Consider the following 53775-nt stretch of genomic DNA (forward strand, 5'->3'; position numbering starts at 1 on the left):
ACCTGTCCGCGCTGCTCCCGACCGTCCAGTGGCGGGGCGGTCTGAAAACCTGAGCGAACGGCGGTCATCCGGCCGGATGACCGCCCACGGCTCAGTCCATCGACACCTTGTCGAAGTTCGTGGTGGTGTAGCGGACGTCGACGCCGACCTCGTCGCCGACGGCGGGCGGGGCCACCGAGGACGGCAGGAACAGCATGCTCGCCTGCATGTGCGGCGGCTCGGCGAACCAGCGCTGCTTGCCCTCGATCGTGAACGGCGACAACGCCATCCCGGCGGCGTCCAGGCTGCCCTTGGCCATCGCGATCGCGCGCTGCCGGACGGTGGCCGCCGCGGTCGGGGCCTCCAGGCCGACGCCGTGCGCGGTACCGCCGGAGACGACCAGGATGTGACCGTCGCCGGCCACCCGGCGCTGCCGGTAGCCGACCCGCTCACCGCGGCGGACCGAGTGCACGTCGAGCACCGTCGCCCGGACGGTGAAGGCGCCACGGTCGCCGAGCCAGAGGCCGGTGCCCATCCGGAGCTTCACGTTCTCGCCGATGTCGGCGAGCTTCTGGACCGGGACGTGGGAGACCCACAGCGGCCCGTTGCGGACCGCCCGGGCGGCGCGACCGAGCTCCTGAGCCTCCCGGATGTTCGCGGACGTGCCGCCCGCGCCCATCGGGAAGTGCAGCGACCAGCCTTCGAACTTGATCCGGTCCAGTGCGTTCAGGAGCATCGTGTGCCGCAGCTCGCGAGCGCCTATCCCGTGCCGGTGCATCGAGGTCTGCACCTCGATCAGCACCCGGCTGCCGGCCGGGATCGAGACCAGGTCGGCCAGCCGGCCGACCGTGTGGATGATGTTCTTGCCCTGCGGGATCTCCAGGAACGGCCGCCACGGCGAGAGCACCATGACGTCGTCCTTGAAGTCCGGCGGGACCTCGGTGTAGGTGCCGACCGCGACGGTCCGGGCACCGAGTGCACGGGACTCGGCCAGCAGCCGGGTGTTGCCGACGCCGTACCCGTTGCCTTTGGCGACCGGCACGATGTCGGGGTTCCACGTGGAACGTAGATGGTCGCGCCACCGATCGGAATCGATGTGCAGGATCAGGGGCATGTTGTCATCGCCGTCTCATGTAGAGGTCGAATGCGGTGTAAAGCGCCTTGTTCAACGGCAGATCCCACTCACCGACGTACTCGACGGCCTCGCCGCCGGTGCCGACCTTGAACTGGATCAACCCGACGTGCGGGTCGTTCGCGTCCAAGGTGTCGGTGATGCCCCGTAGGTCGTACACGGACGCACCCTCGGCGAGGGCGTCCGACATCATCCGCCACTGGATCGCGTTCGATCCGCGGACGTCTCGCTTGGCGGTCGAGCTGGCTCCGTAGGAGTACCAGGAGTGACCACCGACCCGGACCCAGATCGTCGAGGCGACCAGGTCGCCCTCGTGATGGGCGTTGTAGACCCGGAAGTCGCAGCAGTCGGCCGGCTGGTCGGCCATCGCCTCGTACATCTTGACGAAGTACGGCAGCGGCCGCGGCGTGAAGTGGTCCCGCTCGGCCGTCTCCAGGTAGAGGCCGTGGAAGGCCTTCAGGTCCTCGATCGTGCCCTGGGTGACCTCGACGCCGAGCTTGGCCGACTTCTTGATGTTGCGGCGCCACTGCTGGTTCATCCCGGTCAGCAGGTCTTCCGGGGTCTTGCCCGCCAGCGGCACCTGGAACACGTACTGCGGTTGTCCCGCGGCGAAGCCCTCGCCGGTCTTCGGCGCCTTCCAGCCGAGCGCGCGGAGCTGGGCCGTCACGGTCGCGCCGGACGGCTCGATCACGTCCGGGCGGACATCGCCGAGTTTCGGCTGCTGCCCACCGGCGATCGCGTCCTTGATCGTCTTCGCGGTCCAGCGCCGGGTCGGCACCGGCGGGCCCATCCGCAGCCCGAACGCGCCCTGCTCGGCGGTGTGCGCAGCCAGCGGGCGCAGGTAGCGGCCGAGGTCGATCGCGTCCCAGTCGATCACCGGGCCCTCGGGCAGGTAGGCCAGGTAGCGCTTGACCTTCGGCATCTGCCGGTAGAGCACCAGCGCCACGCCGACCAGGTCGTTCGGAGCGGCCGGATCGAACCAGCCCAGTGACTCGGCCTTCCACTCGCTCTTCACCGCCGCCCACCCGGGGGTCTGCAGGAAGCTCGCCGAGGGCTGCGCCGCGAGATAGGCGGCGTGCTGCTCGGCGGAGATGGTCCGGATGCTCAAGTCACTCACGGTCGGTCAGGTTACCGGCCCGCGGCCTCAGACCGTAGCTGAGCCGGAAACCTGACCGTGGATTACTCAGCTAGCAACACTTCGGACAGCTCCCAGAGCCGGGTTGCGGCCTCCGGGTCGAGCGCGTGCGCGGCCACCCCGGACACACCCGGTACTACGCTCCGCTCGGCCTCGTTGTTGTCTTCGAAGTACCGGCCGGTGATGCCGTCGACCAGCGGCGACCCGGCCAGCAGGGCCGAGGTTGCGGCGCCCTGCTCCGGCGTCTTCCACTCGAAGCCTTCGACGGCGGCCTTGAGGGCCGGGTCGTTCTCGAAGTCGACGTGCCGCTGCAGGGCGGTCATGATTCCGCCCGGCATCAGGGAGTTGGTGACGATCCCGTCCGGGGCCCAGCGCTTGGCCGCCTCGACGGCGAAGAGCGCGTTGGCCGTCTTGGACTGGCCGTAGGCGATCCAGGCGTCGTACGGGCGACGCTCGAAGTGGATGTCCTCGAAGTCGATCCCCGACCGGTGGTGGGCCGACGAGCTGACCGCGACGATCCGGGCGTTGCCGGCCGCCGCGAGCGCGGGGTGCAGTGCGAGTGCGAGACCGAAGTGGCCGAGGTGGTTGGTCGCGAACTGGTGCTCCCAGCCTTCCGGCGTACGGGTCAGTGGCTCGGCCATCACGCCGGCGTTGTTGACCAGGATGTGCAGCGGGCCTCGCCAGTTCGTACCGAAGGCGCGCACCGATTCGCGGTCGGCGAGCTCGAGCGGGGCGACGTACAGGCTCTGGTTGCCGGTCGATGCGGTGATCTCGGCGGCGACCCGCTCGCCCGCCGCGGTGTTGCGGACGGCCAGTGTCACCTCGGCTCCGGCGGCCGCGAGTGCCCGCACGGTCTCGACGCCGATACCGGAGGCGCCGCCGGTGACGACCGCTCGCCGACCAGTCAGGTCGACGCCGGCCAGCACCTCGGCCGCGGTCGAGGCGCGGGTGAAGGGGGTGGTGATTCTGCTCATCGAAGTATCCGTTCCTGCTGCGCGCTAGAGTTAACCGGAGGAGCCTCCGGTGGAACTCCAGTTAAGCGGAGGAACCTCCGTTTCACAAGCCGCCGGTCGGTTCGGCTAGGTTCGTGGTCCAGTCAGGTGTCGAGAGGGGGTCCGATGAGCGCGACAAGTGAGCGGCCGCTGCGCGCGGACGCCCAGCGCAACCGCGACCTGCTGCTCGACGCGGCCGGTCAGGCCTTCACCGACTGTGGCGCCGACGCGACGCTGGAGGGCATCGCCAAGAACGCCGGCGTCGGGATCGGCACGCTCTACCGGCATTTCCCGACCCGGGAGGCGCTGGTCGAGGCGGTCTACCGCAACGAGTTGGCCACCGTCTGCGCCGCCGCTCCCGAGCTGCTCGCCGCGATGCCGCCGGTCGAGGCGACCAGGGCCTGGATGGGGCGCTTCGTCGACTTCATGACCCGCAAGATCGGGATGGCCGACGCGCTTCGGGCGCTGATCGCCTCCGGCGCCGATCCGTATGCGCACAGCTTCGAGTTACTGGTCGGCGCGATCCAGCCGCTGCTGGAGGCTGCCGCCGCGGCCGGTGAGATCCGCTCGGACTTCGCGGCCGAAGACGTGCTGATGAGCTTGAGCGGAGTCGGGCTCGCCGCCGGCTCCAACAGCGAGCAGACCGGCCGGTTGCTCGATCTGCTGCTGGACGGTCTGCGCTACCGCGGCTGAAGGGTTGGTCCATGCAGAAGGTCGCATTGGTGACCGGGTCGACCTCTGGGATCGGAGCGGCGACGGTACGGCGCTTTGCCGCTGACGGTTTCCAGGTGGTGGTGCACTCGCGGAGCAGTCGGGAGGCCGGGCTCGCGCTGGCTTCGGAGCTGGGTGGGACCTACCTGCAGGCCGACTTGTCGCAGGAAGACCAGGCTGCGGGGTTGGTGCCAGCGGTGCTGGACGCGCATGGGCGGCTCGACGTACTGGTGAACAACGCTGGGATCAGTTGGCCGGTGCCACATGCCGACCTCGACGGGTTGTCTGCCGCGGACTGGCGTCGGCTACTCGAGGTCAACCTGATCGCGCCGTGGCTGCTGTGTACCGCGGCGCTGCCCGCGCTCCGCGACGCGCAGGGCGCGATCGTCAACGTGACCAGCCATGCCGGTGTCCGGCCGAAGGGCAGCTCGATCGCGTACGCCGCGAGCAAGGCGGCGCTGAACCATGTCACCAAGTTGCTCGCCGCGGCGCTGGGGCCCGGAGTACGGGTTAATGCGGTGGCGCCTGGGCTTGTGGATACTCCGCTGACAGCTGATTGGACCGAGGCGCAGGAGCTGTGGAAAACCGTCAGTCCGATGGGCCGGGCCGCGCAGCCGGCGGACGTGGCCGACCTGATCGCGATGATCGCCGCGCACCAGTATCTGACCGGTGAAGTGATCCTGCTCGACGGCGGGCTCAACCTGCGCTGATTCTGTCGGCGGCGGCTTCTACGATCGGCGGATGCCGTCTGCTGTTGCTCTGGGTCAGGACTTCCGGCGGCTGTGGGCCGCGTATGCGATCAGCGCGATCGGGAGCGGCATCGGGTACGGCGCACTGCCGCTGGTCGCCTTGCTCGTGCTCGACGTGAGCGCTTTCCAGGTGTCGCTGCTGGCCGCGTTGTCGGCGGTGGTGGGCGCTGTGCTCGCGTTGCCGATGGGTGACTTCATCGAGCAGCGCCGCAAGCGGCCGGTGATGGTCGCGGCGGACGTCGTACGGTTCGTCGCGCTGCTGAGCGTGCCGGTCGCGGCGATGCTCGATCTGCTGACTTATCCACAGCTCTGTGTCGTCGGGGTGATCCAGGCGGCCGCGCTGATCGCGTTCACGGCGGCGAGCGGCGCGCATCTCAAGGCGCTGGTGCCGGCCGCGGGGCGGGCCGAGGCGAACAGCCGGTTCGAGTCGACCACCTGGACGACGATGAGCGTCGGGCCGCCGATCGGTGGCGCGTTGGTCAGCCTGATCGGCGCTCCGCTGACGCTGGTGGTCGATGCCGTGTCGTATCTGCTGTCCGCTGTTGGCGTCCGCCGCATTCGCGAGCCCGAACCGGTGCCGCTCCCGCGTGAGACGAAGCGTGACCTGACTGCGGGTTGGCGCTACATCTGGCGTCATCGCGGGCTGCGTTCACTGTTCTGGAACTCGCAACTGTTCGGCGGCCCGGTGATGATGGTGTCGCCGCTGCTGCCCGTGCTGATGCTGCGGGATCTGCACATGCAGGCCTGGCAATACGGTCTGGTGGCTGGGTTGCCATGCCTCGGTGGTGTGCTCGGCGCGTGGTTCGCGCCTCGGCTGACTCGGCGGCTCGGGCTGCACCGGATGCTGCTGATCTTCGGCGTACTGCGGACGCCATGGTTGCTGTTGCTGCCCCTGGCGACGCCTGGTCTGGACGGCTTCGTGCTGTTGATCGTGGCCGAGACGTTGCTGCTGGTCGCCGCTGGCGCGTTCAACCCGTCCTTCGCGACGTACCGGATGGATGTGACCGAGGACGGGTTCATGGCGCGGGTGATCACCTCGTGGTCGATCACGTCGCGGTCGGTGCAGCCCGCGTTCATGGCAGCGGGCGGCGTACTGGCGGCGCTGACCAGCATCCGTACGGCGATGGCGATCGCAGGAGTGCTCTGCCTGGTCAGCGCCTTCGTGCTGCCCTGGAAGTCGGCTAGACCAGCCCCATTGCCCGAGCCAGTCTGACCAGGTTGCCCATCACGCCGTCGTTGTCGTCCATCGCGTCGAGGTAGGCGATCGCCTCGTCCGGTGGCAGCACCAGCACCTCGGTGACCTGCTCGCCGTCGTCCGGGTTGGTCGGCTCGCTGTCGACCACGACGTCGACGACGTAGTTCGCCCAGTACGAGACGGGGTGCGGCAGATGCGGCCGGTACGGCGCGGGCTTCCGGTGATCGGCGCGATGCCCGCCGAGCCAGACCAGCGGGCCGGTGACCCGGGCGCCGGCCTCCTCGCGGATCTCGCGCGCGACCAGCTGCTCGATCGTCTCGTCCGGCTCCCGGGTGCCGCCGGGCAGGAAGCGCCAGCCCACGTCGTTCTCGCAGACGACGATGCCGCCCTCGGTCCGGCCGACGATGTGGGCGTTGCTGATCAGCTCCTGCGGCGGCTGCTCGGTCTCGAACTGGACGTCGAGCTCACCCCAGCCCCAGTGGCCGGGTGCGTACAAGTCGGGGAACTGCTCGGCCCAGGTCTGCATCGGGCCATTCTGGTCTGCCGCTGGTTCAGTTCCCGGCCGGGTTGCCGGTCTGCGATACCGTCCGGCGCATGGCTGCTGCCGAACCGAATCCCGAGCGCGTCCAGCGCACCACTGTCCGCCTCTACTGGGCCTGTGCCGTGCTCACCGTGCTGATCGGCGGCTTCCTGGTCTCCGACATCACCAAGTCGGCCGCGGACTACCGGCCACTCGCCTGGTTCGGCGTCGCCCTGGCGGCACTCACCCTCGTCGCGCTGACCGCACTGTACGTCGCCTGCGCGCTGGGAAGAGTCACGCTGGGCAAGCAGGTCGGGCCGATGAATCTCTTCCAGCTGTCAGCCATCTGCCTGGTCGTCGTGGTCGGGGCCGACATCCTGATCCCCGACCGCGACACCGGCGGACTGGCGGTACTTCTGCCGTGGGGCATCACCTACTGGCTCCACAACCTCAACCGTCCGCCGGCTGACCCTGCCTGACTACTTGAGGTGTGACCGCAGGTAGTCGATATCGGCCTTCTGACCGTGGTCGCCGTTCGGGGTCTCGACCACGACGGGAGCGTTGGCGGCCTTGACCACCGCGACGATCTCGGCCGGGTCGATCTCGCCCTCCTCGAAGTTGCTGTGCCGGTCGGCGCCGGAGCCGAACGCGTCCCGGGAGCCGTTCGCGTGCACCAGGTCGATCCGGCCGGTGATCGCGACGACCTTCTCGACCACGGTCGGCAGGTCCTCGCCGGCGGCGTGGAAGTGGCAGGTGTCCAGGCAGAAGCCGACCCGGTCGACGTACTCGTTGCCGGAACCCTGCACCGCGTCCCACAGCCGCGCGATCCGCTCCAGCTTGCGGGCCATCGCGTTCTCGCCGCCGGCGGTGTTCTCGATCAGCAGCGGGACCGGCAGCTCGGCGCGCTCGATGCACTTGCGCCAGTTGTCGAACCCGGCCTCGGGGTCGTCGTCCTCGCCGACGTGTCCGCCGTGCACGATGACCCCCTTGGCGCCGATCTCGGCCGCCTTGTCCAGGGTCTGTTGCAGCAGCTTGCGGCTGGGGATCCGGATCCGGTTGTTCAGGGTCGCCACGTTCAGCCGGTACGGCGCGTGCACGTAGAGGTCGATGCCCTCCGCCTCCGCGCGGACCTTGAGCGCCTCGGCGCCGTCGGCGTACGCGACCTTGGGCGCCTTGTAGTCCTGCGGGTCGCCGAGGAAGAACTGGACCAGGTTCGCCCCCCGGTCGGCGGCCTCGGCCAGCGGGTCGTTCTGCTCGACGTGCGCACCCAGTCTCAGACTCATGCCGACACCCTAAGACCGCCCACCGACAGTCCCGCAATCCCTCGCCGCCCGGCAAAATCCGAACCGCAGTACCGCGCTGTCGGTGCGCGTCCGTAGCCTTCGGGGATGCCAACAGCTGAGAGCTTCCGCGCCCTGTTGCCTGGGCCTGTCCAGGTCGGCAAGGACAACTGGACCCTGACCGTGCACGACCTCGGCGTACTGCGTGTGCCGAGCGGCCGTCTGGAGGCCAGCGACCCGTTCGTGAACCTCGGCGACTGCGCTGTCGTCGACATCCCGCCGGGGGACTACCCGGTCCGGGTGACGGTCGCCGACGTGTCGGACGAGCAGGACGGGAGTCATCGGCGCGAGGCGTATCTGAGCGTCGTACTGGCTGACGGGGAGGCGGTGTCGGTGGCCGCGGCTTCGGGCGCCGATCGGGTGCTGGATGACGACGAGTACCTGGCGGTGCCGGTGGACGCGGGGACGGTGGGCTTCGCGGATGCCGAGGCCGTCAAGAGCGCGATGCCGGAGGGGGATTGGTACGAGGACGTCTTCGACGACGGCACGGACGACAGTTGGTTCGCGCTGATGGACTCCGAGGACCACCTGATCGCCGGCTGCGCGAACATCGTGATGCCGGCCGCCACGGCGGGGGAGAACGTCGTACTGGCGCACTCGGGGTGGGGCGACGGGTACTACCCGGTGCTGAGCACGCTGGACGCGGCCGGGCAGGTGCTGGCGATCCACATCGATCTGCTGGTGGTCGGCGAGGTCGATGCCGAGGACGACGATGATGATGACGACGAGGCAGCCGAGGCTGAGGTAGGCGAGGCCGCGGCTGGGCCGGCCGGAGCTGCCGCCGTACCGGCCGGAGGCGGCGGCGAGGCGCCGAAGCGGGGTCTGCTGTCGAGGTTGCTGGGTCGCGAGTGACCCCGCCGGGCCGGAAACAGGCCTGTGGATAGTGGTCAAGAGCGCGTCCGGGCGCTGGTATTCTGTTGGTGTGGGCCCGGTCCTTCGACCGGGCTTACTGCTTGACCCCGCTCGGCGCCGACGGCGATTGTCGGTGGCGAGCACGCATCGCCCTCCTGCCACGGAAAGACCGTGGCCGCCAAAGTCCGAAGGAGGTGGAGTTCGCGCATGCGTCGTTATGAAGTCATGGTGATTCTCGACCCTGAGCTCGAAGAGCGCACCGTTGAGCCGTCGCTCGACACGTACCTGAACATCGTCCGCAAGGAAGGTGGGACGGTAGAGAAGGTCGACATCTGGGGCCGCCGCAAGCTGGCCTACGACGTCAAGAAGAAGTCCGAAGGCATCTACGCCATCATCGACCTGACCGCCACGCCGGCGGTGGTGAAGGAGCTCGACCGTCAGCTCACGCTGAACGAGTCGATCCTGCGCACCAAGGTCATCCGCCCGGACCAGAAGTAACCCTGGGGTCGTCAGCAGCTCTCAGAACTGTCGGCGCCAGCCGCTACTGATAGCTGTGGACGCAGTCACACCCGAAAGCAGGAGGAACGGCAAAATGGCAGGCGAAACCGTCGTCACACTGGTCGGCAATCTTGTCGACGACCCGGAGCTCCGGTTCACCCCGTCCGGTGCGGCCGTCGCGAACTTTCGCGTCGCGTCGACCCCGCGGACGTACGACCGGCAGTCCGGTGAATGGAAGGACGGCGAATCGCTGTTCCTGAGTTGTTCCGTCTGGCGGCAGGCCGCGGAGAACGTGGCCGAGTCGCTCCAGCGCGGTATGCGGGTCATCATCCAGGGCCGGCTGAAGCAGCGTTCGTACGACGACCGTGAGGGCCAGAAGCGCACGGTCTTCGAGATCGACGTCGACGAGGTCGGTCCGAGCCTCCGCAGCGCGACCGCCAAGGTCACCAAGGCCTCGCGGTCCGGTGGCGAAGGCGGCGGCGGTGGCTTCGGTGGTGGCGGTGGCGGCAACAACCAAGGCGGCGGCTTCGGCGGCAACCAAGGTGGCGGCGCCCCGCAGAACGACCCCTGGGCGACTCCCGCGGGTGGCGGCAACCAGGGCGGCGGTGGCGGTCAGTCCGCGCCGCAGAACGACCCCTGGGCCGGTCAGAGCTCCGGTGGCTCGATGGAAGAGCCGCCGTTCTGATCGCAGCAGGACATTTGTAAACCGAATGACCATTCCGGCAGTCGCCGGGCTCTAGTAGTAGGAAGAGAGCACCACAATGGCCAAGATCATTCGGAAGCCGAAGAAGAAGGTCTGCGGCTTCTGCAAGGACAAGGCAACGTACGTCGATTACAAGGACACCGGCTTGCTGCGCAAGTTCATCTCCGACCGCGGCAAGATCCGCGCGCGTCGGGTGACGGGCAACTGCGTCCAGCACCAGCGCGATGTCGCTATCGCCATCAAGAACGCTCGCGAGGTAGCGCTGCTGCCTTACACGAGCACCGCTCGTTGAGGGAGGTCTGAGACATGAAGCTCATCCTGGCGCAGGAAGTCGAGGGCCTCGGAGCCCCCGGCGAGATCGTCGAGGTCAAGGACGGCTACGGCCGTAACTACCTCGTCCCGCGTGGCCTGGCCATTGGCTGGACCCGCGGCGCAGAAAAGCAGATCCAATCGATCAAGCGGGCGCGTGACGCCCGGGCGATCCAGGGCAAGGAGCACGCGAGCGAGGTCAAGAACCAGCTCGAGCAGCTCGGCGTCAAGCTGGACGTGAAGGCCGGCGAGACCGGCCGCCTGTTCGGCTCGGTCACCCCGGCAGACGTTGCCGGCGCGATCAAGTCCGCCGGCGGCCCGCTGGTCGAGAAGCGCGCCATCACCATCGGCTCGCCGATCAAGACCACCGGCAAGCACGCCGTCTCGGTGCAGCTGCACCCCGACGTCGCCGCCACCGTGCGTCTCGAGGTCGTTGCCGTCTAGGCAACACCTCACCCAGCAGCACCGAAGGCCCGCTCTCCCCTCGGGGAAGGCGGGCCTTCGCTTGTGCTTGGTCCATCCGGCGGCAGGACCCACACCCGCGCTCGAGCAGCCCAGGCATCCGGCCTCAATAACAGGCCCGGTAGTCAGCTCAGCAAGCCAGCCCAGCCCCTCAGCCCTCCCCAGCAGTTAGCCGGAGCGGCGGCGGGTCAGGGGCCGCTGGTGGAGCGATAAGCCTCGTACCGCCGTAGCCACTCAGCCCGGACCGTCGGCGGATGAGCGTTCTGCACGCAGAATTCGTTGCCTTCAGGATCCGCCATCACGATCCATGGGTCGTCCTCGCGCTGACCCACGTCGGCGCGGGTGGCGCCCAGCGCCTCCAGCCGGGCGACCTCCGCCTGCTGGTCCTCGGGGCGGAGGTCGAGATGCAGCCGGTTCTTGCCCGAACGCGGTTCGGGCACCTTGATGAACAACAGGTCGGCCACCACGCAGTCCTCGCGGCTGCCCTCAGGCGGCTCGACGACCCACTCCGGATCGACGTCACGGCTGATCACCCAGTCCAGGGCTTCCGCCCAGAACCTGGCCAGCCGCCCGGGATCGGTGCAGTCGACAATCAGCGCGCCGATACGCAGTCCCATGCGGTCACCCTACCGACGCGGTCGCCGGGTCAGAGCGGCTCCGGAGCAGGCCAGGTGGTGGGTTTGGGGTCGGCTGAAGAGTCTGTGTTCGGTTGGGCTACGTCGGGCCAAGTGAGTGGCTTGGGGTCGTCGGCTGTGCCGCCGCTGGTGCCGAAGTCCTGGACCGAGGGCCACTTGGGTGGGGCCGGGTCGTCGTCGGCGTACGCCGTGATGCCTGGGATCAGGAGCATCATGGTGCCGACGACTCCGGTCAGCAGGCGCCTGGTCACTTCGCCGGGTCCAGTGCGTACAGCGTGCCGTCGTGTACGACGATCGCGCGGGTGCCGGCGATGCCCCAGGGACGTGCGGTGCCTTTGACCTGGGGGCGGAACTTGCCGCCTGGTGTGCCGGCGACCAGGTCGCTCAGGACCTGGCCGTAGATCGTCGAGCCGGTGATCGACAGTGGCTGGAAGTCCTTGTACAGCGAGGTCTTGCCGCTGGTGAGGTTGATCAGACACTCACCCCAAGCTGCGACCTTGCCGGCTTGGTCCGGCATCCACTGCCAGCCGGCTGCCTTGTTCGGGGCCGAGGTCGGGCAGATCGCCACGGCTGCTCCGGTGGCGCTGTTGTGGACCACCGGCATCACCTTGTCGGCGACCGTGGTGTTCCAGATGACCAGCACCCGACCGGGGCTGGCGGCAACGATGTGGTTGATCACCGTCGCGCCCTTCGGCTTCGCGGGCAGCAGCGGGACGGCGTCCTTGCCGGGCTGGTCCCAGAACAGCGGACCGGTGTACCGCGCCGACAAACCTTTGTCGCCTTCGGCAAGCAAAACCGTGGTGAGTCGCTGCGGACGCGGCAACGCCTTGAGCTCGCCGCCGGAGACGACGCTCGCGCCGCCCTCGCTGCCCAGCACGACCAGAGGCGAACTGCCGAAGAACTGGACGTCGGCGGAGTTCGGCAGCTCCAGCTCGACGGCCTCGGCGCCGTCGCCTGCCCAGTAGTAGAGCGACTCAGGAGCGACCACTGCGACCACGGGCTTGCCGTCGATCGTCGTGTACACAGGAGTTTCGGCGCCGCGTGGCACCTTGTCCTGCCAGAGCACCTTGCCGGTGCTGTCGAAGACGGCGATCTTCTCGTCCTGCGTGATGATCGCGACCTCGCGGCCGTTCGGCGAGACAGCCGGCTTGGTGTCCGGATCGAGGTCCACGGTCCAGCTGGCGGTGGTCGTCCAGCCCGGCGGTGCAGGCCGGGCAGAGAACTGGTCTGGACCGACACTCGGCCCGGGCAGTTCCGGCAGCTTCGGTGAGACGGTCGGCTGGGTGGTGTCGGGTCCCGTCGGCCTGAGTACGACTAGATAGATGACCGTGCCGGCGATCAGTACGCCGGCCAGCACGGTCGCCACGATGATCGGCCAGATCGGTTTCTTGCTCTTGACATCGACATCGACCGACTCCACCTGCCCGTCCGGGTGGATGATCAGCGGCCAGGACGCGCCGTCGGACTCCACCGCGGTCGCCTTCACCGGTCGGCCCAGCTGGGCGGCGCGCTCGCTGACGAGCTGGATCGCCGCCTGCCGTGGGTCGTGGTGATTGACCGGGTGACTCCGGCCGGCGATCTTCACCTCGGCGTTGTGGTCGTCATAAAGCCGGATCGTCACCTTCGGCCAGGACGGGATGCCCTTGTCAGCCATGGTGACCTCTCATTCCAGCCACAAAACTCCCTAGTTCGTCCGTGTACGACTACGCCGTTCTAGCATGGCGTCCGCCCGTAACTCATGCTTCCGCCCGATGGCATGCCAGCACGCGAGCCGGCCAGGCTCGTCTGACCCCGACAAGGGGGTAGAAACATCCTCGCCTGTGGATGGGTCACGCCAGTACACCCGGATAGCGAGAGAATACTGTGGGCGACAGCCCGTGACACGCCGCGAGAGGAGGGGCCATGACGCAGCCGCAGCAGAACCCGTGGACTCGGCAACAACAGCCGGAGCCGGGTCCGCAGCAGCCGCTCCAGGGTCCCCCGCAGCCCGCGGACCTGACTCCTCGTGGGCCGGCGACGCCGCAGCACGGCGTACCGGCTCCGGCGGAGGACCAGCGGCTGCCCAAGTTCGCCATCCCCGCCGCGGACACCCTGTGGTGGGTCGGCGTGCACGGTGGCGCCGGCGAGACGACCATGTCGCAGCTGCTGCCGGGCACCCGCGCGTCCGGCCACCGCTGGCCGATTCCGCCGCCGCCGGTGCCGACCCCGGTGGTTCTGGTCGCCCGGACGCACGGCTCGGGTCTGCGGGCCGCTCAGCGCGCCGCGATCGAGTGGGCCTCCGGTGTGGTCCAGGGCGTGGCGGTGCTCGGCCTGGTGCTGATCGCCGACGCGCCCGGCCGGCTGCCCAGGGTTCTGGACGACTTCGCCGACATCGTCGGTGGCGGCGTCCCCAGGGTCTGGGACATTCCCTGGATCGAGGAGTGGCGAAGGGGGGAAGATCCCACCCCTGACAACACCCCGGACGAAGTTTTCGAAGTCCTGGAATCCATCTACGCTCTTCGCGCGTCGAACCCAGCGGGATACCCCGCCCCTTACTGAAAGGCACCACCGCAATGATGATGTTGGCTCACTTGATTCCCGATCTGATCATGGGCAACGGAGGCGAAGCGCCTCCCGGCTCGGACAAGCTGCTCAAGGTCGTCGACTGGGTGCGGTGGATCGCCTTCACCGTTTGTATCCTCGGCATCCTGATCGCCGGCGCGATGATGGCCGTCGGCCAGCGTCGTGGTGAAGGTGGCGAGCACGCCGCGCGCCTGGGCTGGGTGCTGGCGGCCTGCATCGTGATCGCCTCGGCGACGCTGCTGGTCGGAGCGTTGCAGTGACGCTGGACCACCAGCCGCGCCCGGTCGCCGGAGGCTGATCGGGAGTGGGACTGTTCAGCAGGGACTCCGACTCCGGAGACGACAGCACCGGCAGCGACGGATCCAGCCTCTGGACGGAGCGTGGATTCGTCGCCTCGGTGATCGTCGTCGGTGCAGTGTTCGTGTGTCTCCTGGTCTGGTTCTTCGCCCGGGGGAACACCGCCCCGGCCAGCCAGCCCTCGACACCGGCCAACAGCACCGCTCCCATCGAGCAGCCCACCAACGAGCCGACCGACCCGCCGGCCACCCCTCCGAGCGAGGAGCCGACCGGCCCGTCGGCCACGCCGACCGCGCGCCCGACGCCGGGCGTCGGCGGCTGCAAGAGCGCACCGCGGAACATGCAGACTCCCCGGACCACCCCGACCGCGGTGACCTGGGAGTTCGAGGCGGACATGCTGATCCCGACGCAGCAGGAAGGTGGGCCGGCCGTGATGGACAGCGACGGCGTCCGCTCCTGCTTCGCCCACTCGCCGACCGGCGCGGTCCTGGCCGCCTTGGTGACGCTGGGCCAGATTCGCAACCCCGACCTCACGATGGCGGTACTACGGCAGCGGTTCATCTCCAACGCGGGACTGCAACTGGCCCTGGCCGAGGGCAAGGCGACGCCGCCGACCCAGGGGCCGACCCAGACCTCGTCGCAGTTCACGGCCTTCAAGGTGATCGACTACGTGCCGCAGCGCGCGATCATCCAGGTCGCCGTCCGGATCGACGACGTCAAGGTGGCGGCGATCCCGGTGACGATGGTCTGGTCCAAGGGTGACTGGCGTGGCCTGCTGCAGAGCGACGGCAGCTTCAACGGCGCGACCGAGCCCGACCTGCTGCAGTCGTTGACCGGCTACGTCCGGTTCGGAGGCGCGTGATGATTCCGCTGATCAACTGCCTGTGGCCGCCGAACTGGCAGGAGTGCGTCGACCGGTTCCTCAGCGAGGCGGTCAACACGGCCATCGGCGGCTTCTTCTCGCTGATCTTCGACGCCATCAAGGCGATGGTGATCGCGGCCGTCGAGGCGGTGATCAAGGCGGTCGGTTTCCTCTGGATCGAGATCGACTCCCCGAACGTCCAGGACCATCGGACGATCACCTTCGTGCACGACCACACGCAGTACATCCTGGTGGTGGCCGCCTCGATCGCGGTGATCGCCGGCGCGATGAAGATGGCCATCTCGCAGCGCGGTGAGCCACTGCGCGACATCATGAAGAGCCTGATCACGATGGCGATGGTGTCGGCCGGCCTGACCGGGTTCATCGCCTTGCTGATCCAGGCCTCGGACCAGTTCTCGGCCTGGATCCTGGACCGGGCGCTGGGCGCCGACGACCATGCCTTCGCCAACAAGCTGGTCGACAAGATCACCGATCCGCTGAAGGACGGCGGAGTCGGGCTCGCGCTGGTGATCCTGATCGGCATCCTGATGGTGATCACCGCGCTGATCCAGCTGGCCCTGATGATCATCCGGTACGCGATGCTGATCCTGCTGGTCGGCGTACTGCCGCTGACCGCCTCGGCCACGAACACCGAGATGGGAGCGATGTGGTTCAAGCGGTCGATCGCCTGGCTGGTCGCGTTCGTGATCTACAAACCGGTGGCCGCGCTGATCTACGCCACCGCCATCAAGCTGATGTCGTCCCCCACGGACAGCACCTTCAAGGTCATCACCGGGGTGACGATGATGGTGATGGGCGTCGTCGCGCTGCCGGCCCTGCTGCGCTTCGTCTCACCGAAGGCGGCTTGACATGATCAGGATCGCGCTCTGCGCCGGCAGTTGGTACGAATGCCTGCTGGGCTGGGTCAAGGAAGCGCTCGGAACAGTCGTCGGAAAGTTGATCGAAGTTATGTTCCAACCGATTCTCGACGCCATCGCAGAGGCCGTCGGCACCATGTTCGCCACCATCGGCACCTTCTGGGTCTTCGTGAAGACCCCGTCGGTGGGCAGTATCGCGACCGGTGCGCCGGCCAGCGACACGGTCGGCTGGATCTGGGGCAACACGCAGTACATCGCGGTCTTCGTCGCCGTGCTCGGCGTGATGGTGGCCGCGATCCAGATGGCCGTCAGCCATCGTGGCGAGCCGGTCCGCGACATGCTCCGCTCGCTGGTCACCTTCGGGGTCGCCTCGGCGTTCAGCATCGCGGTGGTCCAGGTGCTGATCGAGTTCGGCGACCGGTTCTCGAACTGCATCATCACCACGGCGATCAAGGACGGCAACGCGACCGGGTGGTATTGCACGCCCGACGGCGAGTTGCCGGCCAGCGGCAAGGCCTTCGGCGAGGCGATGACCGCGGTGATGGGCTTCTCGGCCACCGCCGGCGCGATCGGCGTCGGGCTGATGATCACCATCGGCATCCTGACCCTGCTCGCCTCGGTGGTGCAGGTGGTCCTGATCGTGGTCCGCAGCGGCATGCTGATCCTGCTGCTCGGCGTACTGCCGATCGCGGCGGCGGCGACCAACACGGAGATGGGCAAGGCCTGGTTCAAGCGGATCATCTCCTGGCTGCTGGCCTTCATCCTCTACAAACCGGTGGCAGCGCTGGTCTACGCGACCGCGCTCAGACTCGCCTCGAACAACGGCGCGGGGCTGAACTTCGATGACGTCAGCGAGCCGGTCGGCGCGCAGGTGATGAACATGGTCGTCGGCATCACGATGCTGGTGCTCGCCCTGTTCGCGCTGCCTGCCCTGATGCGGCTGATCGCGCCGATGGTGGCGGCCACGGCCGGCTCGGCCGGCGCCGGCATGCTCGCGGCCAAGCTGGTCGGGGCGGACAAGGTCGCCGAGAAGGTCAGCGAATCCGCTCAGAGCGAGAGCAACGGCCCGAGCGGCGCCCGCAACGTCGGCCGTCCGAGTCAGCAGCCGTCGAGCCCGCAGGGGTCGCAGAACTCGTCGTCTCAGCCCAGCGGCAGTAGTGGGGGCGGTTCGTCCTCAGGCGGTGGCAGCGGCGGCGGTAGTGGCGGTGCTGGCGGTGGCGGAGGCGGCGGTGCCGGTGGCGGCGGCGGTGGTGGCGCGGCCGGCGGAGGCGGTGGCGGAGCAGCTGGTGGTGGAGCCGGTGGTGGTGCAGCCGGCGGAGCCGCTGGTGGTGGCGCGGCCGCAGGTGGCGGTGCAGCGGCTGGCGGTGCTGCGGCAGGCGGTGGAGCCGCGGCCGGTGGTGCTGCGGCCGGAGCCGGTGCTGCGGCAGGCCCGGTCGGTATCGCGGTGGTCGCCACCGCGGCGGCCGTCAAGAAGGGCGTCGACGTAGGCAAGGAAGCGGCCCAGGCCGGCGCGAACGAGACGATCAACAACGACGCAATGGATGAGGGACCAAGTGGCAGCGGCTGACAACGTGCGGGCCGTCCCGCGGACCTACGGCAACTGGCGCCAGCCGGCCTCGGCCGGTATCGGCGGCCTGGGTTCGCTGGGCACCGGCATCATGATGGGCGGCCTGATCCTCACCATCATCGTGATGACCGCCGCCGGAATCGGCCCGGCGCTGGTGGTGATGCTGCTGGTCGGCATCTGCCTGGGTCTGCTGATGACGAAGGACAAACACAACCAGTCCGCCCTGCAACGGATCTCGACCCGTATTGGATGGCAGCGAGCAAAGATGGCCAAGCACAACGTCTACCGTTCCGGACCGCTCGGCCGTACGCCGTGGGGCAAGTTCCAGCTGCCCGGACTGGCGGCGGCCTCCCAGCTGAGTGAGTACAAGGACTCCTACGGCCGGCCCTTCGCGCTGCTCTTCTACCCGAGCACCCGGCACTTCACCGTGATCATCAACGCCGAGCCGGACGGCGCCTCCCTGGTCGACGAGGACCAGATCGACGTCTGGGTCGCGCACTGGGGCCAGTGGCTCGCCTCCCTCGGTCACGAGCCGGGCGTGGTCGCGGCCTCGGTGACGGTCGAGAGCGCACCGGACACCGGCATCCGGCTGCGCCGCGAGGTCAGCAACAACATGCAGGAAGGCACCCCCGCGATCGCCCGGGCGATGCTCACCGAGGTGGTCCAGACCTACCCCGAGGGTTCCGCGCTGGTCTCGGCCCGGGTCGCGCTGACCTTCAAGGGCACCGACCGCAGCGGCAAGCGGCGCAAGGAAGAGGACATGGGCCGCGAGCTCGCGTCCCGGCTCCCGGCGCTGACCCAGAGCCTGAACTCCACCGGCGCCGGCGCTGCTCGCCCGGTCAACGCGCAGGAGCTCTGCGAGACGATCCGGATCGCCTACGACCCGGCAGCCGCCGGACTGATCGACGAGGCCCGCAGCCAGGGCATGTCGCCCGAGCTGCAGTGGACCGATGTCGGCCCGGCCGGCGCCCAGTCGTTCTGGGACAAGTACCGGCACGACAGCGCGTGGTCCGTCACCTGGCAGATGACCCAGGCGCCGCGCGGCGAGGTCTTCTCCTCCGTACTGTCCCAGCTGGTCGGCCCGCACCCCGACATCGACCGCAAGCGCGTCACCCTGCTCTACCGCCCGCTCGACGCCGCCACCTCGGCCCGGATGGTCGAGGCCGACAAGCGCAACGCGTCGTTCCGGGCCAGTACGTCGTCCCGCCCGTCGGCGCGGTCGATCGCCGAGGCACGAGCCGCCGACCGTACTGCGCAGGAAGAAGCCCGCGGCGCCGGTCTGGTCAACTTCGGCATGATCGTCACCGGCACGGTGATGTCGGCCGAGCAGATCCCGGACATGGTGGCCGCGATCGACAACCTCGGCGCGACCGCGCGGGTGCTGCTGCGTCCGGCGTACGGGTCGCAGGACTCCGCCTTCGTGGCAGCGCTGCCGCTCGGCGTCGTGCTCCAGAGTCACCTGTCGGTCCCTGCGGGCCTGAGGGAGTCGTTGTGAGCAAGAGCAAGGACAAGGGCCCGGTCGACCCGACCCGTGGCGGCAAGCGGCCGATGCCGCGCGGCTGGCCCGGCCCGGCTCGCGGTTACTCGACGTACCTGCAGGCTCCACAGGAGTGGCGCGGTACGACGGTCCAGGTCTGCGGGATGTGGCCGTTCTCGGCCGGCACCGGCAGCCCGATGGTCGGCGTGCCGATCGGCCGCAACATCCTGTCCGGCGCCACCATGTGCTGCGACCCGATCAGTTGGTTCATGCGGGCCAAGCTGATCTCCAACCCGTCCGTCTTCGTCCTCGGCAAGCCCGGTCTGGGCAAGTCGACGATCATCCGGCGGATGGCCCTCGGCCTCTCGGGGTACGGCGTGATGCCGCTGGTGCTCGGCGACCTGAAGCCGGACTACAAGGATCTCGTGGTCGCCCTCGGTGGCCAGGTGATCGAGCTCGGTCGTGGCCGTGGGCACCTGAACGTGCTCGACCCGGGCGAGTCCCGGCGGGCGGCGCTCCGGCTGACCGGCAGCGCCCGGCAGGCGATCCAGGCCGACGCGCACGGTCGGCGCCAGACGATGGTGTCCGCGCTGATCTCGATCATGCGGTCCGCGCCGCCGACCGACCGCGAGGAGACCATCCTCGACGAGGCGCTCAAGGTGCTCGACGAGCGGCACGAAGGCACCCCCGTACTGCGTGATCTGCTGCAGGTCGTCCAGGAGGCGCCGGACCGGGTCCGCGACGTCGCGCTCGACCGCGGCAGCATGGACCGCTACCGGCAGATCACCGAAGGGCTGGAGGCGTCGCTGATCGGCCTGGTCGGCGGTGGCCGGCTCGGCGAGATCTTCTCCGAGCAGACCGACCAGCCGATGGCGATGGACCGCCCGGTGGTCTTCGACGTCTCGAACATCGACGACTCCGAGACCAGCCTGCAGGCCGCGGTACTGCTGGCCTGCTGGTCCTACGGTTTCGGCGCGGTCGCGGTCGCGCAGGCGCTGGCCGATGCCGGTCTCGAGCCGCGCCGGCACTACTTCGTCATCCTCGACGAGCTCTGGCGCGTACTCCGGGCCGGCCGCGGCCTGGTCGACCGGGTCGACGCGCTGACCCGGTTGAACCGGCAGCGTGGTGTCGGGATGGCGATGATCTCGCACACCATGTCCGACCTGCTGGCGCTGGAGCACTCCGAGGACCGGATGAAGGCGAAGGGTTTCGTCGAGCGGTCCGGGATGGTGATCTGCGGCGGGCTGCCGCGCGCCGAGATGGAGAACCTGACCGCGGTGGTGCCGCTGTCCGGCGAGGAGCAGAACATGCTGATCGGCTGGCAGGACCCGCCCGCGTGGGACCCGGCCACCGGTGAGGAGGCCGCGCCTCCCGGGCGAGGCAACTTCCTGGTCAAGGTCGGTGGCCGCCCCGGCATCCCGGTGCACGTCGGGCTGACCTCGGTCGAGCGCGAGATCAACGACACCAACAAGCTGTGGAAAACCGGTGCCGACGGCAAGCCGCTGAAGGTGGAGATCGCCGAGGACGGCACCGAAGAGGTCGTGGAGGAGTACACCTTCGACGACCCGACGATGACGGCACTGCCGCCCCCCGACCCGACCACCCGAGTTGTCGCCCGCACGGGAGTTGACGAGTAATGGCCCAAGGCAGGAAGAGCACCGGACCCGGCGGTCTGTCGGCGGAGTCGGTCCTGGTCTTCATCGGGATCGGGCTGTTCGCGCTGATCGTCGGTGGCACCTGGATCGCGACCAAGGTCGCCGCCTCGATCAACCACACCCGCCCGGTCGGCGACCCGATGAGCAATCTGGTCGACCTGATCAACGGCCGGGTCCGCTGGTCCGGCGCGGCGACCGGGGTGCTGATCCTCGAGGTGGTCGTGCTCGCCCTGCTGACGTTCGGCGGCTTCTACCTGGTCGGCCGGATGAAGAACGCCGGCTCCCGGGTGGACCGCTCCGCGCAGCTGATGTCGGGGCGCAAGGAGATCTACAAGCTCACCCGCCAAGGCGCTCAGGAGATCGCCAACCGGCTGGGCGCCGGGCACGCCGGTCCGGGCGTGATGATCGGCCGGACCGTCCGGGACAACCTGGAGGTCTTCGGGTCCTGGGAAGACATGCACGTCGACATCTGGGGTCCGCGAACCGGTAAGACGACCGCCCGCGCAGTACCGGCGATTCTGGACGCGCCGGGCGCGGTGGTCGCGACCTCCAACAAGCGCGACATCGTCGACGCCACTCGCGACCCGCGGGCCAAGAAGGGCCCGATCTGGGTGTTCGACCCGCAGGAGGTCTGCGGCGAGCAGCCGAACTGGTGGTGGAACCCGCTCAGCTACATCACCGACGAGGTGAAGGCGCGCGAGCTCGCGGAGCACTTCGTCGCCTCGCAGCGCAAGGAGGGCGCCCAGACGGACGCCTTCTTCGACTCCGCCGGCACCGACCTGCTGGCCGGTCTGCTGCTCGCGGCCGCGGTCGCGAAGCGCCCGATCACGCAGGTCTACAGCTGGCTCGCCGACCAGCGCAACGACGAGCCGGAGCGGATCCTGCGCTCCACCCCGGGGCTGCAGCTCTCGGCCGACGCGCTGGCCGGTGTCATCAACGCACCCGACAAGCAACGCGCCGGTGTCTACGGCACCGCCCAGCAGAGCGCGCAGTTCCTGATCAACCGCAAGGTCACCCGCTGGGTGATCCCGAACGGGCCGAACGACAACCGCCCGCAGTTCAACCCGCATCAGTTCGTCCGCGAGGGCGGCACGCTGTACAGCCTGTCCAAGGAAGGCGCCGGTACTGCGGGCCCGCTGGTCACCGCGTTGACGGTGGCCGTCGTCGAGGCCGCCGAGGACTACGCCAAGACTTGCCCGATGGGCCGGCTGCCCAGCCCGCTGCTCGGCGTACTGGACGAGGCGGCGAACGTCTGCCGCTGGAAGAACCTGCCGGACCTCTACAGCCACTTCGGCTCCCGCGGCATCGTGCTGATGACGATCCTGCAGTCCTGGGCGCAGGGGATGGAGTGCTGGGGCGAGCGCGGGATGGAGAAGCTCTGGTCCGCCGCGAACATCCGGGTGTACGGCGGCGGCGCGTCCGACGCCAACTTCCTGGAGCGGCTGAGCAAGCTGATCGGCGACTACGACATCCTGTCCAGCTCGGTCTCCTACAACAAGGGCGAGCGCGGCACCAGCAAGCAGACCCAGCGGCACCACATCATGGAGGTCTCCGACCTCGCCTCGATGCCGCCTGGCCGCGCGGTCGTCTTCCCGTCCGGGATCCCGGCCACGATGATCAAGACCGTCCCCTGGATGGCACGCCCCGACGCGGGAGCAGTGAAGGCCTCACTGGCCCACCACGACCCGGGTGCAGGCCCCGCACTGGCAGCTCAGGGCGGCGCGAACGCATGGGTGGCAGCAGGCACCGGTACGGCGCCGCCTGCACCGGCAGCGCCGTCAGGCCCGCCGGTGCCGGTCTGGGAGCAGAGCGAGGAGCAGCGCCGTGGATGGTGAGCAGGAACTCTTCTACCCGCACGTCGCGGCCTTCGTCGAGGACCGCCTGGTCTACCTGTACTGCCGGCGGATCGGCCAGCAGTACATGTGGTGCCCGGAGTGGTTCCGGCACGCCGAGGCGCTGAGTCGGCTCGACTCGATCTGGCGCGCCTGGGAGCACCTGCGGCTCGACCCGGCGACGGGGATGTCGGTCTGGTGGCGCGACCACGCAGACCCGCACATGCAGGCGCTGCTGGACCCGGACGGCCCGTTCGCGGCCTGCCGTGGGACACACAGCGACTACCCGATCCCGCCACTGCCGGTGGAGGAGCCGCCTGCCGGCCTCTTCTTCGACCAGCGCCAGCCCAACCTCCGCGGCGTCTAGCTGGGCTCAGGCAGTCCCAGTACTGCGCCCAGGCGGGTCAGCTGGTGATCCAGGTGACCCGGGAACTGGGTGACCGTATTGGTGAACTGGCCGAACAGCTCAAGGCTCACCAGGCCGCAGAGCGAGCTGAACGCCAGCAGACCGCGGGTGAGCACCTCTGGCTTCAGGTCACCCGGGAACTGCGGCCTGAGCCGGTCCAGCTCGCGGTGCAGTGCCGCTGTCATTGGCGGGTCATCCGCTGACGGCTTGAGGTCGGCGTCGGCCAGCACGGCGAGCACCAGGAGCGGTACGCGGCTCCCGGCGGCCGTGGTGCGCTCTGGGGGCGCCTGGTAGTCAGGGACCGGGCTGCCGTAGAGCAGGGCCCACTCTGCCGGGTTGGCGACGGCCCAGCGGCGTACGGCGCGGCCTATGGTCAGCCAGCGCCGCCCTAGGTCGTCGCGGCGGATGCGGGACTCGGCTGCCTCGACCGCGTCGCCGTACGCGGTGTAGGACTCCTCGATCAGCAAGGTGAGCAGCTCGTCGCGACTCGGCACGTACCGGTAGATCGCCGAGGAGACCAGACCGAGCTCCCGGGCGATCGCGCGCAGGGACAACCCGGCGGTGCCCTCCGCCGCGAGCTGCTGATGAGCGAGCCGCAGGATGTCGGCCATCGTCTGCCGGTGCTGGCGCTGCCGCGGGGTGTCGGTCACCCGGTCAGTGTATTTGAGAGAGCAGTGCTCTTGCTTTCCGGGAGGGGTGGGTCCACACTGAAGGCAAGAGAGAGCGGTGCTCTCGCAATGTGAGGAGTGCGGACCGATGGACGAGATCTGGCGCTGGAGCAACCTCGGGCTGGCCTTCGCGGTCGAGCTGGCCGGCCTGGCGATCTTCGCCTGGTGGGGCTGGAGCTCGGGCGGCAGCACCGTACTGCGGATCGTGCTCGCCGTCGGTCTGCCCGCCATCGGGATCGTCGTCTGGGGTCAGTTCGCCGCGCCCACGGCGAACTACGGCAACCCGGCCGTCACGGCGATCGTCAAGATCGCGTTCTTCGGCCTGGCGGGATTGGCGCTCTGGGCTCTCGACCACCACGTCCTGGCGACCGCGTTCGTGCTGGTGGTGGCCGCCAACTTCGTGATCATCCGGGTCGGCGGGATCACTGTTCCCACCGCCCAAGGCTAGCCGCGGCGTACGGCGTCAGTCACCCAGGCCGAAGTCGCGCAGCGCCTTGGAGTTCTCCTTCTCCAGTCGACGGGGGCGCTTGACGTTCTTGCGGGCGACCGGCGGTTCCTCGGGGGCCTTGCGGACAGCCTCTGCGGGGGACGGCTGCTCGGCCAGGCTGCGTTGCGCGCGGCCCTCCGCGTAGTTCCAGTCGGCGCGACGATCGTCGTCGTTCGCGATCCGATCGCGGGAGTTGGCTCTCGCCTGAGCACGGTCGGCCGCCTTGAGGTCGGCATCAGACTGGGGGTCGTCGTGGCCGACGGCGCCGTCCCGCAGATGGCCGGCGTGGGCGGAGTCGCCGCGAGCCAGCAGCCGCTCATCGGCCGCCTTGGCCCGCAGTTGGCGATGGTTGCGCTCGGCAAAGTCCGCCCGCCGCATCGCGTTGGCGATCTCGGCGTCGTTGTCGAGCGCCTGGTCGCGCCGCAGCCGGGCCTCGCGGAGTTCACGCTCCTCGCGGTCGTCCAGGGCGAGGTCTTCGTCGCGCCGCAGCCGCTCCGCCTCGGCCTTGTCCTCGTCGAGCCGCGCATCGGCCTCGGCCAGTTCGGCGGCGAGCTCCTCCTCGGAGCGGCCGGCATCGAAGTCGTCGGCGGACCGTCCCGCCGCGATCCACAGCTTGCGCCGCTCGGCGAGGCGTTCCTCGTCGGCGGTCGCCTGCGCGGGTACGCCGTCAGCGCCGCGCGCCGGCACCCTGGGTCTCCGCGCGATGGTCTGCTGGTCGTCGTCCGTGTCGGCCATCCGGCTCCTTCCGATCGGTGCCCACGATGCCGCAAAACCAGGTCAGCGCCTAGTACTGCGTCAGCTGACGGCCAGCTGATGGCCAGCCGACGGTCAGCGGGTGGCTCCGGTGACCAGCCAGGCGTCGCGGCGCTCGCGGGTCAGCAGGGTCAGCAACCTGAGCAGCATGAACCCGCCGAAGGCCCACCACAAGGCGACCACCCCGCCGTCGAACCACAGCACGCTGAGCGCCAGCGGCACGTACAGGATCAGGGCGATCACACCGGCCACTGCCAGATAGGGCCCGTCTCCAGCGCCGATCAGTACGCCGTCCAGCACGAACACGACTCCGTTGACCGGCTGCCAGAGCGCCGCGACCAGCAGGATCCCCGCCAGCGTGTGCCGTACTTCGGGGTCGGCTGTGAACCAGGGGATGTACACACCGTGCAGCCCCCACAGCGCCAGGCCGCCGACGACGCCGGAGACCAGACCCCACCACATCATCCGGCGGGTGATCGCCTTCGTCCCGGTGACGTCTCCCGCACCCAGCGCCCGGCCGGTCAGCGCCTGCCCAGCGATGGCGATGGCGTCCAGGGCGAGCGCGAGGAACGTCCACAGGGTGAAGGCGACCTGGTGCGCGGCCACGGACGTCGTACCGAGGTCTGTGGCGACGAAGGTGGTGATGATGATTGCCACCCGCAACGTCAGGGTGCGGACAACCAGGGGGATGCCTGCCTGGGCCGACGCCAGGATGCCTGGGCGGTCGGGGCGCAGCTTGGCGCCGTCGCGGCGGGCTCCGCGGACCACCACCCACACCAGGGCGACTCCCGCCGCGGTTTGGGCGAGCACTGTGCCCAGGGCGGAGCCGGCGATGTCCAGGCCGAGTCCGTAGACCAGTAGGAGGTTCAGGGCGATGTTGGCCAGGTTGGCGGCGATCGCGACGATCATCGGGGTCTTGGTGTCCTGCAGACCACGCAGTACGCCGGTGGCGGCCAGTAGGAGCAGCATTGACGGGATGCCGAGACAGGAGATCCGCAGGTAGGTCACTGCGTGGTCTGCCACGTCAGGCGACGGGTTGAAGCCGGCGATGGCCATCGGGGCGAGCAGCAGCCCGACGATCGCCAGTGCTACGCCGAGGAGCAGCGCCAGCCAGAGTCCGTCGATGCCCTGCGCGAGTGCCCCGCGATGGTCGCCGGCGCCGATTCGCCGGGCCACGGCGGAGGTGGTGCCGTAGGCGAGGAAGACGCAGATGCCGACCAGCGTCTGCAGGATCGTGCCCGCAACGCCGAGGGCCGCGAGTTGCGGAGTACCGAGGTGTCCGACGATCGCCGAGTCGGCCAGCAGCATCAGCGGCTCGGACACCAGGGCGAAGAAGGCTGGCACCGCCAGCCGGAGAATCTCCCGATCCTGCGACCAGCTGGTAAGGGGCATGGACCTCATTGTGCCTGGCCACGCCTGGCCGCCCGGCAGCGGACCTGTGGGTAGCGAATCTTTTTCTCCTCCACAGTGTGGGGATTGCAAAACCGCAGGTCAGAGGGCTGTTGTGGAGAACTGTCCACAGATATCCACAGGGATATGCCCAACCTGTGCACACCTGATCAGGGGGTTATGCACGGCTTTTCCACACCCCCTGTGGACGGCTGGCTACCAGCCGTCGGCGTGCTGGGCGTACCGTCGCGTGACTGCCAGCGAAAGTGTCGGCGGCACCGGTTAGGGTTCGATCAGGTGTTCGAATCGCGCCGAACGAGGAGGCTGGACGAGTGAGCGTTGCGGAGTTCCGCGGGGGGCCTAGCGGCGGGAACGAAGAACGCAGCCCGGAGATGGGCTTCGACCGCACCCCACCTCAGGACCTGGCCGCCGAGCAGTGCGTGCTCGGCGCGATGATGCTCAGCAAGGACGCGATCGCCGACGTGATCGAGACCCTGCGCGGTACGGACTTCTACCGGCCGGCGCACGAGATCGTCTTCGACGCGGTCACCGACCTGTACGCCCGCGGCGAGCCGGCCGACGCGATCACCGTCGCGGCCGAGCTGGCCAAGCGCGGCGAGATGGCCCGGATCGGCGGCGCGCCGTACGTGCACACATTGGTCGCCTCGGTGCCGCTGGCCGCCAACGCCGGGTACTACGCGCACATCGTCCGAGAGAAGGCGATCCTGCGCCGCCTGGTCGAGGCCGGCACCAAGATCGTCCAGATCGGCTACGCCGGCGAGGGCGAGGTCGACGACGTCGTCGACCAGGCCCAGGCGGAGATCTACTCGGTCACCGAGAAGCGCACCACCGAGGACTACGCCCCGCTGAAGGACATCATGGAGGGCGCCCTCGACGAGATCGAGGCGATCGACTCCCGCGGCGACGCGATGGTCGGCGTCCCGACCGGCTTCACCGACCTCGACGAGCTCACCAACGGCCTGCACCCCGGCCAAATGGTGATCGTCGCGGCCAGGCCGGCGATGGGCAAATCGACGCTGGGACTGGACTTCGCTCGATCGGCGTCGATCAAGCACGGGCTGACCTCGTGCGTCTTCTCGCTCGAAATGAGCCGCAACGAGATCACCATGCGGTTGCTGTCGGCCGAGGCGAAGGTGCCGCTGCACCACATGCGCAACGGCAAGATGACCGACGAGGACTGGGCCCGGCTGGCCCGCAAGATGGGCGAGGTCTCCGAGGCTCCGCTGTTCATCGACGACTCGCCGAACCTGACGATGATGGAGATTCGCGCCAAGGCCCGCCGGCTGAAGCAGCGGCACGACCTCAAGCTGATCGTGATCGACTACCTCCAGCTGATGACGTCCGGCAAGAAGGTCGAGTCCCGTCAGCTCGAGGTCTCCGAGTTCTCCCGCTCGATCAAGCTGCTCGCCAAGGAGCTGGAGCTCCCGGTGATCGCGATCTGCCAGCTGAACCGTGGCTCCGAGCAACGCTCCGACAAACGCCCGATGGCCTCCGACCTCCGCGAGTCCGGCTGCCTCACCGCCGACACGCGGTTGATGCGTGCTGACACCGGCGCGGAGATCTCACTCGGCGAACTCCTCGCAGCTGACACCCAAGACATCCCGGTGTGGTCGCTCGACGACCGGCTCAAACTGGTACCGCGGACGATGACCCATGTCTTCCCGAGTGGCGTGAAAGAGGTCTTCCGGCTGAAGCTCGCCTCGGGTCGGGAGATCAAGGCGACCGCGAACCATCCGTTCCTCACCTACAACGGATGGAAGCCACTCGGCGAACTGGCTCCCGGTGCCCGGCTGGGCTCGCTGCGGCATGTGCCTGCGCCGCTCGACGTGAAGCCCTGGGATGCCGACGAAATCACCTTGCTGGCCCATCTCCTCGGCGACGGTTCCTTTGTGAAGCGGCAGCCGATCTGGTACGCGAGCATCGACGAGGCGAATCTGTCAGCGGTGGCCGAGGCGGCGCATCGGCGGTTCGGTATCACCGGCATTCGCGACGAGTACCCCGCAGCCAGGGTCACCACCTTGCGTTTGCCCGCGCCGTACCGGCTGGCCCGTGGCAAGCGGAATCCGATCGCAGCCTGGCTGGACGAGCTGGGTCTGTTCGGTCTGCGGAGCCATGAGAAGTTTGTTCCCGAAGGAGTCTTCGGCCTGCCGAAGGAGCAAATCGGAGCCTTCGTTCGGCACCTCTGGGCAACGGATGGTTCTGTTCGCTGGGACGAAAAGAACCGTCAGGGCAGGATCTACTACGCCTCGACCAGTCGTCGACTGGTCGACGATCTGGCCAGGTTGCTCCTGCGCCACAACATCTTCAGCAGGATCAAGGTCACGAAAAATCCCGGCTACCGGGATTCGTATCACCTCTATATCTACGGGGTGGAGAACCAACTGCGCTTCTGTGACGAGATCGGCGTCCACGGTCTGCGAGGGCTCGCGGTGATCGAGGTTGCCATGCAGCTTCGTGACATGCGGGCAAACACCAACCTCGACACCATTCCGCAGGAGGTCTGGGAAAAGGTGCGTCACACGCTGGCCGAGCAGAACATGCCGCATCGCGCCTTCGCTGCCGCGATGGGGACCCAGTTCTCCGGCTCCTCGATGTGGAAGGCAGCACCGAGCCGGCAACGCCTCGCCAAGGTCGCCGACGTCTTGGGCAACGCTGACCTGGAGGTCCTCGCGACCAACGACATCTTCTGGGACACCATTACCTCGATCGAGAGCCTCGGTGACCAAGAGGTCTACGACGCCACCGTGATGGGGACCCACAACTTCGTTGCCGAGGGCATCGCTACCCACAACTCCCTCGAGCAGGACGCCGACGTGGTCATTCTGCTGCACCGCGAGGACGCCTACGAGCGCGAGTCCACCCGCCCCGGCGAGGCCGACTTCATCGTCGCCAAGCACCGTAACGGCCCCACCGCCGACATCGTCGTGGCCTTCCAGGGCCACTACTCCCGCTTCGTCGACATGGCCCACGACGGCTGAGTAGCAGACGTCGACGATGGTGAGGCCGTCGAAACCCGGGCATCACCAAGGCAGGCACTTCAGTCAGTGGGTCGACGACGTATGTGAGCTCGAGCGAGCCGGACAGCTGGATGCAGCTCGGGATCTGCTCGTCTGCCTCGTCGAGGCGACCGAGGCGGAGGCCCGAGCTGACAGTTGCGGGGTTGCGCCTTGGTACTACGAGCAGATTGCCGTCATCGAGCGTGGACGCGGAAATCTGGAGGCGGAGCTCGCAAATCCTCGAACGCTACGCTGGGCAGCCGAAAGCGCCGGGAGTCGGCGCCGTCAAAGCTGTCGAGCAGGCTTCAGCGTGTGCGAGGAATGATCCCGCCAAGCCGCGAGGCTTAGTCGCCGTCGCCGTCGCCGTCGCCGTCGCCGTCGCCGTCGCCGTCGCCGTCCTTCCAGCGCTTGGCGGAGATGGATTCCTGGGCCAGGAGGCGGAGGCTGGAGATCAGGGTTTCGCCGAGGATGGTGCCGATGATGACTGACTCGGCGACCTGGTCGGTGGCGGGGCGGGTGGTGACGGCGGCGACCTCGAGTTCGGTGAAGGTTTCTACGGCGTCGGCGTAGGAGTCGAGGAAGCTGACGAGGTGTTCCTGCTCGAGGGTGCGGAGGGCTGCGATCGTCTCGATCAGGGTGGTGAGGGCGGGGGCGTCGGGGTCGATCGACCAGCCGCGGGAGGCGATCAAGGCGGTTGCTTGCGCGGTGGCGGCGGCTTTGGCGTCCGAGGTGGACGGGGTGACCGCGCGCTGGGGAGTGATCGCGCGGTGGGCGCGGCCGATCTTGTCGTGCAGGGGCATGGTGTCCGAGTCCAGACCCTCTAGGACGTCTTTCACTCGCGCGACCGGGACCTGGGCCAGGTCGACCAGGGCGCGGATCAGGCGCAGCCGGCGGAGGTGGGCTTCGCCGTACGACGCCTGGTTCGGGCTGGTCAGTTCGCCGGGGGGCAGCAGGTTCTCGCGCAGGTAGTACTTGATCGTCGGCACCGGAACCCCGGCGATCCGGCTCAACTCGGCGATCCGCATAAAGGCCTTGCCCTTTCTTTGACTCATGACGGATAGTACCAGTATCCATAAACGGATACCCCGACTATCTATTCAAGGACTGTGCTCATGGAGTTGACCGACGCCTCCCGGATCGTGGCCGGCGCGATCCTGATCACCATCGTCACGATCCAGTTCGGTGGCTGGTTCCTGACCAAGATCGCTCGCGGCGACGTGCCGATGACCGAGTTCCAGAAGTCGTTCGCGCGGGCCGGTCACGGCCATGCCGGCGTGCTGGTCATCCTCGGCCTGGTCGGGCTGCTGTACGTCGATCAGACCGGCCTCGAAGGGTTCTGGCTCTGGCTCGGCCGGCTCGGCATCCCGATCGCGGCGATCCTGATGTCCGGCGGCTTCTTCGCCTCGTCGGCGGGCAAGGACCGGACCAAGCCGAACCAGTTCATCGCCATCCTCTGGCTCGGCGCGCTCTCGCTCGCAGCCGGCGTCCTGACCCTCGGCATCGGCCTGATCACCGCCTAGGCGGCGATCACCATCCGACCGTCACCCGGCCGCCAGCCGCGCGCCGACAGTTCGCAGTACTGCGGCAGCGGCCGGCGACGCCTCGAGCGTGTAATCAGCGCCCAGGGCAACAATCGCGGCGACGTACTGGACCAGCAGCGCGGGGGAGTCGACGCTGAGCCTGACCTCGCAGGACTCCAAGCCCAGCGGCGCGATCGTCCCAGGCGTGCCGCGGAAGAAGCTCCCGTGCACCACCTCGGCCGGCAGTTGCACAACCATCCGAACCGTATGGCGATACTCGGCGCCGGCAAACGATTCGGCCAGGTACGCCGCTGCGTCCACGGCAGGCAACGAGCGAGCGGTGAAGTGATGCCGGGTCGGCGCGAGCTCACCGATCCGGTCCACCCGAAACGTTCGCCAGTCATCCCGCTCAGGATCGAAAGCCAGTAAGTACCACTGCCCAGCAGCCGACACCAGCCGCGCCGGTTCCACCCGACGCAACGAAGCATCCCCACGCCGACTTTCGTAGCTAAAGGCAACAATCTCCAGATCCCGGCAACAAGCAGCCAGTACTGCGAGCAGCCCCGGATCCACCCGCGGCGCATCAGCCCGGCCGACTACCTCGGCAGCCCCCACCGCAGCCACCGACGGCCGCAACCGCGCAGGCAGGATCCGCTCCAGTTTCGCGAGCGCGCTCATCGAGCTGTCCTCGATCCCGTCGACGCCACTCGCCGCGGCGCCGGCCAACCCGATCGCCACCGCGACTGCCTCGTCGTCGTCGAGCACGAGCGGCGGCACGTTCTTCCCCGAGGCAAGCCGATACCCGCCCGCCGAACCGGTCGTCCCCGTCACCGGGTAGTCGAGCGACCGCAACCGCTCGACGTCCCGCCGTACGGTCCGATCGGTGACGCCGAGACGCTCGGCCAGCTCGCTCCCGGACCACTCCCGCCGGCTCTGCAGCAAGGCGAGCAGGCGGAGCATCCGCCCAGGAAGGTCCTTGCGTGCGCTCATGATCAACAGATCTTACGGACAAGATAAGTCCGGAATGCCCCCTAGCGTCGAAATCATGAACTGGACCAAAGACACCCCCGGGTACGACGAAGAGCGCCGCGGCTTCCAACTACTCACCCCGCATCGACCCGACCAGATCGTGGGCGCCACCAGCACGGCCGACATCCAGCGCGCCGTGCGATCAGCCCGCGAGCAGCACCTCAAGGTCGCGGTCAAAGCGAGCGGCCATGGTCACGTCACGCCACTCGACGGCGGCATCCTGATCACGACCAGCCGCCTCAATCAGGTCAGCGTCGACCCGCAGCAGCAAACCGCCTGGGTCGAGGCCGGCTCGACCTGGCAACAGGTGATCGACGCCGCCACCCCCCACGGCCTCGCGCCCCTGTCAGGCAGCTACCCAGGCCTCACCGCCGTGCCCTACACGCTTGGCGGCGGGCTGAGCCTGATGGCGCGACGCTACGGCTACGCCGCCGACCACGTCCGCCGGATCGAGGTCGTCACTCCCGACGGCGAACTGCGCAAGGCGGAGGACGACCCCGACCTCTTCTGGGCACTCCGCGGCGGAGGCGGCAACTTCGGCGTCGTGACCGGTATGGAGATCGACCTCTTCCCAGTCCCGACGCTCCACGGCGGCAGCCTGTACTACGACCTCACGGCGACCCCCGAGGCGCTCGCGGCCTGGCGCGACTGGACCCGAACCGTCCCCGACTCGGTGACGTCAGCGGTCTCGGTCATCCCGTTCCCCGACATCCAGCCGGTCCCCGCGCCGCTCCGCGGCAAATACATCGCTCAAATCCAGGTCGCCGTCATCCCGGAACTCGCACAGCACAGCGCAGGGGAAGGAGACGCGGAGCCTGCGAGACGGTTGCGGGACGCGCTGGGCGAGCCGGTGCTCGACACGGTCAAAGAGTTGCCGTTCACCGAGTCAGGCAAGATCTTCGACGAGCCCGCCCGCCCCGACGCCTATCGGTCGCGCAACGTCCTGCTCAGCGAGCTGGACCCGACGGCACTCGCCACCATCCCGCAGTTGGCAGGACCGAAGGCCGAAGCGATGTGCATCATCAACATCAGGCATCTCGGCGGAGTGCTCAGCCGCAAGCCCAACAAAGACAACGCCATCGGCCACCGCGACGCGCAGTACTCGCTGACCGTCCTGTCGCCAGGTGAAGCCGACGTCCGCGACCTCCAGCGGGCGACCCTCCAACCATGGGCCGACCACACCATCGGCCGATCACTCAACTTCAGCTACGGCCCGCTCACCGGGCAGGAGGTCCAGGACGCGTACGACGACTACGAGCGACTGAGCAGGCTGCGCGCGCAGTACGACCCGGGCGAACTGCTACTCCCCAACCACGCGATCAGAGCGCGGCAGTGACGTCTATCTCGACCAGCTGACCGGGGAAGCCGAGCTGGGCGACGCCGAGCAGCGTGCTGGCGCTGGTGAAGGCCGGGGCGAGCGGTGACGCGTTGAGTTGGGTCCAGACCTCGCTGAGATCCTCGCGGACCGGGCTGGCCACGTAGATCACGGTCCGTACGACGTCCGTCGGGCCGGCGCCGGCGGACTGCAGCGCGACCAGGATGTTCTGGATCACCTGCTCGGTCTGCCCCGCCAGCCCGCCGGCGGCGAGTTCACCGGACGGCATCAGCGGGCACTGCCCGGCCAGCATCACCAGGACGCCGGCCTGAACCTTGGTCACATGGTGGTAGCCGGGGGTGGCGTGCAGGGCGGTGGGGTTCGAGCGATCGATGGTCACGACCCTGAGCAAACGCGACCGCGAGCACAGCCGTCAACGGGATATCTCGTTGTTCCACATCCGGAACATCACACACTTCCCGCGCTGGTCCAGCGTCACCGTCCACAGGTTCTCGAACGTCCCGAGCTCCTGATAGACCCCGGTGCCGCCGATCGCCGCCGTGTCCCCGGTGAGCATCAGCACGGACCACTCGAACTCCCAGCCGCCGGCCTGCCAGTCCTGCCGGCTGAGCCAGCCCTCAACGATCGCGTCCCGCCCGATCCAGTCGGTGGCATACGGATGTTCGTGGTACTCCGCCGCCGGCGCGAACAGCGCCTTGATGTCAGCGGCCTCCCCGCTCCGCCAAGCCTTCACGTAGTTCTCGACCCACCGCGTAACAACCTTGCTCTCCATGACCCTGAGCATGCTGCGCGCCAGGCAGCTGAGGCAGACCGAGTCTTCCTAGGTGCGCGGCACCCACCCGCTAACCTCGGCAGGGTGAACGACTTGGGCGAGTTCCTTCGGGTACGCCGTGCGCAGTTGACCCCCGAGGAGGTCGGCCTGCCCACGTCGGGTGCCCGTAGGGTCGCCGGACTGCGGCGCGAGGAGGTCGCGGTGCTGGCCGGCGTCAGCGCCGACTACTACACGCGCCTGGAGCAAGGCCGCGAGCGCAATCCGTCCGGTCAGGTGGTGGACGCCATCGCCCGGGCCCTCCGGCTCGGCCAGAACGGTCGCTGGTACGCCTATCAGTTGGCCGGTCTCGCCCCAAAGGCCGACGAAGCACCGTCGGAGGAGGTCGCGCCGGAGCTGCTCCAGCTGATGGCGAACTTCGAGTCAGCCGTTGCCTACATCATCAATCGGCGCCTGGACGTGCTCGCCTGCAACAAGCTCGCAGCCGCCCTGCTGTCGCCATTGGCCGACCTGCGCCCGATGCTGCACAACCTCTTCCACGATCCGGCGGCGCGCGAACTCTTCGACGACTGGCCGGCCGTCGCCCGCGAATCGGTCCAGGCCATCCGGCTCGCCTCGCCGGGCAACAAGGCGGTCCAGGACCTGATCGACGAATTGCTTGCCAGTAGCAATGAGTTCGCCGAGCTCTGGAAGGAGCACGGCGTCGGCAGTCTCGGCAGCACGGTGAAGACCTTCAACCACCCGGTGGCCGGCCGGCTCACGCTGAGCTATCAGACCTTCGACATCCAATCGGCCCCCGGTCAGGCCCTGCTGGTCGGCACCAGCGATCAGGACCTCTCGAATCTCCTGACATAGCGCTTCTGCCACAGCGTTTCGACCGCCTTCGGGTGATAGTTCTCCCGGACAAAGGCGACCGCATCAGTTGGCGCGATCCCGTCGAGCACGGCCAGGCAGGCCAGCGCAGTACCGGTTCGGCCGCGCCCGCCCTCGCAGGCCAGCTCCACCCGCTCCGAGCCCGACCGTTCGAGCACCTCCACCAACGCCGCCCGGGCATCCGCGTCATCAGCCGGCAGCCGGAAGTCCGGCCACTGCACCCACCGCGACTCCCACTCGACCGCCGGTGGCTGCTTGCCCAACAGATAGACCCCGTACTCCGGCAGCGCACCTGCCGGCAGCGCATCCCGCAACCCGCGCCCCCGCACCAGCCGCCCCGACGGCAACCTCAGCACCCCGGCCGCACCCGCATCCCATGGCTCCACCCGGCCCAACCTAGAGCGAGGCAGTCATCAGGTCGAGCAGCGCCGTCACTGCCCGGCTCGGCCGCTTGCCGCTCAGGGTGATCGCCGACAACGTCCAGGTCAGCTCCACGCCCGCCAACGGCAGCCGAACCACTCCCGGCAGATTCTCCAGCTCCATATCGGGCACGACGGCGACCCCCAAACCCGCGCGCACGTAGTCCGGCACCGTCGTCAGATCCGGCACCTCCACCTGCACCCGCCGCGGCAGCCCGGCGACATCGAAGGCGCGATCCACCGTGGTCCGGTTCCCGAAGCCGCGCAGCATGTCGACGAACCGCTCACCCGCGAGATCCTCCAGCCGCACCGAGGCGGCCGACGCCAACCGATGCGCAGCCGGCACCAGTACTGCGAACTGCACGGTCGCCAGTTCGCGCGGCTCCAGCCCGGTCATCTCCGCCCGGCTCAACCCGACCAACGCCACGTCGAGTCGCCCGTGCCGGACATCGTCGGCCAGCCCACTGGACCCGGTCGGCGAGGTGGTCACCTGGACCTCGACCAGTGGATACCGCTGGTAGAACGAGCCGAGCAACGAGGCCAGATCGATCAGGCTGAGCCTCGTCATCGTCCCGATCCGGACGTTGCCGCGCAGCCCGGTCGACGCCTCCTCGACCACCGCCCTGGCCCGATCCAGCGCTTCGAGCGCCGCTTTTGCCTCGGGCAACAGCGCCTCGCCGGCGTCCGACAACTGCACCTGCCGAGTGGACCGGTCGAACAGCGTCGTCTTCAGATCAGTCTCCAGCGCCCGGATCGCGGCCGAGACCGTCGACTGCACCGTGAACAGCCGCTGTGCCGCCCGGGTGAAGCTCAGCTCCTCGGCGACGGCGACGAAGTACTCGAGCTGTCTGCTGTCCATGACGCCAATTATCGATGACGACGATAAGTCAGTGCAAGAAGATTCGTTGGACTCGATAGATCAAACCGGCGAATCTAGAAGCATGAAAACTCTCTCCGGCACCCGCTCGCTCGACCAGGCCGGTCCCTCCGTTCGGTTCGCGCACGGCGCCGGCTTCTGGATGATCGCCGTCGCCTTCCTGACCACGATGGCGTTCTCGACGGTTCCGACCCCGCTCTACGCGATCTACCAGCGCCGGGACGGGTTCCCGACCTTCATGATCACGGTGATCTTCGCCGCCTACGCGGTCGGCGTGATGGTCAGCCTGTATCTGGCCGGGCACGTCAGCGACTGGCTCGGCCGCCGCCGGGTGGCTCTGGCCGCTGTGCTGACCGAGGCGCTCGCCGCAGTGATCTTCCTGTTCTGGCAGGACGTCCCCGGGCTGCTGCTCGCACGCTTCGTGTCAGGCGTCGGCGTCGGCGTCCTGACGGCGACCGCGACGGCTCACCTCTCCGAGTTGCGGCGGATCTCCCGGCCCAGCGAGGACCCGAGCCACTCGGCGCTGATCTCCTCGATGGTGAACCTCGGCGGGCTCGCGTTCGGGCCGCTGGTCGGCGGACTGCTCGCGGAGTACGGGTCGAAGCCGCTGGACCGGCCGTACGAGGTGTTCCTGGTCTTGCTGTTGCTGAGCGCACTGGGCGTCGCGCTGGTGCCGGAGACCGTCGAGCGGCGGGAAGAGCGTCCGGCGTACCGGCCGCAGCGGGTGGCGTTGCCGAGTGCCGCGAAGCCACAGTTCTTCGCCACGGCGGTCGGAGCATTCGCCGCGTTCGCGATCTTCGGGCTGTTCACCTCGCTGGCGCCGACCTTCCTGGCCGGCACGCTGCACCACACCTCGCGGCTGCTGGCCGGAGTCGTGACCTTCGCGGTCTTCGTCGCGGGAGCTGCCAGCCAGGTGCTGTTCGTCCGCTTCAGCCGGCCGCAGCAACTCAAGCTCGGTCTGGTGCTGATGTCGACCGGTCTGGTCGGGGTCGCGGTCGGTGGGTTGCTGCCGAGCCTGTGGCTGTTCGTCATCGGTGGCGTGATCGCCGGCGCGGGGGTCGGACTGGTCTTCCGCGGCGCGGTCGCCACCGCTGCCTCGCTGGCAGACGCCGGTTCCCGTGGTGAGGTGCTCGCCGCGCTCTTCCTGATCGCGTACGCCGGACTCGCGGTGCCGGTGCTCGCCATCGGCGTCGGAGTCGCCCTGCTGCCGGCCCAGGTCGCCCTGCTGATCTTCTCGGCGATCATCTTCGTCCTGGTCAACGTGGCCGGCCGGCGGATGTTGAAGGCCAACAAGATCGGTTAGCCTCCGATGCGTGACCGAGATCGAGGCAAGTCAGGTGCAGGTCGGGGAGCTCGGCGCGTATCTCGCCAAGCCGGCGGACGGCGGCACCGGCCAGGGGATGCTGTTGCTGCCGATGATCACCGGGATCGGCGCGCAACTCCGGGACTGGGCGGACGAACTGGCCGGGCGCGGAATCACCGCCCTGACCTGGGACCCGTTCAAGGGCCGCAGCGCCGACAACTCGAGCATCGACGAACTCGCGGACCTGCTCGGCGCACTGGACGACGACACCGTCCTCGCCGAGCAGGAGGCGTTACTGGACCACCTGTTCGGAGAGCTCGGCTGCACCAAGGCCGGCGTGATCGGCTGGTGCCTCGGCGGCCGGTTCGCGTTGCTGCTGGCGGCCAGGGAGCACCGGCTCGCCAACGTGGTCGTCTACCATCCGACGGTCCCCTCGAAGCTCCGCCCGAACCACTCGTACGACGCGATCGCGGACGCCATCGGGATCACCGCGCCGACGATGGTGATCTACCCGAGCGCCGACGCCGCCGTACCGGTCGCCGACTTCGAGGCGCTGCAGACCGCGTTGCAGACCCGCGACACCGGCGCGACGATCGCGCAGTACTACCCCGGCGCCGACCACGGCTTCTCCGATCGCTCCCGGCAGGAGAAGCCGGTGAACTTCGAGGCGTTCCGGTTGTCCTGGCCGCAGGCGCTCGCGTTCATCGACGTCACCACCGCCTGAGCCGATGCCATCGGGGTACACCCGCAATCCCGCGCTGAGCCGCCGGATGGACCGCTTCTTCCGGCGGACCGCTCCGGTCCCGGAGACGATCGCGACGGAGTACGCGAAGCGGTTCATCACCGGGCCGGACGGGCTGCGCTGGCGGCAGGGCGCGCGGTTCGCCGTGTCCGTACTGCCGGACGACGACTGGCTGCTCGAACGCACTCGCTTGATCGTCGACACCTTGGTGCTGCCCGATCATCAGCCGGGCGCGTTCCACCCACTGCTGTTGTCGAGCAGCAACCAGGCGCCGATGGACGACCCGATGGCGCTCGATCGGGAGCGCCGGCGCAACTACACCGAGACGCATCTCGGGATCCACTGCGCCGACCTCGCCGCGTTCGGCGACCGGATCCTGGCCGCGGAACCGCTGCTGCGCGCGGGCATCGTGCACCTGATCCCCAACTACGCCGACCGCCTGACGACGTACTCCGACTACCGCCGGGCCGACCGCTCCGACCCGAGCCCGCGTGAGCTGGCCACCACCTTCGTCCTCGCCGACCGGCTGTTCGTCGACGCGGGTCCGTTGCCGCCGGAGAGCTGGTCGGTCAAGCACCTCATCACCACCGGCATCCCGTACGTCGAGAACGTCGCGCCGCTTGAGCTCGACCGAGTCCTGCACGCGAACTGGCCAGGTTTCGACGCGTACTGGCGGCGGTTGCGCGCGGCGTACGGGCAGCCGGCGCAGTTGCCGGCGCTGCTTGCCTCGGCCCAATCGGTACTCCGAACCCACTTCGGCGCACAGGTGAAGACCGTGCCGGCCACGCTGGTCAGCGTCGATCACGGTGCCTTCAGCAACGCCTATCTACCGTCCCGAACAACAGGCGACCTCTGGGCGCGAATCGCCGAGCCGCTCGCCTTCGAGCCGTACTACCCGTCGCTCGATCTCGCCTGGGTGCTGAACCGCTAAGCCGCTGCGCGCCGATGGGCCGTCGGGCTCGTCCCGCGCACACGCTTGAAGGCCACGCTGAGCGCGAAGGCGTTCGCATACCCGACCTTCCGGGCGATCGCCTCGACCGTGTCCGTGGTCTCGCGCAACAGATCGGCGGCCAGCGTGATCCGCCAGCCGGTCAGGTAGGCCATCGGCGCCTCGCCCACCAGCCCGCTGAACCGCCGGGCCAGGCTGGCGCGCGAAACACCGGTGCGCTCGGCCAGCTCGACCACACTCCACGGGTGCGCAGGCTCCTCGTGCAGCAGGCGCAGCGCGAGGCCGACGACCGGATCACTCTGCGCCTGGTACCAGCCCGGCGCGTGCGACTCCGGTCGGGCGAACCAGGCGCGCAAGGTGGTGATCAGCGCCAGGTCCAGCCAGCGATCGAGCACCGATTGCTGACCGGGCTCGTCGCGCTGGATCTCGCCGAGCACCATCGCCATCACGTGACCGACGACGTCCGCGGCCGGCACCACCAGGACCGGCGGCAGCGCGGCCAGCAGTCGCCGGCTGACATCGCCCTCCAGCTGATAGGTGCCGCTGACAACCATTGCCTCACCGTCCGGCCGGCCGCCATGGGTCCGGACGCCGAGCCGCGCACTGTAGTCGACAGGGGCCCCAGGCAACGGTTCGCAGATGCCGAACGGGTGGATCCGCAGGTTGGGCACGGTGTCGGGCTGGTCGGCGACGACATATGGCGTCGTACCGGACAGGACGGCGACGTCGCCCTCCTCCATCCGGACCGGTGGCTCGCCGTCGCGGATGATCCAGGCGGAGCCGCGGATCAGCGTGGCTAGTGCGAGCGGCGCCTCGTCGATGATGTGCAGGCCCCACGGCGGATCCAGGATGGTCAGGTTGAAGACCCCACCCCGGGCGCGCGTGCCGGCCAGCAGATCATCGAGGACGTCCATACCGCTCAGGCTACCGCAGCTTGAGACTCTCAGACATCGAATTGCGTCGGACAACCATGGTTTGTCTCACCCAGACGCGATGAACTTGAGCCATGACATCAACAACCCCCTTCCTGATCATCGGCGGCAACGGCAAGACCGGCCGCCGCATCACCCAGCAGCTCGACGCCCGCGGCATCGGGTACCGACTCGCCTCCCGGTCGAGCGAACAGCGCTTCGACTGGTACGACGAAAGCACATGGTCGCCGACCGTCGCCGGCATCGACACGGCGTACCTCGCCCCACCGGTCGGCCCGACCGGGCTCGCGCAGGCCGGCAAGTTCATCCAGCAAGCGGCCTCCGAAGGGCTGCGCCGGGTGGTCCTGCTGTCCGGTCGCGGCGTCGGCAGCCCCGGTCGCGACTTCGCGGTCTACGAGAGCAGCGTCGAGCTGGAGAACGCGGTGCGGGCTAGCAGCGCCGACTGGACCATCGTCCGGCCCGCATGGTTCGCGCAGAACTTCAGCGAGGACTTCCTGCTCGACTACGTCCTCGGCGGCGAGCTGCGGGTGGCCGCCGGTGACGGCGGCGAGGCGTGGATCGACACCAACGACATCGGCGACGTGATGACCGCTGCGCTGCTCGACCCGAAGCACGTCGGCGAGACCTACTCGCTGTCCGGCCCGCGCACGCTGACGATGGCCGAGGTCGCCGCCGAACTGTCGACGGTCACCGGTCGCCCGATCAGCTACGTCGATCTCACCCCGGAGCAGCACGTCGCCGAGCTGGTCGAGTTCGGGCTGCCCCAGGAGGACGCGGAGGCCGTTCGCGATCTGTTCGCGGTGATCCGCAACCACCGTTCGGAGTACGTGTCGGAGGGCGTCGAGCAGGTGCTCGGCCGGGCCCCTCGCGACTTCGCAGACTGGGCGCGGGAGACCGCGCAGACCGGAGTGTGGTCCGCATGAACCTGACCAAGATCCTGATCTTCTCGGGACTCGTCGGCAGCGCGCTGATCGGTGGCGTCTCCTTCACCTTCGGCACCGCGATCATGGGTTCCCTGCAACGGATGCCGGCCGGCCAGGGCGCCGCCGCGATGAACCTGATCAACGCCCGGATCCAGAACCCGCTGTTCCTGCTGATCTTCTGCGGTACCGCGCTGGTCTGCCTGGCGGTCGCGATCCTGGCGCTGGTCAAGGACACCCCGGGCAAGTGGTGGGTGCTGGCCGGCTCCGCGCTCTACCTGATCGGCGTGATCGTGGTCAGCTTCGCCGTCAACATCCCGCTCAACGAGCACCTGGCCACCATCGACCCGTACTCCGCGGCTGGTGCGGCCGAGTGGCAGACCTACCTCACCAAGTGGAACCCGGCCAACAATGTCCGCGCGATCACCGGGACTCTCGCGGTCATCGCCTTCGCCCTTGCCCTGCACGCCGGAGCAGGCAGCCAGCCCGCCGCGGAGAGCAGCCCGCAGACCCCGGGCGTCGGTACCGTCTGGTCATGACGACCCTGCTTCCAGTCAACGGCATCGAGTTGTGCGTCGACACCTTCGGATCCCTTGCGGACCCAGCGATCCTGCTGATCCACGGGGGATCCGCGTCGATGGACCACTGGGAGCCCGCCTTCTGCGAGCGGCTGGCAGCAGGCGGCCGGTACGTCATCCGCTACGACCACCGCGACACGGGGGAGTCGACCAGCTTCGAGCCCGGCAACCCGCGGTACACGGGGGCGGAACTGGTTTCCGATCCGCTCGGCATCCTCGATGCCCTGAAGATCGACCGGGCGCATGTGGTCGGCCTGTCGATGGGCGGCGGGATCGCGCAGGAACTTGTTGTCACGCACCCGGATCGGGTCGCCTCGGTCACCTTCATCGCGACCACCCACGGCGGCCCGGGTCTGCCGCCGCCGACCGACAAGATCAGGGCGAGCTTCGCCGAGGAGGCGCCGCCGACCGACTGGTCCGACCCTGAGGCAGCCCTCGACGCGCTGATCAAGGACGACCGGCTCTACGCCGGCACCCTCCCGTACGACGAAACCGCCCGCCGCGAGGTCTACGCCAAGGCGCTCGCCAGGACGCCGAACCCCGCCACGATGGCGAACCACTGGCTGGTCGAGGGCGGCGAATCGATCCTCGACCGGCTCGGCGAGATCGCAGTACCGGCGCTGGTGCTGCACGGCACCGAAGACCCGATGTTCCCACCAGCCCACGGCGAGGCGCTGGCGAACGCCGTACCGGGTGCTCGTCTGGTCCTGCTGGAAGGCGCCGGCCACGAACTCCCGCCGCTGACCTGGGACGTAGCGGTCCCCGAGATCCTCGCAATCACCACACCCCGCTAGGTTTCCGCCATGGAGCCGCTGACCTTCGAGTACGACGACGTCTATTTGAGTGTCGACAACGGGATTCTCGAGCTGTTCCGGCGGAACCGGATCATCGGGTCCTACCGGACGCCGGTGAAGTGGGCGAAGGTGCGGGCCGAGGCGCGCAAGGGTGGCGTGACCCGGCTGCACTTCGGCAACGTCGACGAGCTGGACGAGCAGCTGTACGCGAGCACGAGCAGCTCGAAACACCTGCTCGCCACGGTCGAGATCCAGACCGCCGACGAGCCGCGGTACCGGGCCTTCTTCACCGAGCTGGCCCGGCAGGCCGATCGCCGGGTCGGTGACTGACTTCGCCTTGTCACGGGCGGTAACGTGGCCGATGTGATCACCATCGAGCGCGTTGTCACCGTCGCGAAGCCCGTCGAGCGGGTCTTCGGCTACCTGTCCGACTTCGAGACGACCACCGAGTGGGACTCCGGCACCGTGCGGACGGTGAAGATCGAGGGCGACGGCGGCCCCGGCACGCGGTACCAGAACACCTCGTCGTTCGCCGGCCGCGAGACCGAGTTGGAGTACGTCGTCCAGCAGCTCGAGCCGGACCGCTTGTTCCAGCTGCGCGGCGAGAACAAGACCGTCACCGCGCTCGACACGATGACGTTCCGCAGTACCGAGACGGGCGGCACCGAGGTCACCTACCGGGCCGAGTTCGAGTTCAAGGGCGTCACCCGGCTGATCGAGCCGCTGTTCAAGGGCCAGTTCAAGAAGCTCGGCGACGAGGCCGAGGTCGGCATGCGGGAAGCGCTCGAGAAGCTCTAGAGGTATAGCTGGCGCCACCCCCGGTTGGGGTGGCAGCGGGATGGGGCGCGCGAGTCGTTCCGGACAGGGTTGAGGTATCAGCTACCAACCTTCCGGAGGACTTTGATGAAGCGGCTCCTGGCAGTCCCGGCTCTCCTCGTGGCGGCGGCCTTGCCGTTGTCCACGCTGACCGCGACCGCGGCGCCGGCCAATCCGGTGCCGGTGCTGACCGCGGCGGCGCAGCCGATCCGCAGTACCGATGCGGGCAGTAGCCTGCGAGACCTGAAGCCGCTGGCCGCGATGGTCGGCAACGCGCGGATCGTCGGGCTCGGCGAGGCCACGCACAGCTCGCACGAGTTCTTCACGCTCAAGCACAAGATCTTCCGCACGCTGGTGGAGGAGAAGGGGTTCACCACCTTCGCCCTGGAGGCGCCGTGGAGCACCGGCCTCGACCTCGACCGGTACGTCGTCAGCGGGGTCGGCGATCCGCGCGAGATCTTCCGGCGCGACTTCCAGGGCGCGTACAAGTTCTGGAACACCAGCGAGTACCTCGACCTGATCGAGTGGATGCGCGCCTACAACCAGACCCACGCCCGCAAGCTGCACTTCGTCGGCAACGACGTCGGGTACGCGAGCCCCGCGCTGATCGATCAGGTGATCGGCTACGTCGGCAAGACCAAGCCGGCGGCGCTCCCCGAGATCAAGACCCTGTACGCCGGCATCCGCCCCAATGCGGAGTACGAGGCCTGGAGTACTGCGTACCTCGGCAAGCCGCTGGCCGAGCGGGTCAAGATCGAGGCGGCGGCGCGGCGGGCCGTAGTACTGGTTGAGTCGTTGCCTGCAGGTCCCGCGCGGACCTGGGCAGCGCAGCACGCCCGGGCGATCTGGCAGGTCGCCAAGTTCTACTCGTTCGACGTCGCGGACCCGGCGGTGACACCGAAGGCGATGTACTTCCGGGACGAGAGCATGGCGGCCAACACCGGCTGGTGGGCGCGCGCCACCGGGGCCAAGGTGTTGCTGTCGGCCCACAACGGGCACATCGCCCTCGAGACGGGCTCGCCGAAGGACTACCCGAAGGCCCAGGGGGAGTTCCTCAAGGAGCAGTTCGGCCGCGGCTATCTGACCATCGGGATGTCCTTCGACCACGGCTCGTTCAACTCGCACGACATTGCCAACGGCAAGGTCCGTGTCTTCACCCTGCCGCCCGCGGCCAAGGGCAACAACGAATACACCCTCGACAAGGTCCCGTACCGCGACTACCTGGTCGACCTGCGCCGGCTGCCGGCCAAGACTCGCGCCTGGTTCGACGTACGCCGCCTGACGCGGGACATCGGCACCGGCTATCCCACCCCGGAGCTGCCGATCCGGCTTGGGCCCAGCTACGACCTGCTGATCCATCTCAACCAGGTTTCAGCGGCACATCTGCGCTGAACACGACCGACGACCCCGAGGTCTGCATGCCTCGGGGTCGTCGCGTTCGTGCTGGTGTCAGGCGGCCGATCGGAGCATCGTGCGGATGCCGACCGTGAGGCCCAGGGCGACCGTGACCAGACCGGCGACGAAGCCCCAGAGCACGGTGGTCGAGGAGACGTCGCCGGCGAACAGCGTCCGCTCCGCGTCGACCAGGTAGGACAGCGGGTTGAACTTCGACGCGACCCGCATCCACTCCGGCCCGGTCTCCAGCGGCAGCAGCATCCCGGACAGGATCATCAGCGGGAACAGGAACGTCTGCTGCACCACCCAGAACATCCAGTCCTGCTTGCGCACCGCGATCGCCAGCGCGTAGCTGAACGAGCCCAGCCCGATCCCGAACAGGGCCAGCAACGCCAGCCCGATGACCGCGCCGCCCAGGTGCAGATCGAAACCGAACGGCGTCATCACCACGATCACGATCACCGCCTGGCCGAACAGCGGCACCATCTCCTTCAGAGCCCGGCCGATCAGCAGCGACGAACGGGACAGCGGCGTCACCAGCATCCGCTCGTGCGCGCCGGTCTGGAACTCGAAGAGCAGGCTCGACCCGGTCGCCGAGGTGCCGAACAGGGTGGTCATCACCAGGATGGCGGGCACGAACCACTGCCAGACGCCACCATCCAGCGAGCCGCCGAGGGATCCCTTGAGCAGTGGCCCGAAGAGCGCCAGGAAGACCAGCGGCTGGATCATCCCGAAGATCAGCGAGAACGGGTCGCGGAGTACCGGCCGAAGCTCGCGCAGCATCACGATCTTGGTGTCCCGGAAGAGGTTCCGGTTGACCGGCTGGGTGGTCGTCGTCGGGGTCACGGCGGGGACGGTGAGGGTGGTCATGCTGCGGCCTTTCCGGTGCTGTCGGCCTCGCGCAGGCTGCGGCCGGTGAGGTTGAGGAAGACGTCGTCGAGCGTCGGGCGAACCACCTGGGCGGTGACCACCGGTACGGCGTACTGCTGGCTCGCGGCGATGAGCTCGGGAAGCGCCTTGGGCCCGTCGGCGACCCGGACGGTCAACCGGTCGCCATCGGCAACGACCTCCCTTGCACCGGGCAACTTGTGGGCCAGCTCGGCGAGTCGGGCAAGGTTGCTGGGAGCAACGGTCACGATCAGCTGGTCGCCGGCCAGGTCGGCCTTCAGGGCATCGGCGGTGTCGTCGGCGATCACCTCGCCGTGGTCGACCACGACCACCCGCTCGGCCATCGAGTCCGCCTCGTCCAGGTAGTGCGTGGTGAGCATGATCGTCATCGAGTACTGCTCGCGCATCCGCAGGATGTGGTCCCACAGGTTGGCCCGGTTCTGCGGGTCGAGGCCGGTGGACGGCTCGTCCAGGAACAGCAGCCGGGGCGCGTGCACCAGACCCATCGCGACATCGAGCCGGCGACGCTGACCGCCGGACAGCTCGGACACCTTGCGTTTGGCCAGGTCGCCGAGCTCGAGCGAGTCGAGCAGCTCCTCGGTGCGCTGCCTGGCCGCCCGCGAGTCCAGGCCGTAGATGATGCCCTGGCCGTAGAGCTCGTCGCGGACCCGTTGCGAGTGGCCCGCGCCGTTGCCCTGCCCGACGTACCCGATCTGCCGGCGGACCTGGCTCGGGTCGGCGGTCACGTCGTACCCGGCGACCTTCGCGGTCCCGGAGGTCGGCGCGATCAAGGTGGTGAGCATCCGCAGCGTGGTGGTCTTGCCGGCGCCGTTCGGGCCGAGCACGGCGACGAGCTCGCCCGGTTCGACGTCCAGGCTGATGCCGCGGACCGCGTGGACGGTGTCGGTGCGGCTCACCACGAAGTCCTTGGTGAGCTCTCGGGTGCTGATCACGATGTCTCCTTCTTAGGGGGCCTGACACCGAGAACATTTCCAGCAGAAGAGGACAGGTTCTGACCGTTACTCGTGGCAATCTGAGGTCATGTCCGAAACCTCGGCACGACTTCTCTCGCTGCTGTCCCTCCTGCAGGCCCGCCGCGACTGGCCGGGCGCCCTGCTGGCCGAGCGGCTGGAGGTGAGCCCGCGCACGGTCCGCCGCGACGTCGACCGGCTGCGCGACCTCGGCTATCCGGTCCGCGCGAGCAAGGGACCGGACGGCGGCTACCGCCTTGACGCGGGCGCCGATCTGCCGCCGCTGCTGTTCGACGACGACCAGGCGATCGCGGTCGCCGTTGCGCTGCAGACCGCGACCACCACGGTGACCGGCATCGAGGAAGGCGCCCTCCGCGCACTCGCCACGGTTCGCCAGGTGATGCCGGCTCGCCTGCGGCAACGCGTCGACGCACTCCAGGTGACCACCATCGACAAGTACGCCGACTCGCGCCGGACCAAGGTCGATTCCGAACACCTGATCGCGATCGGCATCGCGCTGCGCGCCCGCGAAGTACTGCGCTTCGACTACGCCTCACCGGGCGCACCCGAGGGGGAGTGGGTCCCGCCGCGCAAGGTCGAGCCGCATCACCTGGTCACCTGGGGCGGACGGTGGTACCTGGTCGGCTGGGACCTCGACCGCAGCGACTGGCGCACCTTCCGGGTCGACCGGATGCTCCCCAAGACGCCGACCGGCCCACGCTTCACCCCGCGCGAACTGCCCGCACCCGACGTCTCGACGTACATCTCAAGCCGCTTCCAGAGCATGAACCAGTGGCCGTGCCGCGGTACGGCGATCCTGCAGGCCAAGGCCTCCGACATCGCCCGCTGGGCCGGCCGCGACGCGTTGGTCGAAGAGGTCACCGAGACCAGTTGCCGGCTGACCCTGAACAGCTGGTCCTGGACCGGTCTGGCCGCCAACTTCGGGATGTTCGAGGTCGCTCTGGAGTTCGTCGACCCACCAGAACTGAAGGAAGCCGCCCACCAACTGGCCGCCCGCTACACCGCCGCGGCGGGTTAGTTGGAAGCGAAGCGTTCGATTGCGGCCAGGACCAGGTCGGAGACGCTCGCCTTGCCGGCGCCGTGGCCGGCGTCGCCGACGATGTGCAACTCGGCATCCGGCCAGGCCTGAGCCATCCGCCAAGCGGTGTCGGGTGGGCTGCTGATGTCCAGCCGACCCGTGACCAGTACGCCGGGAATGCCGGCCAGCTTGTGCGCGTCGCGGACCAGCGCGCCGTCCTCGATCCAGCCCGCGTGCGCCCAGTAATGCGAGACGAGCCGCGCGAACCGCAGCCGGAACACGGGATCCTCGTACCGCGGATCCGGCTTGAATCCCCCGTACGTCGCCACGTGCGTGTCCTCCCACTCGCACCAAGCCCGCGCCGTCCGATCGCGGACCGACGGATCAGGATCATGCAGCAACCGGCTGTAGGCGGCGGCGAGATTCCCCTCCCGCTCCCCAACCGGTACTACGTCGCGAAAGCGCGCCCACTCCTCGGGGAAGATCCGCCCCATGTCGCGAGTGATCCACTCGATCTCCCGCGGAGTCGAGCTGGTCACGCTGAACACGACAATCTCGGAGACCGCCGCCGGATGCTGCTCGGCATACGCGAAAGCGAGCGACGACCCCCACGACGCCCCGAGCACCAGCCACTTCTCGATCCCGAGATGCCCACGCAGCAACTCCAGATCGGCCGTCAGATGCCAGGTCGTGTTGGTGCTCAGATCCGCATCGGCTTCAGCAGCGTCCGGCGTACTCCGCCCACAACCGCGCTGATCAACCAGCACAACCCGGTACTTCGCCGGATCGAACCACCGCCGCCAGGAAGCCCCGGCCCCCGATCCCGGTCCGCCGTGCAACACCACAGCAGGCTTGCCCTCGGGATTCCCGCAGACCTCCCAATAGACAAGGTGACCATCACCCACGTCGAGCAGGCCGTGGTCGTGCGGCTCGGTCTCCGGATACATCGCGCTGCCTCCTGGTCTCAATGTAACAGCACTGTTAGATTACCCCTATGGAAGGCGCGATCGGCACCCGATTACGGCACGTGCTCGAACTGCTCGACGGCGACGTGGCGAAGGTCTACCTGGACCTCGGCCTGCCGGAGTACCGGCCTAGGTTCTCGCCGATCGTTCGCACCTTGGTGGCCGAAGGCCCGCTGTCGATCCGCGCGTTGGCGACAGCGGTGGGCGTGACGCACTCCGCCGCCAGTCAGACCGTTGCCCAGCTCAACCGGGCCGGCTTCGTCACGCTCGAGCCGGGCGCCGACGCCCGCCAGCGGATCGTCCACCTCACCCCCAAGACCCGTGACCTGCTGCCGACCATCGAAGCCGAGTGGCAGGCCACCACCGCCGCGCTGGCCGGGCTGGACGAAGAACTGTCCGTCCCGCTCGCCCAACTGCTCGACGAGCTCGTCGCCGCGGTCGAGCGTCGGTCCTTCCACGAGCGGATCCGGTCTCAGAGCACGCCGGTGTAGGTCAGCGCGAAGGTGCCGCAGGGGAGGAGGAACAGCGAGGCAACGATGACCACGCCACGAAACGTCATGCCGGGCCTGATGAAGTGCCGGTACGCCGCGAGCAGGACCGGCACCATCACGATCTCCAGCACCAGCATGCCGCGGGGGATCACCAGGTCAAGCGCAGCCAGTACGACGGACAACCCCGCCGCCGCGATCCAGAACGCGAACCCCAGCCGGTACGTCGCCCTGGCGCCGAGCCGCACGGCGACCGTCCGGTACCCCGCGGCGCGATCCGCCTCCAGGTCGGCCAGCGTCGTCGGCAGATAGAGCCCGATCGCCGCCAACGTCCCCTGCAACGCCATCACCCAGGGAAACCCACTCAACGAAGGATCGACCGCAGCCCACCCCGCCAACGGCCCGAACGTCCCCAGCGCCAGCGAATTCGACGCGACGTCGAATCCGGCCCGGGTCTTCAACCGCACCGGCGGCACGCTGTACGCGAACCCCAGCACCACCGCCAGCAGGACGCCCAGCGCGAAGGTCGTCCCCACGAACAACGCGACCCCCACGGAAGCCACCCCCGCCACCACGGCGAGCAGCTTGGCGTCGGCCAGCGAGACCCGCCCGTCCAGCAGCGGCGACTTCGACTTCCGCGGATTGATCAGGTCACCCGGTAGGTCGTGCGCGTCGTTGATCGCCAACACCGACAACCACAACAGCGGCCCCATCACCACAGCGCCGACCAGCAGTCGAGGCCAGTCGGCGACAGCAGGCACCAGGCGATGCGTGGCGAGCAGAATGCCCACGTAGTACGGCACGACTGAGACGACCCAGAACTATGGCCGTCCCACCGCGAGGATGTCCCGCACTCGCGGCGGCGCCTGACGAACGACCAGTGTGGTCATGGCAACCACACTGCTCCTGCTACCGCCTACCGGCCTCCCTCGCGCGGGTGAATCGGCTCACTCTCAGGCGTGGATGTGCGCAAGAACACCGATCTCGAGCGCTACCCACACCCCGTCAGCTGTCAACGCCAGCCCATGCGGCTCAGAGCCCTCGCCGAGCACGATCTCCTCGACCACCGCACCTCGCGAATCCAGCCGGATCGCCGAGCCCGATCCCCACAGCGTCACCCAGCAACCGCCGTCGTCGGTCGCCGCGACCGCATGCGGCTTGGACGCCCGATCCGGCAGCGGGAACTCCTCGATCTTCCCGTCCGCGGAGATCCGGCCCACCTGCCCGGCCATCAGTTCGGTGAACCAGACTCCGTCAACCCCGGCGCTGATCCCCACCGGCCCAGCTGCCTCGGTAGGCAGCGGATGCAGGACAACCTCGCCGTCGACCGTCATCCGCCCCACCGAGTTGCCCTGGTTGAGCGTGAACCACAACGCGTCCCCGTCGGCCGTGATGAAGCCCGGGAACCCGCCGCTCACCCCGATCTCGAACTCGGAGACCTCACCCGCCGGGGTGACCCGCGCGATCCGATCCGTGCTCATCAAGGTGGTCCACAGCGCGCCGTCCGGCCCGACGCACAACCCGTACGGCGCAGAGCCCGACTCGACCGCGACATCGGAGATGGTGCCGTCCGCCCCGATCCGCCCGAGTCGATCGTCGCCGTTCCGCGTGAACCACACCGCGTCATCCGGCCCGTGCACGATCACACTCGGCCGGCTTCCGGGGGCATCGAGCGAGAACCGCGAGACCTCCCCGTCCGCAGCGACCCGCACCACGACGCCGGCGTGCACCAACGTCGTCCAGATCTCGCCGCCTTCGCCCAGCAGTACGCCGTACGGGCCTTCGTTGCTCTCGGCAACCGAAACCTCAGTGCTTCGCATAGCTGTCCTCCTTCAACTCGAGCACCTCGCCGCGCCACCGCGAGACGAACCGCCGATCATGACTGACCACCACCAGCGCGCCGTCGTACGCGCCAAGTGCGGTCTCGAGCTCCTCGACCAATACCAGCGACAGATGGTTCGTCGGCTCGTCGAGCACCAGTACGTCGTGCCGCCGGGTCAGCAATTCCACCAGCGCGAGCCGCCGCCGTTGCCCGGTCGACAGGTTGCTGACACGCGTGTGCAGCTGCTCCCGCTGGAACAATCCCAGCCGGCCGGCCCCGCGATGCAGCATCAGCTCCTCGCGCAAGGTCCGATCCGGTTGCGTCTCGACGACTTCCTGCGCCAGGTAACCGACTCGCCCGCGCCGCTCCACCGTCCCGGTGTCTGCGGCCAGCTCGCCGGTCAGTACTTCGAGCAGTGTCGACTTCCCGATCCCGTTGGGCCCGGTGATCAGCAGCCGATCGCCCTTGGCCACCTCGATCGACGTCGGCCGCAGTCGATCTCGCACCGACACCCCGACCGCCTCGAGCAGCACCCCGTCCAGACCAGCCGTCTGCAGCGACGCCGTGAATCGCAGCGGCTTCGACGGAATCGGCGGCGGATCCTCCTCCAGTCGCCGCAACCGCTCCTTGGCATTGCGGATCTTGCTCCGCTCCGCCTGGTTCACCCGATCGCCCGCGCGGCCGTACGCCATCTTGTTGTTGTCGGCGATGGCCCGGCCGTAGGCGACCCGGTCGGCCGTGGTCCGCACGGTCTCCTGCATGCCGGCGACCTCGTCCTCCCAGGTCTGCCGCGCCTGCGCGATCCGCGCCCGCTCGGCCGCCTTCTCGGTGAGGTAGCCCGCATAACCGTTGCTGTACCGGGTGAGCTGATGCGTGTCGCCGTCCACCTCGAACAGCGTCGGCGCGACCCGCTCCAGAAACGCGCGATCGTGCGACACGACGACCGTCGTACCGGTTCGGGCCCGGAGGTGATCCTCCAGCCACTCGGTCGCGGACAGATCGAGATGGTTCGTCGGCTCGTCGAGCAACAACACCTCAGGAGCAGCCACTAGTACTGCGGCCAAGTGCAACCGCGCCTGCTCGCCACCCGACAACGACGACAGCAACCGGTCACCGGCCAGCAAGCTCAGCCCGAGTCCCGCCAAGGCCCGCCGGAAACGCGCCTCGGCGTCGTACCCGTCGTGCATCTGGAAGGCCGTCTGCAGCTCGCCGTACTCCTCCAGCAGTGCGGGATCACCGTCGGCCAGCGAGGCCTCCAGTTCCAGCATCCGCGCCTGGATCGCCCGCAACTCGCTGAGCGCATGATCGGCCACCCCGGCCACCGACAACTCCAGCGGCAACGAGATGTCCTGCGCCAGAAACCCGATGCTCTCGGCAACGGTCACTTCACCGTCGTCCGGAGCGTCGATGCCGGCCATGATCCGCAGCAGGGTGGATTTGCCCGACCCGTTCTCACCGATCAGCCCGCTCACCTGACCGGGCGGGAAGGCGCAGCTCACCCGATCGAGCACCACGCGATGGTTGTACGACTTCGTGATCTCGTGCAAAGACAGCTGATAAGACATACGCGTCCTCCGGACTCGCTGGAACGGGTCGGCCTCCCCTCAGACGGGGACGGCCGGGTTCGACGGCGGGTCAGAGAATCACTGCTGCCTCCTGCTAATGCGACGAATGTTGCGTTAAGATCATGACATGGTCCACGCGGAGAACGCAAGGCAGGCGCCCGCGACGCCCATCGCGAGCCGCCCTGACACTGCCTCCGATCGCGCGAGGCCGGGTGGCCGTACTGCCCGCGTTCGCGCCAACGTGATGGCTGCGGTTCAGGCGGAGCTGGCCGAGCACGGTCGCGACGGTCTCACCATCGACGGCGTCGCCGCTCGCTCCGGCGTCCACCGCACCACCGTCTACCGCCGCTGGCGCACGGTCGACGGCCTACTCGTCGACCTCCTCACCATGGGCGTCGACGACACCTGGCTACCCGCCGACACCGGCTCCCTCGAGACCGACCTGGTCGAGCTCAACCGCGAACTCCACGCCTCCCTCGCCATCCCGCCGTCTCTCACGGTCGCGGTCATCGCCGCCTCGTTCCGGTCCACCGACGCGGCCACCGCGCTGCACGACTTCTGGAAAGACCGGTACGAACGCAGCGCGATCCTCATCACGCGCGCCACCGACCGAGGCGAGATCCCGCCCGGCACCGACGCCCACCGCGTCCTGATGGCCGCAACCGCACCCGTGTTCCACCAACTCGTGCTGCTCCGCCAAGAGCTGACCGTAGAAGACGCAGAACGCTGTGCCCGCGACACCGCCGCAGCAGCCAAGGCAGGCATCTTCGCCCACGATCAAGGAGGCCACCAGTGACCGGACGCCTGACCGACGAGGTCGTACTCGTCACCGGAGCCGCCCGCGGAATCGGCCGCGCGATCGCCCTCAAAGCCGCCGAGGAAGGCGCCGCCGTCGCGCTCCTCGACGTACTGCCTGACCAACTCGCGACCACCACCGCCGAGCTGGAGCAGACCGGTGCGACTGTCGCGTCTGCCGTCGGCGACGTGACCGACGAGGACTCGGTACGCCGTACCGTCGCCACCCTCGCCGAAACGCTCGGCCGCCCGATCACCGTCCTGGTCAACAACGCCGGCAAGAACGCCTACGCCGACGCCACCCAGATGACGGTGGCCGAGTGGGACAGCGTCTTCGACGTCGACCTCAAAGGCGCGTGGCTGATGGCCCGCGCGGTGCTGCCGCCGATGATCGAGGCCGGCCACGGCGCGATCGTCAACATCGCCTCGATCCACTCCCAGCTGACCACCGCCGGCATGTTCCCGTACGCCGCCGCCAAGTCGGGCCTGGTCGGCATGACCCGCAGCCTCGCCCTCGACGTCGCGCCGCACAACGTGCGCGTCAACGCGGTCAGCCCCGGCTACATCGCCACCGACCTGCTCGAGGAGTTCTTCGACACCATCCCCAACGCCCGCGAATCGGCGCTCAAGGTACACCCCCTCGGCCGGATCGGCACCCCGGAGAACGTCGCCGAAGTGGTCTGCTTCCTGGCCTCTCGCGCAGCCGCTTTCGTCACCGGCGCCAACTGGGCCGTCGACGGCGGCCTGGGCGTCCGCTACGCCTGACACTCGCGACCTGTCACATTCGCCGCTCGGCACGAGTCGGACTAGTAGCGCCGCGAGACCCGCGGCGCGGACCGACTCAGGAGAGCGACCATGACTGCAACCGTCCTAGTCACCGGCGGCACCGGAACCCTCGGCCGTCTCGTCACCCCGCGACTGCGCGACG

The 53775-nt window shown here is 68.6% G+C and carries 62 protein-coding genes (2 of these 62 running past the window's edge); 38 read left to right on the plus strand and 24 right to left on the minus strand.

What is annotated here, in order from left to right:
• Window positions 1-53, plus strand: partial view of an NAD-dependent epimerase/dehydratase family protein gene (locus AB0P21_RS32815; RefSeq protein ID WP_363701729.1) — the 3' end only. It extends 1102 nt beyond the left edge of the window; the window shows 53 of its 1155 coding nt (coding positions 1103-1155); its start codon lies off the left edge, out of view; it ends in the stop codon at window positions 51-53.
• 38 nt (window positions 54-91) lie between these two features.
• On the opposite strand, the gene AB0P21_RS32820 is transcribed toward AB0P21_RS32815, so the two are convergent.
• The 3 genes from AB0P21_RS32820 to AB0P21_RS32830 form a co-directional block, all read right to left on the minus strand.
• Window positions 92-1093: an alanine racemase gene (locus tag AB0P21_RS32820; RefSeq protein WP_363701730.1), complete on the minus strand. Its 1002-nt coding sequence runs from the start codon at window positions 1091-1093 to the stop codon at window positions 92-94.
• Between the two features lie 4 nt (window positions 1094-1097).
• A complete protein-coding gene (locus AB0P21_RS32825; RefSeq protein ID WP_363701732.1) occupies window positions 1098-2228 on the minus strand; it encodes a peptidoglycan bridge formation glycyltransferase FemA/FemB family protein in 1131 nt (376 codons plus the stop codon).
• Between the two features lie 62 nt (window positions 2229-2290).
• The gene (locus tag AB0P21_RS32830; RefSeq protein WP_363701734.1) at window positions 2291-3220 is read right to left on the minus strand and encodes an SDR family NAD(P)-dependent oxidoreductase; all 930 of its coding nucleotides are present in this window, start codon (window positions 3218-3220) and stop codon (window positions 2291-2293) included.
• Window positions 3221-3364: 144 nt separating this feature from the next.
• Here AB0P21_RS32830 and AB0P21_RS32835 point away from each other — a divergent pair, with 144 nt between their 5' ends.
• From AB0P21_RS32835 to AB0P21_RS32845, 3 genes are read left to right on the plus strand one after another with little or no spacing between them, the layout of a single operon-like run.
• Complete coding sequence (locus AB0P21_RS32835; RefSeq protein WP_363701736.1) at window positions 3365-3931, plus strand: TetR/AcrR family transcriptional regulator; 567 nt, start codon at window positions 3365-3367, stop codon at window positions 3929-3931.
• An 11-nt stretch (window positions 3932-3942) separates the two neighbouring features.
• A complete protein-coding gene (locus AB0P21_RS32840) occupies window positions 3943-4659 on the plus strand; it encodes an SDR family oxidoreductase (protein WP_363701738.1) in 717 nt (238 codons plus the stop codon).
• Between the two features lie 31 nt (window positions 4660-4690).
• Complete coding sequence (locus AB0P21_RS32845; protein ID WP_363701740.1) at window positions 4691-5911, plus strand: MFS transporter; 1221 nt, start codon at window positions 4691-4693, stop codon at window positions 5909-5911.
• Here the strand turns inward: AB0P21_RS32845 and AB0P21_RS32850 are convergent.
• Window positions 5880-6419 carry an NUDIX domain-containing protein gene (locus AB0P21_RS32850; protein ID WP_363701742.1) on the minus strand — a complete coding sequence of 180 codons (540 nt, stop codon included), beginning with the start codon at window positions 6417-6419 and terminating at the stop codon, window positions 5880-5882. The two genes, AB0P21_RS32845 and AB0P21_RS32850, sit on opposite strands and share 32 nt — an antisense overlap.
• Before the next feature lie 68 nt (window positions 6420-6487).
• Here AB0P21_RS32850 and AB0P21_RS32855 point away from each other — a divergent pair, with 68 nt between their 5' ends.
• Complete coding sequence (locus AB0P21_RS32855) at window positions 6488-6892, plus strand: hypothetical protein (RefSeq protein ID WP_363701744.1); 405 nt, start codon at window positions 6488-6490, stop codon at window positions 6890-6892.
• On the opposite strand, the gene AB0P21_RS32860 is transcribed toward AB0P21_RS32855, so the two are convergent.
• Complete coding sequence (locus AB0P21_RS32860; protein ID WP_363701745.1) at window positions 6893-7696, minus strand: deoxyribonuclease IV; 804 nt, start codon at window positions 7694-7696, stop codon at window positions 6893-6895.
• A 105-nt stretch (window positions 7697-7801) separates the two neighbouring features.
• On the opposite strand from AB0P21_RS32860, the gene AB0P21_RS32865 reads away from it, so the two are divergent.
• The 5 genes from AB0P21_RS32865 to rplI all read left to right on the plus strand — a co-directional run bounded on the left by AB0P21_RS32865 (window position 7802) and on the right by rplI (window position 10559).
• Window positions 7802-8605: a DUF4241 domain-containing protein gene (locus AB0P21_RS32865; RefSeq protein WP_363701747.1), complete on the plus strand. Its 804-nt coding sequence runs from the start codon at window positions 7802-7804 to the stop codon at window positions 8603-8605.
• Window positions 8606-8812: 207 nt separating this feature from the next.
• Window positions 8813-9103, plus strand: coding sequence for a 30S ribosomal protein S6 (gene rpsF / locus AB0P21_RS32870; protein ID WP_363701748.1), 291 nt, complete (start codon window positions 8813-8815; stop codon window positions 9101-9103).
• Window positions 9104-9197: 94 nt separating this feature from the next.
• Window positions 9198-9788, plus strand: a complete 591-nt coding sequence (locus AB0P21_RS32875; RefSeq protein ID WP_363701750.1) for a single-stranded DNA-binding protein — start codon at window positions 9198-9200, stop codon at window positions 9786-9788.
• A gap of 76 nt (window positions 9789-9864) precedes the next feature.
• Window positions 9865-10098, plus strand: coding sequence for a 30S ribosomal protein S18 (rpsR, locus tag AB0P21_RS32880; protein ID WP_270135304.1), 234 nt, complete (start codon window positions 9865-9867; stop codon window positions 10096-10098).
• 14 nt (window positions 10099-10112) lie between these two features.
• Window positions 10113-10559, plus strand: a complete 447-nt coding sequence (gene rplI / locus AB0P21_RS32885; protein WP_363701753.1) for a 50S ribosomal protein L9 — start codon at window positions 10113-10115, stop codon at window positions 10557-10559.
• Between the two features lie 206 nt (window positions 10560-10765).
• Here rplI and AB0P21_RS32890 read toward each other — a convergent pair whose 3' ends face one another.
• From AB0P21_RS32890 to AB0P21_RS32900, 3 genes are read right to left on the minus strand one after another with little or no spacing between them, the layout of a single operon-like run.
• Window positions 10766-11194 carry a VOC family protein gene (locus AB0P21_RS32890; RefSeq protein ID WP_363701755.1) on the minus strand — a complete coding sequence of 143 codons (429 nt, stop codon included), beginning with the start codon at window positions 11192-11194 and terminating at the stop codon, window positions 10766-10768.
• A gap of 29 nt (window positions 11195-11223) precedes the next feature.
• A complete protein-coding gene (locus AB0P21_RS32895) occupies window positions 11224-11463 on the minus strand; it encodes a hypothetical protein (protein ID WP_363701757.1) in 240 nt (79 codons plus the stop codon).
• The gene (locus AB0P21_RS32900; RefSeq protein WP_363701758.1) at window positions 11460-12866 is read right to left on the minus strand and encodes a hypothetical protein; all 1407 of its coding nucleotides are present in this window, start codon (window positions 12864-12866) and stop codon (window positions 11460-11462) included. The genes AB0P21_RS32895 and AB0P21_RS32900 overlap by 4 nt, the downstream gene beginning before the upstream one ends.
• A gap of 248 nt (window positions 12867-13114) precedes the next feature.
• Here AB0P21_RS32900 and AB0P21_RS32905 point away from each other — a divergent pair, with 248 nt between their 5' ends.
• The 9 genes from AB0P21_RS32905 to AB0P21_RS32945 are packed head-to-tail and all read left to right on the plus strand — an operon-like array spanning window position 13115 to window position 22709.
• On the plus strand, window positions 13115-13750 hold the full coding sequence (locus AB0P21_RS32905) for a DUF6668 family protein (RefSeq protein ID WP_363701760.1): 636 nt from the start codon (window positions 13115-13117) through the stop codon (window positions 13748-13750).
• A 14-nt stretch (window positions 13751-13764) separates the two neighbouring features.
• On the plus strand, window positions 13765-14034 hold the full coding sequence (locus AB0P21_RS32910) for a conjugal transfer protein TrbC (RefSeq protein WP_270135312.1): 270 nt from the start codon (window positions 13765-13767) through the stop codon (window positions 14032-14034).
• Between the two features lie 44 nt (window positions 14035-14078).
• The gene (locus AB0P21_RS32915; protein ID WP_363701762.1) at window positions 14079-14933 is read left to right on the plus strand and encodes a hypothetical protein; all 855 of its coding nucleotides are present in this window, start codon (window positions 14079-14081) and stop codon (window positions 14931-14933) included.
• Window positions 14933-15802: a hypothetical protein gene (locus tag AB0P21_RS32920; protein ID WP_363701764.1), complete on the plus strand. Its 870-nt coding sequence runs from the start codon at window positions 14933-14935 to the stop codon at window positions 15800-15802. The genes AB0P21_RS32915 and AB0P21_RS32920 overlap by 1 nt, the downstream gene beginning before the upstream one ends.
• 1 nt (window position 15803) lies before the next feature.
• On the plus strand, window positions 15804-17378 hold the full coding sequence (locus tag AB0P21_RS32925) for a type IV secretion system protein (protein ID WP_363701766.1): 1575 nt from the start codon (window positions 15804-15806) through the stop codon (window positions 17376-17378).
• Window positions 17353-18873, plus strand: a complete 1521-nt coding sequence (locus AB0P21_RS32930; RefSeq protein ID WP_363701768.1) for an SCO6880 family protein — start codon at window positions 17353-17355, stop codon at window positions 18871-18873. Before AB0P21_RS32925 ends, AB0P21_RS32930 begins: the two co-directional genes overlap by 26 nt.
• Window positions 18870-20492 (plus strand): ATP/GTP-binding protein, encoded by a 1623-nt coding sequence (locus tag AB0P21_RS32935; RefSeq protein WP_363701770.1) that lies wholly within the window; start codon window positions 18870-18872, stop codon window positions 20490-20492. Before AB0P21_RS32930 ends, AB0P21_RS32935 begins: the two co-directional genes overlap by 4 nt.
• The gene (locus AB0P21_RS32940; RefSeq protein WP_363701772.1) at window positions 20492-22345 is read left to right on the plus strand and encodes a TraM recognition domain-containing protein; all 1854 of its coding nucleotides are present in this window, start codon (window positions 20492-20494) and stop codon (window positions 22343-22345) included. The genes AB0P21_RS32935 and AB0P21_RS32940 overlap by 1 nt, the downstream gene beginning before the upstream one ends.
• Window positions 22335-22709, plus strand: a complete 375-nt coding sequence (locus AB0P21_RS32945) for a DUF4913 domain-containing protein (protein WP_363701774.1) — start codon at window positions 22335-22337, stop codon at window positions 22707-22709. The genes AB0P21_RS32940 and AB0P21_RS32945 overlap by 11 nt, the downstream gene beginning before the upstream one ends.
• Here AB0P21_RS32945 and AB0P21_RS32950 read toward each other — a convergent pair.
• Window positions 22706-23398: a TetR/AcrR family transcriptional regulator gene (locus AB0P21_RS32950; RefSeq protein ID WP_363701776.1), complete on the minus strand. Its 693-nt coding sequence runs from the start codon at window positions 23396-23398 to the stop codon at window positions 22706-22708. The two genes, AB0P21_RS32945 and AB0P21_RS32950, sit on opposite strands and share 4 nt — an antisense overlap.
• Before the next feature lie 106 nt (window positions 23399-23504).
• Here AB0P21_RS32950 and AB0P21_RS32955 point away from each other — a divergent pair, with 106 nt between their 5' ends.
• The gene (locus AB0P21_RS32955; RefSeq protein WP_363701778.1) at window positions 23505-23864 is read left to right on the plus strand and encodes a YrdB family protein; all 360 of its coding nucleotides are present in this window, start codon (window positions 23505-23507) and stop codon (window positions 23862-23864) included.
• 15 nt (window positions 23865-23879) lie between these two features.
• Here the strand turns inward: AB0P21_RS32955 and AB0P21_RS32960 are convergent, their stop codons facing one another.
• Window positions 23880-24638 (minus strand): hypothetical protein, encoded by a 759-nt coding sequence (locus tag AB0P21_RS32960; RefSeq protein WP_363701780.1) that lies wholly within the window; start codon window positions 24636-24638, stop codon window positions 23880-23882.
• A gap of 93 nt (window positions 24639-24731) precedes the next feature.
• Complete coding sequence (locus AB0P21_RS32965) at window positions 24732-26048, minus strand: MATE family efflux transporter (protein WP_363701782.1); 1317 nt, start codon at window positions 26046-26048, stop codon at window positions 24732-24734.
• Between the two features lie 329 nt (window positions 26049-26377).
• Between AB0P21_RS32965 and AB0P21_RS32970 the strand changes: the two genes are divergently transcribed.
• Window positions 26378-29044: a replicative DNA helicase gene (locus tag AB0P21_RS32970; protein WP_363701784.1), complete on the plus strand. Its 2667-nt coding sequence runs from the start codon at window positions 26378-26380 to the stop codon at window positions 29042-29044.
• A 362-nt stretch (window positions 29045-29406) separates the two neighbouring features.
• Here AB0P21_RS32970 and AB0P21_RS32975 read toward each other — a convergent pair whose 3' ends face one another.
• Window positions 29407-30114: a MerR family transcriptional regulator gene (locus AB0P21_RS32975; RefSeq protein WP_363701786.1), complete on the minus strand. Its 708-nt coding sequence runs from the start codon at window positions 30112-30114 to the stop codon at window positions 29407-29409.
• Between the two features lie 60 nt (window positions 30115-30174).
• On the opposite strand from AB0P21_RS32975, the gene AB0P21_RS32980 reads away from it, so the two are divergent.
• Window positions 30175-30582, plus strand: coding sequence for a hypothetical protein (locus AB0P21_RS32980; RefSeq protein WP_363701788.1), 408 nt, complete (start codon window positions 30175-30177; stop codon window positions 30580-30582).
• Window positions 30583-30603: 21 nt separating this feature from the next.
• Here AB0P21_RS32980 and AB0P21_RS32985 read toward each other — a convergent pair whose 3' ends face one another.
• A complete protein-coding gene (locus tag AB0P21_RS32985) occupies window positions 30604-31572 on the minus strand; it encodes a WYL domain-containing protein (RefSeq protein ID WP_363701790.1) in 969 nt (322 codons plus the stop codon).
• A gap of 55 nt (window positions 31573-31627) precedes the next feature.
• Between AB0P21_RS32985 and AB0P21_RS32990 the strand changes: the two genes are divergently transcribed.
• Window positions 31628-32947, plus strand: coding sequence for an FAD-binding oxidoreductase (locus AB0P21_RS32990; RefSeq protein WP_363701792.1), 1320 nt, complete (start codon window positions 31628-31630; stop codon window positions 32945-32947).
• Here AB0P21_RS32990 and AB0P21_RS32995 read toward each other — a convergent pair.
• Together AB0P21_RS32995 and AB0P21_RS33000 are read right to left on the minus strand one after the other, a co-directional pair.
• On the minus strand, window positions 32931-33326 hold the full coding sequence (locus AB0P21_RS32995; RefSeq protein WP_363701794.1) for a RidA family protein: 396 nt from the start codon (window positions 33324-33326) through the stop codon (window positions 32931-32933). The genes AB0P21_RS32990 and AB0P21_RS32995 overlap by 17 nt on opposite strands.
• 33 nt (window positions 33327-33359) lie before the next feature.
• Entirely contained in the window at window positions 33360-33719 is a 360-nt protein-coding gene (locus AB0P21_RS33000) for a nuclear transport factor 2 family protein (protein WP_363701796.1), read from the minus strand.
• Between the two features lie 84 nt (window positions 33720-33803).
• Here AB0P21_RS33000 and AB0P21_RS33005 point away from each other — a divergent pair, with 84 nt between their 5' ends.
• A complete protein-coding gene (locus tag AB0P21_RS33005; RefSeq protein ID WP_363701798.1) occupies window positions 33804-34571 on the plus strand; it encodes a helix-turn-helix transcriptional regulator in 768 nt (255 codons plus the stop codon).
• Here the strand turns inward: AB0P21_RS33005 and AB0P21_RS33010 are convergent.
• Together AB0P21_RS33010 and AB0P21_RS33015 are read right to left on the minus strand one after the other, a co-directional pair.
• Window positions 34544-34975 (minus strand): protein-tyrosine phosphatase family protein, encoded by a 432-nt coding sequence (locus AB0P21_RS33010; protein WP_363701800.1) that lies wholly within the window; start codon window positions 34973-34975, stop codon window positions 34544-34546. The genes AB0P21_RS33005 and AB0P21_RS33010 overlap by 28 nt on opposite strands.
• 10 nt (window positions 34976-34985) lie before the next feature.
• On the minus strand, window positions 34986-35867 hold the full coding sequence (locus AB0P21_RS33015; RefSeq protein ID WP_363701802.1) for a LysR family transcriptional regulator: 882 nt from the start codon (window positions 35865-35867) through the stop codon (window positions 34986-34988).
• Window positions 35868-35949: 82 nt separating this feature from the next.
• Between AB0P21_RS33015 and AB0P21_RS33020 the strand changes: the two genes are divergently transcribed.
• Genes AB0P21_RS33020 through AB0P21_RS33030 form a run of 3 tightly spaced genes read left to right on the plus strand, consistent with a single transcriptional unit; the run spans window position 35950 to window position 38861 of the window.
• A complete protein-coding gene (locus AB0P21_RS33020; protein ID WP_363701804.1) occupies window positions 35950-37188 on the plus strand; it encodes an MFS transporter in 1239 nt (412 codons plus the stop codon).
• A gap of 10 nt (window positions 37189-37198) precedes the next feature.
• Entirely contained in the window at window positions 37199-37912 is a 714-nt protein-coding gene (locus AB0P21_RS33025; RefSeq protein ID WP_363701806.1) for a dienelactone hydrolase family protein, read from the plus strand.
• A 4-nt stretch (window positions 37913-37916) separates the two neighbouring features.
• Complete coding sequence (locus AB0P21_RS33030) at window positions 37917-38861, plus strand: hypothetical protein (RefSeq protein ID WP_363701808.1); 945 nt, start codon at window positions 37917-37919, stop codon at window positions 38859-38861.
• On the opposite strand, the gene AB0P21_RS33035 is transcribed toward AB0P21_RS33030, so the two are convergent.
• Window positions 38858-39793 (minus strand): AraC family transcriptional regulator, encoded by a 936-nt coding sequence (locus AB0P21_RS33035; RefSeq protein ID WP_363701810.1) that lies wholly within the window; start codon window positions 39791-39793, stop codon window positions 38858-38860. The two genes, AB0P21_RS33030 and AB0P21_RS33035, sit on opposite strands and share 4 nt — an antisense overlap.
• Before the next feature lie 92 nt (window positions 39794-39885).
• On the opposite strand from AB0P21_RS33035, the gene AB0P21_RS33040 reads away from it, so the two are divergent.
• The 6 genes from AB0P21_RS33040 (at window position 39886) to AB0P21_RS33065 (ending at window position 44311) form a co-directional block, all read left to right on the plus strand.
• The gene (locus AB0P21_RS33040; protein ID WP_363701812.1) at window positions 39886-40734 is read left to right on the plus strand and encodes an NAD(P)H-binding protein; all 849 of its coding nucleotides are present in this window, start codon (window positions 39886-39888) and stop codon (window positions 40732-40734) included.
• The gene (locus AB0P21_RS33045) at window positions 40731-41270 is read left to right on the plus strand and encodes an anthrone oxygenase family protein (protein WP_363701814.1); all 540 of its coding nucleotides are present in this window, start codon (window positions 40731-40733) and stop codon (window positions 41268-41270) included. The genes AB0P21_RS33040 and AB0P21_RS33045 overlap by 4 nt, the downstream gene beginning before the upstream one ends.
• Entirely contained in the window at window positions 41267-42103 is an 837-nt protein-coding gene (locus AB0P21_RS33050; RefSeq protein WP_363701816.1) for an alpha/beta fold hydrolase, read from the plus strand. Before AB0P21_RS33045 ends, AB0P21_RS33050 begins: the two co-directional genes overlap by 4 nt.
• A 9-nt stretch (window positions 42104-42112) precedes the next feature.
• Complete coding sequence (locus AB0P21_RS33055) at window positions 42113-42433, plus strand: hypothetical protein (RefSeq protein ID WP_363701818.1); 321 nt, start codon at window positions 42113-42115, stop codon at window positions 42431-42433.
• Between the two features lie 33 nt (window positions 42434-42466).
• Window positions 42467-42901 carry an SRPBCC family protein gene (locus AB0P21_RS33060; RefSeq protein ID WP_363701820.1) on the plus strand — a complete coding sequence of 145 codons (435 nt, stop codon included), beginning with the start codon at window positions 42467-42469 and terminating at the stop codon, window positions 42899-42901.
• A 105-nt stretch (window positions 42902-43006) separates the two neighbouring features.
• Window positions 43007-44311 carry an erythromycin esterase family protein gene (locus tag AB0P21_RS33065; protein ID WP_363701822.1) on the plus strand — a complete coding sequence of 435 codons (1305 nt, stop codon included), beginning with the start codon at window positions 43007-43009 and terminating at the stop codon, window positions 44309-44311.
• Window positions 44312-44368: 57 nt separating this feature from the next.
• On the opposite strand, the gene AB0P21_RS33070 is transcribed toward AB0P21_RS33065, so the two are convergent.
• Together AB0P21_RS33070 and AB0P21_RS33075 are read right to left on the minus strand one after the other, a co-directional pair.
• Entirely contained in the window at window positions 44369-45184 is an 816-nt protein-coding gene (locus AB0P21_RS33070; protein WP_363701824.1) for an ABC transporter permease, read from the minus strand.
• Window positions 45181-46155, minus strand: a complete 975-nt coding sequence (locus tag AB0P21_RS33075) for an ATP-binding cassette domain-containing protein (RefSeq protein ID WP_363701826.1) — start codon at window positions 46153-46155, stop codon at window positions 45181-45183. Before AB0P21_RS33075 ends, AB0P21_RS33070 begins: the two co-directional genes overlap by 4 nt.
• 88 nt (window positions 46156-46243) lie before the next feature.
• On the opposite strand from AB0P21_RS33075, the gene AB0P21_RS33080 reads away from it, so the two are divergent.
• The gene (locus tag AB0P21_RS33080; RefSeq protein WP_363701828.1) at window positions 46244-47212 is read left to right on the plus strand and encodes a WYL domain-containing protein; all 969 of its coding nucleotides are present in this window, start codon (window positions 46244-46246) and stop codon (window positions 47210-47212) included.
• Here AB0P21_RS33080 and pip read toward each other — a convergent pair.
• Window positions 47209-48159, minus strand: a complete 951-nt coding sequence (gene pip / locus AB0P21_RS33085) for a prolyl aminopeptidase (protein ID WP_363701830.1) — start codon at window positions 48157-48159, stop codon at window positions 47209-47211. The two genes, AB0P21_RS33080 and pip, sit on opposite strands and share 4 nt — an antisense overlap.
• A 47-nt stretch (window positions 48160-48206) precedes the next feature.
• On the opposite strand from pip, the gene AB0P21_RS33090 reads away from it, so the two are divergent.
• Window positions 48207-48668, plus strand: coding sequence for a MarR family transcriptional regulator (locus AB0P21_RS33090; protein ID WP_363701832.1), 462 nt, complete (start codon window positions 48207-48209; stop codon window positions 48666-48668).
• Here the strand turns inward: AB0P21_RS33090 and AB0P21_RS33095 are convergent.
• The 3 genes from AB0P21_RS33095 to AB0P21_RS33105 all read right to left on the minus strand — a co-directional run bounded on the left by AB0P21_RS33095 (window position 48650) and on the right by AB0P21_RS33105 (window position 52052).
• Window positions 48650-49468 (minus strand): UbiA family prenyltransferase, encoded by an 819-nt coding sequence (locus tag AB0P21_RS33095; protein WP_363701833.1) that lies wholly within the window; start codon window positions 49466-49468, stop codon window positions 48650-48652. The two genes, AB0P21_RS33090 and AB0P21_RS33095, sit on opposite strands and share 19 nt — an antisense overlap.
• 150 nt (window positions 49469-49618) lie before the next feature.
• The gene (locus AB0P21_RS33100; protein ID WP_363701835.1) at window positions 49619-50485 is read right to left on the minus strand and encodes a virginiamycin B lyase; all 867 of its coding nucleotides are present in this window, start codon (window positions 50483-50485) and stop codon (window positions 49619-49621) included.
• Entirely contained in the window at window positions 50472-52052 is a 1581-nt protein-coding gene (locus AB0P21_RS33105; protein ID WP_363701837.1) for an ABC-F family ATP-binding cassette domain-containing protein, read from the minus strand. Before AB0P21_RS33105 ends, AB0P21_RS33100 begins: the two co-directional genes overlap by 14 nt.
• 127 nt (window positions 52053-52179) lie before the next feature.
• Here AB0P21_RS33105 and AB0P21_RS33110 point away from each other — a divergent pair, with 127 nt between their 5' ends.
• The 3 genes from AB0P21_RS33110 to AB0P21_RS33120 all read left to right on the plus strand — a co-directional run.
• The gene (locus AB0P21_RS33110; RefSeq protein WP_363701839.1) at window positions 52180-52848 is read left to right on the plus strand and encodes a TetR/AcrR family transcriptional regulator C-terminal ligand-binding domain-containing protein; all 669 of its coding nucleotides are present in this window, start codon (window positions 52180-52182) and stop codon (window positions 52846-52848) included.
• The gene (locus AB0P21_RS33115; RefSeq protein ID WP_363701841.1) at window positions 52845-53612 is read left to right on the plus strand and encodes a glucose 1-dehydrogenase; all 768 of its coding nucleotides are present in this window, start codon (window positions 52845-52847) and stop codon (window positions 53610-53612) included. Before AB0P21_RS33110 ends, AB0P21_RS33115 begins: the two co-directional genes overlap by 4 nt.
• 90 nt (window positions 53613-53702) lie before the next feature.
• Window positions 53703-53775, plus strand: the start of a protein-coding gene (locus AB0P21_RS33120) for an SDR family oxidoreductase (protein WP_363701843.1). The gene runs 689 nt beyond the window's last position; the window shows 73 of its 762 coding nt (coding positions 1-73); the start codon lies at window positions 53703-53705; the stop codon falls past the right edge of the window.

The organism is Kribbella sp. NPDC056861 (assembly GCF_040687575.1).
Lineage (GTDB): Bacteria > Actinomycetota > Actinomycetes > Propionibacteriales > Kribbellaceae > Kribbella.

Bases quoted from the DNA above. Each gene is read 5' to 3' on its own strand.
- AB0P21_RS32930 (WP_363701768.1), top strand. From the start codon at position 17,353: ATGAGGGACCAAGTGGCAGCGGCTGACAACGTGCGGGCCGTCCCGCGG.
- AB0P21_RS32900 (WP_363701758.1), bottom strand. From the start codon at position 12,866: ATGGCTGACAAGGGCATCCCGTCCTGGCCGAAGGTGACGATCCGGCTT.
- rpsR (WP_270135304.1), top strand. From the start codon at position 9,865: ATGGCCAAGATCATTCGGAAGCCGAAGAAGAAGGTCTGCGGCTTCTGC.
- AB0P21_RS33100 (WP_363701835.1), bottom strand. From the start codon at position 50,485: ATGCGAAGCACTGAGGTTTCGGTTGCCGAGAGCAACGAAGGCCCGTAC.
- AB0P21_RS32850 (WP_363701742.1), bottom strand. From the start codon at position 6,419: ATGCAGACCTGGGCCGAGCAGTTCCCCGACTTGTACGCACCCGGCCAC.
- AB0P21_RS32820 (WP_363701730.1), bottom strand. From the start codon at position 1,093: ATGCCCCTGATCCTGCACATCGATTCCGATCGGTGGCGCGACCATCTA.
- rpsF (WP_363701748.1), top strand. From the start codon at position 8,813: ATGCGTCGTTATGAAGTCATGGTGATTCTCGACCCTGAGCTCGAAGAG.
- AB0P21_RS33105 (WP_363701837.1), bottom strand. From the start codon at position 52,052: ATGTCTTATCAGCTGTCTTTGCACGAGATCACGAAGTCGTACAACCAT.
- AB0P21_RS33020 (WP_363701804.1), top strand. From the start codon at position 35,950: ATGAAAACTCTCTCCGGCACCCGCTCGCTCGACCAGGCCGGTCCCTCC.
- AB0P21_RS33055 (WP_363701818.1), top strand. From the start codon at position 42,113: ATGGAGCCGCTGACCTTCGAGTACGACGACGTCTATTTGAGTGTCGAC.
- AB0P21_RS33110 (WP_363701839.1), top strand. From the start codon at position 52,180: ATGGTCCACGCGGAGAACGCAAGGCAGGCGCCCGCGACGCCCATCGCG.
- AB0P21_RS32875 (WP_363701750.1), top strand. From the start codon at position 9,198: ATGGCAGGCGAAACCGTCGTCACACTGGTCGGCAATCTTGTCGACGAC.
- AB0P21_RS33070 (WP_363701824.1), bottom strand. From the start codon at position 45,184: ATGACCACCCTCACCGTCCCCGCCGTGACCCCGACGACGACCACCCAG.
- AB0P21_RS32860 (WP_363701745.1), bottom strand. From the start codon at position 7,696: ATGAGTCTGAGACTGGGTGCGCACGTCGAGCAGAACGACCCGCTGGCC.
- AB0P21_RS32920 (WP_363701764.1), top strand. From the start codon at position 14,933: ATGATTCCGCTGATCAACTGCCTGTGGCCGCCGAACTGGCAGGAGTGC.
- AB0P21_RS32940 (WP_363701772.1), top strand. From the start codon at position 20,492: ATGGCCCAAGGCAGGAAGAGCACCGGACCCGGCGGTCTGTCGGCGGAG.
- AB0P21_RS33030 (WP_363701808.1), top strand. From the start codon at position 37,917: ATGCCATCGGGGTACACCCGCAATCCCGCGCTGAGCCGCCGGATGGAC.
- AB0P21_RS32840 (WP_363701738.1), top strand. From the start codon at position 3,943: ATGCAGAAGGTCGCATTGGTGACCGGGTCGACCTCTGGGATCGGAGCG.
- AB0P21_RS32990 (WP_363701792.1), top strand. From the start codon at position 31,628: ATGAACTGGACCAAAGACACCCCCGGGTACGACGAAGAGCGCCGCGGC.
- AB0P21_RS32855 (WP_363701744.1), top strand. From the start codon at position 6,488: ATGGCTGCTGCCGAACCGAATCCCGAGCGCGTCCAGCGCACCACTGTC.
- AB0P21_RS33000 (WP_363701796.1), bottom strand. From the start codon at position 33,719: ATGGAGAGCAAGGTTGTTACGCGGTGGGTCGAGAACTACGTGAAGGCT.
- AB0P21_RS32910 (WP_270135312.1), top strand. From the start codon at position 13,765: ATGATGATGTTGGCTCACTTGATTCCCGATCTGATCATGGGCAACGGA.
- AB0P21_RS32905 (WP_363701760.1), top strand. From the start codon at position 13,115: ATGACGCAGCCGCAGCAGAACCCGTGGACTCGGCAACAACAGCCGGAG.
- AB0P21_RS32975 (WP_363701786.1), bottom strand. From the start codon at position 30,114: ATGAGTCAAAGAAAGGGCAAGGCCTTTATGCGGATCGCCGAGTTGAGC.
- AB0P21_RS33045 (WP_363701814.1), top strand. From the start codon at position 40,731: ATGAACCTGACCAAGATCCTGATCTTCTCGGGACTCGTCGGCAGCGCG.
- AB0P21_RS32980 (WP_363701788.1), top strand. From the start codon at position 30,175: ATGGAGTTGACCGACGCCTCCCGGATCGTGGCCGGCGCGATCCTGATC.
- rplI (WP_363701753.1), top strand. From the start codon at position 10,113: ATGAAGCTCATCCTGGCGCAGGAAGTCGAGGGCCTCGGAGCCCCCGGC.
- AB0P21_RS33035 (WP_363701810.1), bottom strand. From the start codon at position 39,793: ATGGACGTCCTCGATGATCTGCTGGCCGGCACGCGCGCCCGGGGTGGG.
- AB0P21_RS33090 (WP_363701832.1), top strand. From the start codon at position 48,207: ATGGAAGGCGCGATCGGCACCCGATTACGGCACGTGCTCGAACTGCTC.
- AB0P21_RS32955 (WP_363701778.1), top strand. From the start codon at position 23,505: ATGGACGAGATCTGGCGCTGGAGCAACCTCGGGCTGGCCTTCGCGGTC.
- AB0P21_RS33015 (WP_363701802.1), bottom strand. From the start codon at position 35,867: ATGGACAGCAGACAGCTCGAGTACTTCGTCGCCGTCGCCGAGGAGCTG.
- AB0P21_RS32890 (WP_363701755.1), bottom strand. From the start codon at position 11,194: ATGGGACTGCGTATCGGCGCGCTGATTGTCGACTGCACCGATCCCGGG.
- AB0P21_RS33050 (WP_363701816.1), top strand. From the start codon at position 41,267: ATGACGACCCTGCTTCCAGTCAACGGCATCGAGTTGTGCGTCGACACC.
- AB0P21_RS32865 (WP_363701747.1), top strand. From the start codon at position 7,802: ATGCCAACAGCTGAGAGCTTCCGCGCCCTGTTGCCTGGGCCTGTCCAG.
- AB0P21_RS32925 (WP_363701766.1), top strand. From the start codon at position 15,804: ATGATCAGGATCGCGCTCTGCGCCGGCAGTTGGTACGAATGCCTGCTG.
- AB0P21_RS33040 (WP_363701812.1), top strand. From the start codon at position 39,886: ATGACATCAACAACCCCCTTCCTGATCATCGGCGGCAACGGCAAGACC.
- AB0P21_RS33080 (WP_363701828.1), top strand. From the start codon at position 46,244: ATGTCCGAAACCTCGGCACGACTTCTCTCGCTGCTGTCCCTCCTGCAG.
- AB0P21_RS32835 (WP_363701736.1), top strand. From the start codon at position 3,365: ATGAGCGCGACAAGTGAGCGGCCGCTGCGCGCGGACGCCCAGCGCAAC.
- AB0P21_RS32845 (WP_363701740.1), top strand. From the start codon at position 4,691: ATGCCGTCTGCTGTTGCTCTGGGTCAGGACTTCCGGCGGCTGTGGGCC.
- AB0P21_RS33065 (WP_363701822.1), top strand. From the start codon at position 43,007: ATGAAGCGGCTCCTGGCAGTCCCGGCTCTCCTCGTGGCGGCGGCCTTG.
- AB0P21_RS32985 (WP_363701790.1), bottom strand. From the start codon at position 31,572: ATGAGCGCACGCAAGGACCTTCCTGGGCGGATGCTCCGCCTGCTCGCC.
- AB0P21_RS32965 (WP_363701782.1), bottom strand. From the start codon at position 26,048: ATGCCCCTTACCAGCTGGTCGCAGGATCGGGAGATTCTCCGGCTGGCG.
- pip (WP_363701830.1), bottom strand. From the start codon at position 48,159: ATGTATCCGGAGACCGAGCCGCACGACCACGGCCTGCTCGACGTGGGT.
- AB0P21_RS32830 (WP_363701734.1), bottom strand. From the start codon at position 3,220: ATGAGCAGAATCACCACCCCCTTCACCCGCGCCTCGACCGCGGCCGAG.
- AB0P21_RS32960 (WP_363701780.1), bottom strand. From the start codon at position 24,638: ATGGCCGACACGGACGACGACCAGCAGACCATCGCGCGGAGACCCAGG.